We start from the raw sequence: 56,049 nt of genomic DNA on the forward strand, positions 1-56,049 counted from the left end.
ACGCTTCTGGTCGCGTGGCGGGCGTCCGCCGCGTGAGCTGCGCTCGGACGAACGGGCCGGCTTCTCAGCGGTTTCCGCTTTTTCCTTCGGCTCGGCCTTCTCGGACTTGTCAGCTTTCGGGGCGCGCTGGCGTTTCGGCTTTTCAGCGCGTTCGGCCTTCTCGGAAGGTTCTGGCTTCTCGGCGACGTCCGCCTTTTCGGCGACTTCGGCTTTCGGTGCTTCTTCCTTGGCTTCCACCTTCGGAGCGTCGTCGCCGGACGAGCGGCGCGAACGGCCACGTTCGGGGCGATCACCACGGCCACGGCTGCTGCTTCCGCTGCTGCGGCTGCTGCCACCACTGCGTCCGCCACGGCTCGAGCGTTCTTCCGGCGGCAGGTTCTCAAGCTCTTCGAGCAGGCCTTCGGGCATATATTCCTCGACGTCCTGCTGGATCATCTTGAGGACAAAGCCCCAGGACTTTTCGTCGCTCGGCGAGACGACCGTAAAGCTCTTACCGCTCCGTCCGGCACGACCTGTCCGGCCGATCCGGTGGACATAGTCCTCGTCTTTCGGTGGCGGCGAATAGTTGAACACATGGTCGACGTCCGGAATGTCGAGACCACGGGCGGCCACGTCAGATGCGACCAGCAGTTTCAGGTCGCCATCGCGGAAGCGCTGGAGCACTTCGGTGCGGAAGGCCTGCGGCAGGTCGCCGTGGATGGCGGCAGCGTCATGGCCATGCTTCTGCAGGGAAGCCGCAACGATATCGACTTCGACCTTGCGGTTGCAGAACACGATACCGTTTTTCACATCACACGACTCAATCACGCGGCGCAGCGCGGTGCGCTTGGCCTTGGCGTCATTGCTCGGAATATGGACGACATGCTGGGTGATCGTCTTGGCGGCGTCCGTTGGGCGCGCAACCTCAATCTTCACCGGGTTGATCTGGAAGCTCTTGGCAAGCCGCTGGATGTCGGTCGGGAACGTGGCCGAGAAGAGCAGCGTCTGGCGCTTCGGTGGCAGCTTGGCGACGATCTTTTCGATGTCCGGGATGAAGCCCATGTCGAGCATGCGGTCGGCTTCATCGATGATGAGATAGTCGACACCCATCAGCAGCAGCTTGCCGCGTTCGAACTGGTCCATCAGCCGACCCGGCGTCGCGATCAGAACATCAACACCGCGCTGGAGCAGGCCTTCCTGCTCCTTAAAGCTCACGCCGCCGATCAGCAGCGCCATGGTGAGCTTGAGATACTTGCCGTATTTCTCGAAATTCTCGGCCACCTGGGCGGCGAGTTCGCGCGTGGGGCAGAGAATCAGGCAGCGCGGCATGCGCGCCCGGGCCCGGCCGCGGGCGAGACGGTGGATCATTGGCAGCACGAAGGCGGCCGTCTTGCCGGTGCCGGTCTGGGCAATGCCCGTCACGTCGCCGCCGGAAAGAATGTGGGGGATGGCTTCCATCTGGATCGGCGTGGGGGTTGTGTACCCAGCTTCTTCTACAGCTTTCAGCACGTTCGGCCCGAGGCCGAGATCTGCAAATGTTACGTCGTTCAAAGTGTTTCCAGTCCAAGGATTGTTGATAATACCCGACGCTGCCCGAATGGCAGCTTTGCCGGGCGAATCCTGAGCCCGGAGCGTCTGTTGCGGTGCACATAATGCAAAAACGCCCGCCAGTACAGGCGGGCGTCTCAGTTTCCGTAAATTCACGGATGGGGTGACGTCTGATTAACCGAGGTTCTTGTTGGCAAAGTCCCAGTTGATCAGCTTGTTGATGAATGCGTCCATATAGTTCGGACGGCTGTTCTGGTAGTCGAGGTAATAGGCGTGTTCCCAGACATCCATGGTCAGGATTGGCGTCACACCAGCTTCTGTCAGCGGTGTTTCGGCGTTTGGCGTCTTGGTAATGGCCAGTTTGCCATCCTTCAGCACCAGCCAGGCCCAGCCTGAACCGAACTGGCCGCCACCGGCTGCCTTGAAGTCTTTCACGAACTGGTCGTAGCCGCCGAGATCGCTCTCGATCTTGGCGGCAATCTTGCCGGTTGGCTTGCCGCCGCCGTTTGGTGTCATCGAGTGCCAGTAGAACGTGTGGTTCCACACTTGGGCGGCATTGTTGAACAGGCCGGCCTTGGATTTGTCAGCGGCAGTGACCTTGATGATCTCTTCGAGCGACTTGCCCTCGAGATCGGTGCCTTCAATCATCTTGTTGAGATTGTCGACATACGCCTGATGGTGCTTGCCGTGGTGGTAGTTGAGGGTCTCCTCGGAAATGTGAGGAGCGAGGTCTCCGCGTCCATAAGGGAGGTCGGGAAGGGAAAAAGCCATGAGATCGTCCTTTCTTGCATAACATTGACTGGTGTATCAGCGCGTCTTCCCACATATGGGTTCCATGTCAAACGAGACTAGCCCTCTGAGCAAAACACAATGGAAGGCAATCGACGCCCGCGTTAAGCGCGTGGACGAAGATCGCTGGATATCCAGTCGTTTCGCCCCCGAAATATACCGCAACGCCCTGATAGCACTTTATGCGCTGGCTTACGAGTTGGCCCGCGTGCGGCTGGCCGTGACCGAAGACACGCTCGGCGCCATCCGCTTCCAGTGGTGGCGCGATGCCCTCTCCGAGATCGAGGCCGAGAAGACGCCGCGCTCCCATGACGTCTGCCTCGCTCTCTATGAGGAAGTCGCGTGCCAGCGCCTGAAAGTGGGCGCCCTGCAGAAACTGGTCGATGGCTACCAGGCCGCTTTCGAGGCTGAGGACCGCGCGCGCGAGCCTGAGGCCTGGCTCGCCGCGGTCGCCGCCAGCGTGCTCGCCGGTGCCCATGGCTGGGGTACGGAGATACAGGAAGTCGCGCCTGCCTATGCCGCGACCCGTCGCAGCGACACCAAGGCGTTCGGCCCACACGTTGCCCCGGCGCCGAAGCCCATCCGGCCTGCCATCGCCCATTTCCGCCTGCGCAAGTTCTACTCAGAAGGCCGCGATCCGAACGCTGTCACCAAGCGTCTCAGCATCATGAAGGCGATGAATACCGGGCAGGTCTGACAATCTGTCTCCTGAACAAGTCTGGAACCAGACCGGTTTTTGTGCGCTTCTCCTGACAAGGCAGGAGAAATAAATGAAACATAGAAATGTCGCATCGGCTGCGCTCATCATGGCGCTCGGCGCAACACTGGGCGCCTGCAATGGCAACCAGACACTCCCCATCGAGACTGGCTTTGGCCCGGCGCCCGACCTGCCCAAACCCACAGACAAGCTCCTGCCGACCGTGAATGTGGCCACCGCCAAGGCATGGACAGGCGATGCGAAGCCGACGCCCGCCGCCGGCCTCGCGGTCAACCAGTTTGCCGCAGACCTCGACCATCCCCGCTGGCTCTACCAGCTGCCGAATGGCGACGTACTCGTCGCTGAAACCAATGGCCCGCCGCGCCCGGAAGATGGCGACGGCATTCGCGGCTTCTTCATGAAGCGCGTCATGGCCAAGGCTGGCGCCGGCGTGCCCAGTGCAAACCGCATTTCCCTCCTGCGCGATGCGGACGGCGACGGCGTGGCTGAAACCCACACGACCTATCTTAGCGGCCTCAACTCGCCCTTCGGCATGACGCTTGTCGGCGACACGCTCTACATCGCCGATACGGATGCCATCGTGACCGTGCCCTATGTTGAGGGCAACACCACGAACACTGCCACGCCCCAAGAGTTCTTTGCCCTCCCGGCGGGCGAGATAAACCATCACTGGACCAAGAATGTCGTCGCCAGCCCTGACGGCACCAAGCTCTACGCCTCTGTCGGCTCCAACAGCAATGTCGCCGAAAACGGCATCGAGGCCGAAGAAGGCCGCGCCGCCATCTGGGAAATCGACATTGCCTCCCGTGAGGGCCGCGTCTTCGCCACGGGCCTGCGCAATCCCGTCGGCATGGATATCGATCCGTCCACCGGCACGCTCTTCACTGTCGTCAACGAACGCGATGAACTCGGCAACAATCTCGTGCCGGACTATCTCACCTCTGTGAAAGACGGCGCCTTCTATGGCTGGCCCTACAGCTATTACGGCCAGACCATCGACACGCGCGTCGAGCCGCAAAAACCGGATCTCGTCGCCAGCGCCATCGCGCCGGATTATGCCCTCGGTTCGCACACGGCCTCGCTCGGGCTCGACCTGACGAGCGGGTCGACCGGCGCCATGGCCACGCATTACGGCGAAGGCGCCTTCATCGGCCAACATGGCTCGTGGAACCGCAAGCCGCGCAGTGGCTACAAGGTCATCTTCGTGCCCTTCGCCAATGGCATGCCATCAGGCGAGCCAGTGACCGTGCTCGATGATTTCATGACTGATGACACCGCCCATGGCCGCCCTGTCGGCGTCCTGCTCGACCAGTCCGGCGCTCTCCTTGTTGCAGACGATGTCGGCAACCGCATCTGGCGCGTCACGGCGCAGTAAAGCCTAACGCCGCGCGCCTTCAATCAGCGCGCGGCCATCAAGGCTCGGCGACCGGAACCCGCCATCATGCGCAAACGGCATCACCGCGCCTGACCGCAAAGCCCCAAGCACGGCGGCGAAATCCGTCTCGCAGCGAAACCCGAGTTCCCGCTCTATCCGCGAGGCGTCATAAACGCGCCCGATCTGCTGCGGCAGGCGCCACCCCCGGCTTGCATAGAGGTCAGCGGCATCCGGGAAGTGCTGCAATATGACCGCAGCGGCATCGCGCTTCAGGGCGGCACATTCCGACCGCGCAAACGGGCTCAGCGCCGATACGATATATAGCCCAAAGCCCACATCCGGCGCCTTCTCCAGCGCCACGAGATGGGCTCGCGCTGCGTCCTCAACCGTCAGCCGACGGTGCAGGAATTCATTGGCTTTCAGATTTTCCGGCGGTGGGTTCGACAGCGTGTCATCATCCTCGGGAAAGAAGCGCGACGTGCGCAGCACAACGCAGTTCAGCCCGGTCTCCAGCGCAAACTGCCGGCACAGCCCCTCAGCCGCCAGTTTCGTCACGCCGTAAATATTGCGCGGCGCCAGCGGCCCCTGATCCTCGTCCAACCACACGGCCTCCGCCGATGCCTCGTCCCGGATGGCCTGCGAAATCATCAGCGATGTCGTGGATGTCATCACGAACCGGTCATGCCCCGCCGCCACCGCCGCCTCCAGCAGGTTCAGCGTGCCGGTCACATTCGTGTCGATAAAGGCCTGGCGCGGAAACCGCGCAATATCCGGCTTGTGCAGCGCGCCTGCATGAATGATAGCTTCAATGCCATGATCCGCGAATATCTGGTCGACCAGCGCACGGTTTGCGACAGTGCCGATCACCTGCGTAAACGGTCCCGGCGCCACATCCAGCCCAACGACGCGGTGCCCGCACGCCTCCAGCAAGGGCGCCAAGTGGCGTCCCAGCCAGCCCGTCGATCCGGTGAGCAGAAGTTTCAAAGGCCTGCTCCCTGACTGTCTCTATTCCGCGGGCACCAGCTCGGCTTCACCCGCCAGCCACGCATCGACATCCTGCAGCGCGCGCACGGCCTGGGCCATCTTCTTGGCCCGGCCCTTGTCCTTGCCGCGAAGGCGTTTGCCGTCCGGGCCGACTTTCGAATAGTCGGTAATGTCCGGAAACAGGCCGAAATTCACGTTCATCGGCTGGAAGGTCTGCTTGCCCTGCAAATGGCCGCCTGTGATGTGCAGCACCAGCGAGCCGAGCGCCGTGGTCGGCGGTGGCGGGGGCAGGGTGCGGCCGAGGCGTTCGGCCGCCGCAAAGCGCCCGGCGAGCAGGCCCATGGCCGCGCTCTCGACATAGCCTTCAACGCCCGTCACCTGACCTGCAAAGCGCAGGCGCGGTATGGATTTCATGCGCAGCTGCTCGTCCAGCAGTTTCGGCGAATTCAGGAACGTGTTGCGGTGGATGCCGCCCAGCCGCGCGAACTCGGCCTTCTCGAGGCCGGGGATCATGCGGAAGATTTCCGCCTGCGCGCCATGTTTCAGCTTGGTCTGGAAACCCACCATGTTCCACAGCGTGCCGAGGGCATTGTCCTGGCGCAGCTGCACAACGGCGTGCGATTTCACGGTCGGGTCGTGCGGATTGGTCAGGCCGACCGGCTTCATCGGTCCGAAACGCAACGTCTCGCGCCCGCGCTCGGCCATCACTTCGATTGGCAGGCAGCCTTCGAAATAGGGCGTGTCTTTTTCCCAGTCCTTGAACTCGGTCTTAGGTGCCGCGATCAGCGCATCGAGGAAGGCATTGTACTGGGCCTCGTCCATAGCGCAGTTGATATAGGCCGCCGTGTCGCCGCCGGGGCCGGGCTTGTCATAGCGGCTCTGGCGCCAGGCCTTCGTCATGTCGACGGAGTCCATGTAGATGATCGGCGCGATGGCATCGAAGAAGGCGAGGTCGCCTTCGCCCGTATGCGCATGGATCGCCTCGGCCAGCGCCTGCGAGGTCAGCGGGCCGGTCGCGATGATCACGCTGTCCCAGTCTTCGGGCGGAATACCGGCGATTTCCTCACGCACGATGGTGACCAGCGGATGGGCTTCCAGCTTGGCGGTAATCGCCTCGGCAAAGCCCTCGCGGTCGACGGCCAGCGCACTGCCAGCGGGCACCTGATGGTCAGCCGCCGTGGTGATAATCAGGCCGCCAGCCCGGCGCATTTCCTCATGCAGAACGCCCACGGCATTGGTCGTATGGTCGTCCGAGCGGAACGAATTGGAGCAGACCAGCTCGGCCAATTGGTCCGTCTGGTGGGCTTCTGTGCCCTTTACGCCCCGCATTTCATGCAGGATCACGGGCACGCCCGCGCTCGCTGCCTGCCATGTCGCTTCCGATCCGGCCATGCCGCCACCGATAATATGGATAGGTTTGATGCTCATGGGTGGGACATGCGCAGGCCAGCCCGGCGCGTCAAGATGGTGTTTGCCGCCCGGCGCCTTGCGGTTTAGGTGTGGAACCAATGAGGAGTCGCACCATGGACGTGAAGCTGCCCGTTGCGGGAATGGTTGCCGAGGCCTGGGGCCTCGCCCTCCGCGCCGCCCTGCCGAGCCTTCCGTGGCTGGCGGGTCTGATGGTCACGGCTGGGCTCTATCGGCTCACGCTTTACCTGCAGGTCGGCGCCATTATCAACCTCATGCTGCTGGTCGTTGTGTTCGCCGCTGGCGTCGCCTTCTCGCTCAGGGTCTATCGCAGCATGCTGGGCGCATCCTCTGGCACATTCCTCAAACTCGCCCACGCCAATCTCGCCATCTATATGGCCTTCCTTTTCGTGGGCGTGTTCATCGCCTTCTTCCTCGCCATCCTGCCGGGCATCCTGCTGGAAGTCTCGGGCCGAACGGATCTTGATGCGAAAACCGATCCTGCAATCGTGCAGGCCGCCTTCATGGACATGTTGCCCACGGCCTATGGCGCTGTCTTCATCCTGGCTTGCGCGCTCGGCCTCTGGGCGCTTTGCTTCTTTGCCATACGCCTCCTGCTCGTTGGCGCCGCGACGGTCAGCCGGGGCGAGACCATGGTGTTTCGCACATGGCCGTGGACCAAGGGCCATGCGCTCCGGCTCAGCATCGCGGCCATGGCCACCCATGTCGGCCCCTTCTTTGCGGCGATAGCCATAAATGCCGCGCTCGCGCCGCTGCTCGGCACAGCCCCCGCCGGCCTGTTCATCGGCGGTGCCCTTGGTGTACTCCTGTTGGCGCCCTTCCTGCTCGCCGGACACGGCCTCGCCGTCAGCGCCCTGCCGCGTCTCGCGCCCGACGCTGCGGAACTGGCCGAGATTGCAACGTCCGGCTGACTCCGCTTAGATACCTTTAAGTGGCAATCAGGTGGGGAGACCAAGGCCAATGAATCCAGTGAGTTTTGATTTCGGCAATGCGATGATGCATTTCCGTAAAACAGGTGGCCCCAAGGGCTTCCTGCTCAGCTATGGCGCGACCTACGTCTTGCTATATGTGATCCTCTCGGCGGTAAGCATCGGGCTGCAATGGCCCATTTACGGCGCCATGTTCGATCCTGCGGCGATGGAAGACCCCTTGGTCATGGAAGCCGCCATGATGCAGCACATGGGGCGCGTCCTGCTCGGTTACGCGGTCCTGATTCCGCTTGGCCTTGCCTTCTGGATGATCTTCGAAGGCGCAAACCAGCGTCGCTACATGCGGGCTGAAGGCTTCCGACTGCGGCTCGGCGGCGATGAATGGCGCCTCCTCGTGGTGGGGCTGATCTGGTTTGTCCTGTTAATCGGGCTGTATCTCGGCGGTATCATCGCATTTATCGTGCCTATGGCCATCGCGGCCGCAACCGGCACAGGCGAGGGCGCCATGATTGGCGGGCTGCTGACCTTCATCCTCGCGCTCGCCTACATGATTTTTGCGCTCTGGCTATGTGCCCGTTTTTCACCCGCCGCCGCGCTCACCGTGCGGGATCGCAGCATCCGGTTCGGACAGGCCTGGCGCGTGACGAAAGGCAAGGCATGGACCATTGTCGGCAGCTGGATCGTCCTCGGCCTGATCATGTCTGTCGTGTTCTTCGTGATCTACATGATCTTCGTGGTCGCCATCGTTGCCTCGCTTATGCCGATGATGAACGGAATGGAATCAGAGGATCCCTCGGCAATATTCCGCGCCATGCTCTCGCCCGCCGTCCTCATTCCCGGCGCCTTGCTGGTGGTCGGCATGGTCTTTTTGCAAGGCTGCGGCATGCACATCTTTTCCGGACCGGCAGCACTGGCGGCCCGCACCGATCCGGAATGGGCTGACCATCCGGCAATCGACGACACATTTGTCTAGGGGGTCGGCTGTAGCAGCAGCTGCGTATGGCAGGATCACGGGGTTGAAGCGGAGGGGACACTATGCCGACACGATTCTCATTTGACGGCGCGCTGTCAAACGCCTTCCGGGCGGCGCATATGCGCAGCTTTCCATGGCTCTTCGCGGCTGCCTTTGCGCTTGTCGTCACGATAGCCTCACTGATCCTGACATATCTCGCCAGGGACACGTTCATGGAGGTGATGTCCGGGTTTGAGTCCTTCGCCGAAACCGCGAGCGATGAGCCCGATCCGTACACCGTGTTCAGCTTCTTTTTCGGCATGATGGCCTCGCTTGTCCCGTGGGCTATTGCGGGCGGCCTCGGCTACTGGGTCATCCGGGCCGTATTCGAAGCGGCTTCCCAGCGGCGCTACATCCGCGACGAGCGCTTTTCCCTGCGCCTGGGGGCAGACGAGCTGCGCATGATGGTTGTGCTCCTCTTGTGGTGGCTACTCTACACGGTCACTTTCGGCTTGCCGGTCCTCTACATATTCAACGGCGTAATGGGCATTTTCGAGATCGGGATTGACGATATGTCGGAAGAGGAAATGGCGCGGAAAATGATCCCGCTTGTCTTTGGCGGGATGGGGCTGATGCTGCTTGTCATGCCCGTTTATGTATTCCTCGCGACGCGACTCGCGCCCTGTTTCGCGATGACGATCAAGGACCGCAAAATCGTCTTCCTCGATGCCTGGAACGTCTCGCGCGGCCGCTTCTGGCCCATTCTCGGCGCCTTTGTCATCCTGTCGGTTGGTGGCGGCATTGCCTCTTCCGTCATCAGCCAGGTGCTTCAGCTGATCATCCTGATGCCGTTCACGGGCAGCATGAACAACGTCCAGTCTGCCGAAGAAGCCTTCGGCGCAATCTTCTCGCCGTCATTCCTCGTGCCGATGGCTATTTATGGCTTCGCAACCTCGTTCATGTCCGGACTGCTGCTGCATTTCACAGGCGGACCGGCCGCGTTTGCCGCCCGCCACGATCCCCGCGGCGGGGTCGACGATGCGGCCCAGATGGCGGTGTTCGACTAGGCGCCTATTTCGCGGCGCTGGCCGATTTGGACTTTGTCTTCTTCGCCGGTGTCGCCGCCTTCGCCTTGGCGGCCGGTTTTGCCTTCGCAGCCTTCTTCGGCGCTTCAGCCTTGGCCGCAACTGATGGCGTCTTCGCCCGGTCGCGCTTGTTGCGCTGGGCGCGGCGTTCGTCCTGCCGACGGAAGGTCTCGGCCAGGAACTTGCCGGTCCAGCTTCCTTTCGTGGCCGCGATGTCTTCCGGCGTACCGGCCGCAATCAGCTGGCCCCCGCCATCGCCGCCCTCAGGGCCAATATCCAGCACCCAGTCGGCCGTTTTCACGACGTCCAGGTTATGCTCGATCACGACCACCGTATTCCCGGCATCGACCAGTTCATGCAGCACTTCCAGCAGCTTGCGCACGTCATCAAAGTGAAGGCCCGTGGTCGGCTCATCGAGAATATACAGCGTCCGCCCGGTCGCGCGTTTCGCCAGTTCCTTGGCCAGCTTCACACGCTGCGCCTCGCCGCCTGACAGCGTCGTTGCCTGCTGGCCGACCTGGACATAGCCCAGCCCCACCTGCACCAGCGTCTCCATCTTCGTCGCAATCGCCGGCACCGCCGAGAAGAATTTCGCGGCCTCTTCAACGGTCATGTCCAGCACGTCGGCAATCGACTTGCCCTTGAACGTCACTTCCAGCGTCTCGCGATTGTAGCGCTTGCCCTTGCAGGTCTCGCACGTGACATACACGTCCGGCAGGAAGTGCATCTCGATCTTGATGACGCCGTCGCCCTGGCAGGCCTCGCAGCGGCCGCCCTTCACGTTGAAGCTGAACCGTCCGGCCTTGTAGCCGCGCGCCTTGGATTCCGGCAGGCCGGTATACCAGTCGCGGATCGGCCCGAAGGCGCCCGTATAGGTTGCCGGGTTCGAACGCGGCGTGCGCCCGATCGGGCTCTGGTCGATGTCGATCACCTTGTCGAGATGCTGCAGGCCCTCGAGGCTGTCATAGGGCTGTGGCGGGCTCGACGCGCCGTTCAGCTTGCGCGCCAGTGCCTTGTAAAGCGTCTCGATGATCAGCGTGGACTTGCCGCCGCCCGACACGCCCGTGATGCAGGTGAAACTGCCGAGCGGGATCGTCGCGGTGACGTTCTTGAGGTTGTTGCCCGTCGCGCCCTTCAGCGTGATTTTGCGCTTCGTCTTCTCCACCGGGCGGCGCTTCGGGATCGGGATTTCCTTCTGCCCGTTCAGGTAATCTGCCGTCAGCGATTTCGGGTTCGCGAGCACCTCTTCAGGTGTCCCTTCAGCAATGATCTCGCCGCCATGGATGCCGGCTGCGGGGCCCATGTCGATCACATGGTCCGCCGTCAGGATGGCGTCCTCGTCATGCTCCACCACGATCACCGAATTGCCGAGATCGCGCAGCCGCTTCAGCGTCTCCAGCAGACGCGCATTATCCCGCTGGTGCAGGCCGATCGACGGCTCGTCGAGCACATAGAGCACGCCCGTCAGGCCCGAACCGATCTGGCTGGCGAGACGAATCCGCTGGCTCTCGCCACCCGACAGCGTGCCGGAGCCCCGGCTCAGCGTCAGGTATTCAAGGCCCACATCATTCAGGAAGTTCAGCCGGTCATTGATCTCTTTGAGAATGCGCGACGCGATCTCGTTCTGCTGCTTGGTCAGCGTCTTCGACACTTTGCCAAACCAGTCGCCGGCATCCTTGATCGAGAATTCGGCCGCCGATGAAATGTCCAGCGTCGCGATCTTTACCGCCAGCGCCTGCGGCTTCAGCCTTTTGCCGCCACAGGCCGGGCAGGGCGCTGCCGACTGGAACTTCGCCACTTCTTCGCGCACCCAGGCCGAGTCCGTCTCGCGATAGCGCCTCTCCAGGTTCGGGATCACGCCCTCGAACGTCTTCTTCACCTCATAGCGGCGCATGCCGTCATCATAGACGAACTTGATTTCCTGCTCGCCGGTGCCGTGCAGGATCATCTGGTGAATGTCTTCCGGCAGCTGGTTCCACGGCTTCTTCAGGTCAAACCGGTAATGCGTCGACAGGGCCTGCAGCGTCTGCGTCTGGTAGGGCGAGGTCGACTTGGCCCAGGGCGCAATCGCGCCATTCAGCATGTCGAGATCCTTGTCCGGCACGACGAGGTCGGCGTCCACTTTCAGCTGGTTGCCGAGGCCGTCACAGGTCGGGCAGGCGCCGAACGGGTTGTTGAACGAGAACAGGCGCGGCTCGATTTCCGAAATCGTGAAGCCCGAGACAGGGCAGGCGAAATTGGCGCTGTAGGTGATGCGCTTCGGCTCGGTCTCGCCCTCTTCAAGGTCGGCATATTCGGCCAGCGCAATGCCCTGCGCGAGGCCAAGCGCCGTCTCGAAACTCTCCGCGAGGCGCTGCTGCATGCCTTCGCGCACGACCACGCGGTCCACGACCACGTCGATGTCATGCTTGAACTTCTTGTCGAGCTTTGGCGGGTTTTCCAGCTCGTGGAATTCCCCGTCCACCTTCACGCGCTGGTAGCCATTCTTCAGCAGCTCGGCGAATTCCTTGCGATACTCGCCCTTGCGGCCGCGGATCATCGGCGCCAGCAGGTAGAGCCGTGTGCCCTCCGGCAGCTCCATCGTACGGTCGACCATCTGGGTCACCGTCTGGCTCTCGATCGGCAGGCCTGTCGCCGGCGAATAGGGCACGCCGACGCGCGCCCAGAGCAGGCGCATATAGTCGTAAATCTCGGTGACAGTGCCGACGGTCGAGCGCGGGTTCCGGCTCGTCGTCTTCTGCTCGATGGAGATCGCGGGCGACAGGCCCTCGATGCTTTCCACGTCCGGCTTCTGCATCAGCTCAAGGAACTGGCGCGCATAGGCCGACAGGCTTTCGACATAGCGCCGCTGCCCCTCGGCATAGATCGTGTCGAAGGCCAGCGAGGATTTGCCCGAGCCTGACAGGCCGGTCATCACCACAAGCTCACCGCGTGGAATGTCCACGTCGATATTCTTGAGGTTGTGTTCCTTGGCTCCGCGCACGCGGATGAAAGGCGATTCTAGTCGGGCCATGGGGGAAAGCTCGTTACGGTGGCGAAACAGGTATGGGAATGTTGCTAGGCTCTATGTGTGGCGTGAGTCCAGCTTGACCACAAGAACAAAGTGTGAACATTTGTCAGTCGCTGCTTTTTTCATCCCCGGCTGTGGAAATACGGCTGGGGAGGCGACAGGCGAGGCCGGTCGCGGTAGAAGAGAACAGATTCGATAATGAAACAAGCCTGAGCGGAGATGGATAGATGGCAGGATCAGTGAACAAGGTCATTCTTATTGGGAATGTCGGGCAGGATCCAGAGATCCGCCAGTTCCAGAATGGTGGCCAGGTCGCCAGCTTCACGCTGGCCACGTCGGAGACGTGGAAAGACAAGGCGACTGGCGAGCGCAAGGAAAAAACCGAGTGGCATCGCATCTCGATCCTCAGCGAAGGCCTCGTCCGCGTCGTCCAGAACTATGTGAAGAAGGGCTCCAAGCTCTACATCGAGGGCCAGCTGGAAACCCGCAAGTGGCAGGACAAGGACGGCCAGGACAAGTACACGACTGAAGTCGTCCTGCGCGGCTTTGGCGGCACGCTCACCATGCTGGACAGCGCGGGTGACCGTGCCGGTGGCGGTGCCCGTTCCGGCGGCAATGATTTCGGTTCCCAGCAGGGCGGCGCGCGCAAGATGAGCGGCCCGGCCGAGAGCTTCAGCCAGGACCTCGACGACGAGATCCCGTTCTAGGACCCACCGCATGCAGCGCCTGATCGCTCGCCCTTCGCACATCGCCGCCGGTCTCCTTATGGTCACTGTCGCTGCTGTGCTGGGGGCGTGCATGTCCATGGCGCCGCTACCCGAACTATCGGCAAGCGTGGCGGCAGAGGACGTTGATCCCGCTACATCCACGCTTGTCATCTACCGTCTGGAAGACGAACGGACCTGGATCAGCAATCCGGCCCGCGCGTCTGAGCGGTTCAGCCCGGCCTCCACATCGAAAATCCCGCACACGCTCATCGCCATTGAAACCGGCGCCGTTACCGGCCCGGACGAAGTGTTCAAATGGGACGGCCAGAAGCGTTTCATGGACAACTGGAACGAGGACCAGACCTTTGCGGATGCCTTCAAGCGGTCCACGGTCTGGATCTTCCAGACCGTGACACCGCGCATCGGGTCTGCAGTCCTTCACGACTGGCTGCAGCAGCTCAATTACGGCAATGCCGATGTCGGCCCGGCTGACAATGTCACGCAATACTGGCTGGCAGGCCCGCTGGCGATCTCTGCCGAGGAGCAGGTCGCCTTCCTGGCCCATCTCGCCCGCCGCACGCTGCCGCTCTCTGCGCGCACCTATGACCTCGCCGTGCCGGTCATGGTGGCCGATTCCGGCGCGGGCTGGACGCTTTACGGCAAGACAGGCTGGCACAGTGTCGATGGCGAGCCGGAGATCGGCTGGTATGTCGGCTGGCTCGAGCAGACCGGCGGCGAAGCGCCCGGCACCTATGCCTTTGCCTTCAACATGGACATGGCCGCCCCCGATGCCGACCTGCCGAAACGCAAGGGCGTGGTCCTGCGCGCGCTGTCCGATCTGCGGGCCCTCCCGGCCGCTAACTAGGCTGCGCGCGCGTTCGGGCTTTTTGGCCGCTATCCGGGCTGTTTCCGTAACGTATCCGGGCTTTTTACGGGCATGTATTCGTGCAGTTTTTTGCCCATTTCGTGGGTCGTCCGCCAACTGCTAAAACACCCCCGAAAGGGTGGCTTTCCACACCCCCGGCTGCTAGTGTTTTTCTCAGTGATTATGGGCGATTCGGGCCAATGCCCCGCCCTGTGAGACCGGACACGCAGAAAGCCCTTCCATGAGCGACGATACGACCCCGCCGGACGAGCCGGAAACCCCTGAGAATTCGGGCGAAAACCCCGCCCTCCCGGACGGAATCGAGCTGATTTCCATCGAATCCGAGCTGAAAAGCTCCTATCTCGACTATGCGATGAGCGTCATCGTCAGCCGGGCGCTGCCGGATGTGCGCGACGGCCTCAAACCCGTTCACCGCCGCATCCTTTACGGCATGCAGGTCGGCGGCAACACGCCGGACAAGCCCTACAAGAAATCTGCCAACATCGTCGGCGCCGTCATGGGTAACTTCCACCCCCATGGCGACAGCGCGATCTATGACGCCCTCGTGCGCCTGGCCCAGCCCTTCTCCATGGGCCTGCCAATGGTCGACGGGCAGGGCAATTTCGGTTCGATCGACAACGATCCCCCGGCCGCCATGCGTTACACCGAAAGCCGCATGACCAAGGCGGCGACCTACCTGCTCGCCGATATCGACAAGGACACGGTCAACTTCCAGGACACCTATGACGGCTCCCAACAGGAGCCGATGGTCCTGCCGGCCCAGTTCCCGAACCTGCTCGTCAATGGCGGCGGCGGCATCGCGGTCGGCATGGCCACCAACATTCCGCCGCACAATCTCGGCGAAGTCGTCGACGCCACGCTCGCGGTGATCGAAGATCCGACCATCGACGATGAGGCCCTGCTCGAAATCGTCCCGGGCCCAGATTTCCCGACAGGCGGCCTCATCATGGGCCACGCCGGCAGCCGCAAGGGCCTGACCACGGGCCGTGGCTCGGTCATCATGCGCGCCAAGACCGACATCGAAGAGGCCAAGAATGGCCGCCAAGCCATCATCGTCACCGAGATTCCCTATCAGGTGAACAAGGCCGCGATGATCACCAAGATCGCCGAACTCGTTCGTGAAAAGCGCGTCGAAGGCATCTCCGACCTGCGCGACGAATCCGACCGTAACGGCATCCGGGTCGTCATCGAGATGAAGAAGGATGCCAGCGCCGAAGTCGTGCTGAACCAGCTCTTCCGCTTCAGCCAGCTGCAGACCAGTTTCGGCGTCAACATGCTTGCCCTCAATGGCGGCCGCCCGGAACTGATGAACCTGCGCAAGGTGCTCGACTACTTCATCACCTTCCGTGAGGAAGTCATCGTCCGCCGCACCAAGTTCGAGCTCAACAAGGCCCGCGATCGTGCGCACGTCTTGGTCGGTCTCGCGCTCGCTGTCGCCAACATTGACGAAGTCATCCGCATCATCCGCCACGCGCCTGACCCGGCGACGGCGCGTGAGCAATTGCTCGCCAAGGCCTGGCCGATCATGGATATGGGGCCTCTGCTGGAACTCATCGCAGACCGGCGCACGCGCTGGTCCGGCGGCGACACGATCTACCTGTCGGACGAGCAGGCCCGCTCAATCCTCGACCTGCGCCTCCACCGCCTCACAGGCCTTGGACGCGACGAGATCGGCAATGAGGCCAAGGGTCTGTCGGAGAAGATCGCCGATCTCCTCGATATCCTGCGGTCGCGCCCGCGCATCCGCGAGATCATCAAGGCCGAACTGAACGAAGTGAAAGAGAAGTTCGCCGTGCCGCGTCGTTCGCAATTCGCGATGGGCGGTCTCGACATGGAAGACGAGGACCTCATCGAGGTCGAAGACATGGTCGTCACCGTCACTCATGGCGGCTACGTCAAGCGCACGCCGCTTTCGACTTACCGGACCCAGCATCGCGGCGGCAAGGGCCGTTCGGGCATGTCCATGAAGGACGAGGATTTCGTGGTCGAGCTGTTCTCGGCAACCACGCATACCGAAGTTCTGTTCTTCTCCTCGGCCGGCATGGTCTACAAGGAAAAGGTCTGGCGGCTTCCTGTCGGCGGGCCGAACTCGCGCGGCAAGGCGCTGGTCAACATCTTCCCGCTGGCGGCCGACGAACGTATCGAGAGTGTCATGCCGCTGCCGGACGACGAAGCCGCGCACGAAGTGATGGACCTCATGTTCGCCACCCGCTCCGGCACCGTCCGCCGCAACAAGCTGGCAGACTTCACGCGGGTCAATCGCAACGGCAAGATCGCCATGAAGCTGGATGACGGCGACGGCATTGTCTCGGTCAAGATCTGTACCGAGCGCGATGATATCCTGCTCACTACGGCGCTGGGCCAGTGTATCCGCTTCCCCGTCACCGACGTGCGCGTGTTCGCAGGTCGCAACTCGACCGGCGTGCGGGGCATCCGCCTTGGCGCCAGCGACGAAGTCATCTCCATGGGCATCCTGCGTCATGTCGCGGTCACGTCTGAGGAGGCACGCGCCTATATCAAGCACGCTGCGGCCATGCGCCGGGCTGCCACGGGCGAAGAAGAGGAAATCAGCGAGGACGAAGGCGAAGAGGTCGTCGACGAAGCCGCCCTCAGCACGGATCGTCTCGTCGAGCTTGGCGCGGCCGAGGAATTCATCCTCACCATCGCTGACGACGGCATGGGCAAGCGCTCGTCCGCCTATGATTACCGGGTCACCGGTCGCGGCGGCAAAGGCCTCGTGGCGCAGAATATCTGGGGCCGCGACAAGAAGAGCGGGCCGACCAAGAAAGTCGCCCAGTCCTTCCCTGTCGGCGATGGCGACCAGGTCATGCTCGTCACCGATGCCGGCCAGCTGATCCGCACCCCGGTCGACCAGATCCGCATCGCGGGACGTTCCACGGGCGGTGTCTGGGTGCTGCGTACGCACGAAGGCGAGCACGTTGTTTCTGTTGCACGGCTTGTAGAAGACGCTGAAACCGATATGGATGGGGAAAATGGTGGCCCAGCCGAGGCTGGATCACCGGAAATGCCTGAATAACAGGGCCGGAATACAGGGAAGGGGCACCAGTGCATCGTATCGGACTTTACCCGGGTACATTCGATCCTCCGACCAATGGTCATATCGATATTTTCGGTCGCGCCATGAAGCTGGTCGACACGCTTGTCATTGGCGTCGCCGTCAATGAGGCCAAGAAGCCTTTGTTTTCGTTGGAAGAACGCGTGCAAATGGTGAAAGCCGAGTGCGCGCGATTCAACGGCCCCGGCATGGCTGAAATCAAGGTCATGCCGATGCATGGCCTGCTCATGAAATTCGCCGAGGCTTGCGGCGCGCAGATGATTCTGCGCGGTTTGCGTGCCGTTCAGGACTTCGAATACGAATTCCAGATGACGGCGATGAATGAGCAACTGAATCCCGACATTGAAACAGTCTTCCTGATGGCCGATGTTAGGCACCAGGCGGTCGCGTCGCGGCTCGTGAAAGAAATTGCGAGTCTCGGTGGCGATATAGCGCCGTTTGTAAGCCCTGACGTGAAACGCGCCCTCATGGAGAAATATCAGAAATGAAGCTCGCACCCCTGGTAGTGGCCGCATCGACCCTGTCGCTGGGTCTTTTCGCGTTTGCGCAAACAAAAACGGAAGCGCCAGCTGAAAGCGCGACGCCTGCCGAAGCCGCTTCGCCCGCAGAAGAAGCGCCTGCTGAGGCCGCTACGACTGTCACCGTGGAAGAGGCCAAGGCCGATCCCGCCAACTGGCGTGCCGTCGATCCCGAACGTCTCTTCATTTTCGACACCAACAAGGGCCGCGTCCTGATCGAGGCCTTCCCGGAAGTTGCGCCCAAGCATTATGCGCAATTCTCGGCCATCATCCGCTCCGGCGACTTTGACGGCACCACCTTCCACCGCGTCATCAACGGCTTCATGGCACAGGGCGGCGACATCTTCGCACTCAAGGGCCGCGAATCGGGCCTGCCGGACATTCCGGGCGAGTTCACCTACCGCCGCGACCCGGCGACAATGCCGCTCAACTTCGCCATCGGCCCGGCCGACACAGCCAAGTATGGCTATGTGAATGGCTTCCCGATGATGACGCAGGCCTCCTTCTTCAGCGAAATGTCCAAGGATGGCCTGGTCGAAAGCTGGATCCCGCATTGCCGCGGTGTCGTCTCGACGGCGCGCACGTCAGACCCGGACTCGGCCAATTCGCAATTCTTCCTGATGCGCGACACGTCCCAGCATCTCGACAAGCAATACACGGCCTGGGGCCGCGTCGTTCAGGGCGAAGACGTTGTGCTGGCCATCAAGGCCGGCAAGGAATCCCTCAATGGCGAAGTCGCCCTGCCTGACATCCTGATGGGGGCCAAAGTGGCGGCTGACCTGCCGAAGGCCGAACGCCCGAACGTCTGGGTCGAGCGCACCGATGGTCCGATCTTCATGGCCGCAAATGCCGATGTCGACGAAGATCTGAACGTGTGTGACCTGCCATCCGTACCGGCCGTCGTCGAACGCTAGGTCGCGCTGCCTTCACGGGCCGATAATCCATGACGCCCATGAATCTCGCCGATTTCCATTTTGACCTTCCCGAGCGCCTCATCGCCTTGCGTCCGGCTGACCCGCAGGACTCTGCGCGTCTCCTCGTCGTGCATGGCGATGGGCGTCTGGAAGATGCGACCGTGCGTGACCTGCCGCGCTACCTGACGGCGGGCGATGTCCTCGTCTTCAACGACACGCGCGTGCTTCCTGCTGCGCTGAAGGGCGTGCGGCCCGCCCGCGACGAGATCGGGGCCGATGTGTCCTGCGACGTGAACCTGGTCGAGCGCATCGACGACCACACATGGCGCGCGCTGGCCCGGCCCGGCAAACGCCTCAAAGCTGGTGATCCGATCCATTTCGCCGAAGGCTTCCGCGCAACGATTACGCAGCGCCTTGATGGCGGCGAAATCGAGCTGGCCTTCGACCAGTCCGGTCCCGCGCTCGAACAGGCGCTTGATGCCCACGGCGGCATGCCGCTGCCGCCCTATATCGCCCGCCGCCGTCCGGCGGATGCGCGCGATCGCGAGACCTACCAGACCAGTTTCGCCGGGGATGACGCCGCCTCCGTCGCTGCGCCCACAGCAGGGCTTCATTTCACACCGCGCCTGCTCGCCGAGATTGATGCAGCTGGCCTCGCCCGTGAAACCGTGCGCCTGCATGTCGGGCTCGGCACGTTCAAGCCGCTCGAAGAGGCGCAGCTGGCGGCCAACCGCCTCCATGCCGAATGGCGCCGCCTGACGCCCGAAACCGCCACGCACCTCAATGCCGCGCGCGCCGCCGGTCACCGCTGCGTGCCGGTCGGCACCACCGCCATGCGCACGCTGGAAAGCTGCACCACGCCCGAGGGCACCCTCGCTCCCGCGACTGGCCCGACAGACATTTTCCTGAAACCCGGCGACGCCGTGCGCGCCACCGATGCGCTCGTCACCAATTTCCACCTGCCCGGTTCAAGCCTGTTCATGCTGGTCTGCGCACTGATGGGAACCGATGTGATGCAGGCGGCCTATGCCCATGCCATCGCGTCGGACTATCGCTTCTATTCCTATGGCGACGCCTGCCTGCTGCTTCCCTGAAAAAAATGCCCCCGCTCGTGAAACGAACAGGGGCGAGTATATAGCGGAGGTTCAGTCGCGCTATTTCAGGCGGGCCGAGACGCGCGTGGCGTCTGGCTCGAATTCTTTCCCGGCAGCATCAAAACAGAAAACTGTGTCCTGACGCGCCTTGGCATGGTTCACCCATGTGTACTGGAAGGCCTTGTAACAATCATAACCCTGGCGAGCGTCATCCCACGCATTGGCGCGAGTAACTTGCGCGACGGGATACCATTGGTTCGATTGATGGCCCTGATACGTAAATTCCGGGTGAACGTGGTTGGGGTCGTTACCAAGAACACGAACGCTGACGCCAATTGTTGTCTGGGAGGTGTTGGAAACCCCTGCTTCAGCAGATGCGGGCAGGGAAAATGCTGCGCTCATCAGGGCAATCGCCCCCAAGGCGGCAACATATTTCTGAATTGTCTTCATTCTGAATTCCGGTTTCGTTTGCCCGCCGGGATTTCGATCAATTCCTGTTCCGGATGAACAGGGATGAAGACCGGAACCCGGTGGAGAGATAAAAATGCAAACGATGGAATTAGAGGGGCGTTCTGCCCGCAACATAACTTGGCTCGTGTAGCATTGCGTTGATTATTTTACGCCCGAGCCGCGAAATGGTTCGGCGATTGCTGCAGACTGAATTGGATGGCTGCCATGCATTTTTGGGATGACCCTGCGTAAGCTGTGCGCAAAAAAATCCCCACGCCTGGGCGCAGGGATTTTTAATCGCGAGATCAATCACGGGTATCTAGTGAATGCGCACGCTCGCTCTCACGCCTTGCGGTTCATAACGGCGGTCATGGTCGTCATAGCAGAACGTCGTGTCATAGCGAACGCGCTCGCCATTCTCCCAGCCATACTGGAAGCTCTCATAGCAGTCATAGCCATTGTAGCGGGCATCATAGCGATGGGCGCGGCGAACTTCGTTGCGCGCGTACCAGCGGTCTGATTCATAGCCATCATAGGTATAATGGCCATGGGCATGGGCGCGCTCAGGCGGCGGGGCGCTCGTGCGGACGCCGACTTTGACATCCGTGTCCACGCCGACCCCAAGGCCCAGCTGGGCGGATGCGGGCAGTGTTGCAACGGCCGAACCGATCCCGAGGGCACCAATTACAGCGATGTATTTCAAGGACTTAATCATGGTCAGCTCCTGTGTAGCTTAACCAAAGAACGGCTCAGCCACAGGAGGGTTCCTCAGGAAAGGGCCTAGCCAGCCTCTCTCCAATCGAGCGTCAGGGAGTGCCCCGTCTTTAGGGACATCCAGGCTGCAGAAAAGTCAGACAGCCCGCTGCGCACCGTATCGACCCTCGTCTGATCGAGCGGGACAGAGGCGACGAAGGACTGGGCGAATCCGGCATCGGCGACGTCCTGCAATGTTTCGAGTTCAGCCGGGCCGCCCCAGATTTCGGCTTCGAAACATTCCACCAGCCGCTCCGCCTGCAGGAGCTCGACGATCTCCTCTTCAGGCATATGTGCCTTCGACGCGCTGGCATGCCCGGCGGCAGACGCAATGGCGCCAACATCATCGGGTGACACGCCACCTGCCACCATGCCCCAGAAACCTCTGCGGAACCCGAATGTACGCTCAACATAAAAATGCACGGCGTCGTGCGGAATGGGACCCTTCTTCGGAAACGTGCACCGGGCGACACTGCCATCATCGCGCGTGGCCGTGAGCGTATCTTCGCGAACCCCTTTCACAATTTCGATCTTCATGGATCAGTTCCCGGGACGCAGCTCTTCCATCGACCGGATGGCCTTCGCCGCCGTGATACGCGCCAGGTGGCGGCCTTTCTCATCACGCCAGTCGGCCTCAACGAGGCCCGTCGTGCGGCCCCGGCTGACCAGCCGCCCCTCGATCGTGATCAGGCCATGCGGCACCGGGCGCAGGATCCGCGTCTGCAATTCCATCGTCGTGAACCATTCGCCGTCTTCCAGCGCGCTCGCCATCGTCATCGACACGATATGGTCCGACAGGCCCGCGACCCATCCGCCGAACACGCGCTGGTCGCCAATGTCGCGGTCGCCCGTGTTTGGCCACTCATACAGCGTGTGGCCATACGAGACGTCCTTCAGCCAGAGATCAGGCCGGATACCGAGATTCCTGATGCCGGGGGGAAAGTCCCATGTGCCCGCTTTCAGGCGGCCAAAGAATTCGGTCTGCTGGGCAGACATTTCGGTACGGCTCATGCGAGGCGGGCTCCATTGGGCACCGGCAGGTCGGGCGAGAACATGACGATGGCGCCGTCGGCATCGGGAAACCCGAGCGTCAGCACTTCCGACATGAACTTGCCGATCTGGCGCGGTGGGAAATTGACGACAGCGGCAACCTGTTTGCCGATCAGTTTTTCAGGTTCGTAGTGCACCGTCACCTGCGCCGAACTCTTCTTCACGCCCACACCGGCGCCGAAATCGATCACCAGCCGCAGGGCAGGTTTGCGCGCACCCTCCAGCGGCGCCGCTTCCAGCACCGTGCCGACACGGATATCCACCTCGCGAAAAGTCGCAAAGTCAGTCTCCGCGCCGGGCGGTGAGTCAGGTTCGTCAGTCAGGTGCATGAATGCCTCAGCAGGTGGCGCCGCCATCGACGACCATCATCTGGCCCGTCATGTAGGCACCGGCCTTCGAGGCGAGATAGACAGCCGCGCCGGCAATCTCTTCCGGCTCGCCAATGCGGGCCATGGGCGTGCCGGAAAGGGCCGATTTCAAATTCTTCGGGTCTTCCCACAGGGCGCGGGCAAAGTCGGTGCGGATAAGGCCCGGGGCGATACAGTTCACGCGGATATTGTCCTTGCCGTATTCGGTGGCGAGGTTGCGCGCCAGCTGGAAGTCAGCCGCCTTGGAGATGTTGTACGCGCCAATGATGGGCGAGCCGCGCAGGCCGCCAATCGACGAGACGAGGATGATGGCGCCGTCCTTTCGCTCGCGCATCTGGGGCATGCACATCTGGATCAGCCAGTGGTTCGAGATGATATTGTTCTGCAGCACCTTCTCGAACTGGTCGTCCGAGATGCCTTCCATCGGCCCGTAATAAGGGTTGGCGGCCGCGTTGCACACGACAATGTCGACCTTGCCGAACGCCTTGTTCGTGGCGTCGACCATGGCCTGGAGTTCATCCTTCGACGAGATGTTCGCGGGCACGGCAATGGCTGTTCCGTCGCCATGCTTTTCATTGATGCCGGCGGCCACTTCCTGGCACGGGCCGGGCTTGCGCGACGAGATTGTCACCTTGGCGCCCGCGTCGGCCATGGCCTCGGCAATCGCCCGGCCGATGCCGCGCGACGATCCTGTGATGATGGCTGACTTTCCGGATAGATCAAACAGGCTCATGGCGCCGCTCCCTCATGTTTTATGTTGGCGCGACGGTAAGGGCTGATCAGCCTTCGGGCTAGGGGTATCCTTAGGAAAGGCGAGCCTTATCAGGGCAAATCCCATTCGGCGTTGAGAATCTCGGCCAGGCCCTCGGTCCGCTTGCGCACGACTTCCGGCGTCCAGGCGTCCTGCTCCACAAGGTCGCGGGTCAGGGCAAAGTCCGCCCCGCCGCCGCCATTGAAGTACACTTCCTTCTTGGCGCGATAGTCCAGCCGGTCAGCCTTCTGGTTCACCTTGTTGGTCAGCAGCACGAAATTGCCCAGCGTGTCGCATTGCTCGCGGCGCTTGGCAGGGTCTGGCCAGGTAATCATCCAGTGACTGTCTTCCTGCACGTTGCGGGGCAGGACGTGTTCAACCGTCGCATCGGATTCCGGTGGGATCGTGAAGCCGCCATCAAGCGCGGCGTTCAGGCGAAGGGCCATCGCGCGGCGTTGACCAAAAGTCGCAAAGCGCCCCAGCAGACGCTCACGCACCTTGCGGGCCTCATCCTTGGAAATGGCGAACGGGCCATTCTTGGCCATCAGCGTGCGCTCATTGGAAATGGCGTCGCTCACCTTGTTGAAGCGCTTGTTGCGCTGGTCCTTGTCATGGATGATCAGCTGGATCATGTAGCCAAGCCGTTCGAGGCGCGTGAAGAATTCCGGCGCGAGCGGCGAGTCGAGTCCGCGCTCCACCAGGAACTTCAGCGCCGGCGCGCGCCAGCTTTGCTGCTCAAGCGCACGCAGCTGGTTCAGCTTGTCAGAGACGAGTTTTGCATGCGGGCCGTCGTCCACTTTCGCCGTTGTGATCTGGCGGTATGCGGCCACGTAGCTCGGCAGCATGTCGTCAAGGAATTTGCGCGGGTCGATCTTGGAGAGAACCGCCTTCTGGAAACCGGCCACGAGATCGCCCTTGGGCGAGCGGTCATGGATGGCGCGGATCTGGCGCAGCAGGTCGTCGAACGCGCCGCCGCCCAGCACGGCCTCATGTTCCGCCCAGCGCTCGGCATAGGCATTGGCTTCCTTCACCGAGAACTTGGCCTTCTGGAACAGCTCCGTCTTGATGATGTCGTGGGCGTCCGGTTCCTTGCCGCGGGTGTTGAGAACGCGGAACACCTTGAAGCCCTGATCCTTGTCATTCACGACGACACGCACCAGTGCGCAGCCATTGACCACAGTGTCGGTCAGCGCGCGTCGCCGCTCGTCCGACACCTGTTTCAGTTCCTTCAGCATGGCCCTGGCATTCCCAACCATACGTTGCTGGCTGTCGCTCTCGCCGGGTTCGTTTTCGAGTGTGCGGGTCGCGCCGGGGCGTTGGATCGTGTCGCGGAAAAACGCGCCATCCATATAGTTCAAAGTCAGTCGCCAGCTGGCCGCTTCGCCCAGCATCGGGCGGTCCTCGTCGGCAATCATCGCGTGCAGTGCAGCGGACCGGTCCTTGTCGGTCTCAAGGTCGCGCAGAACGGCCAGGAGAATCGTCAGCGTCGTCAGCCGCTGCTGACCGTCGACAATCTCCACCATTCCGGACTCCGCGCCGTTCACGAGAACGACTGCGCCGATGAAGTGTGGGATGTCGCTGTCAGTCGCCTCGGCAAGGTCGCCGAGCAGGTCGAGCGCCTCGCGCTCTCCCCAGGAATAACTACGTTGGTAGGGCGGCATGCACAGGCGTTCTCCTTGTGCAAAAATACCGCTAAGCGAGCTCTCCTGAGCCCGTACGCCAAGGTCCATTACAATTCCCCTATACAGGCTTCTTCCCTAGCCCTTGCCAAACACCATCACAACGCGGGATGAACGGTTCTCAAGGTCTTTGGGCAAAAGTGTGACGGGAGAGTAACGGTATGCGTCTGGTGAGATTCAAACAGGGTGATGAAGTGCGTTTCGGCCACCTTCAAGCCGACTGTGTAGTGCCGCTTGCAGCGGACACATTCGTCGAAGCGCTGACGGCCAGCCCGCAGGGCGAATCCACACCTCTTGGCGAGGTCGCGCTGCTTTCCCCTGTGGAAAAGCCTGGCAAGATTCTTGGCATAGGCGTCAACTACGCGGCGCACGCGGCTGAGAGCGTCAGCTTCATCGACACCAAGAAGCCGGAAGTGCAAAAGTGGTTCAACAAACAGTCTACCGCCGTGAACGGGCCCTACGCCCAGGTCCACCTGCCCAAGGTCTCCGAACAGCTCGACTATGAAGGCGAGCTTGTCGTCATCATCGGCAAGCGCGGCCGCCATGTGCCCCGCGAGCGCGCCTTCGAGATCGTCGCCGGCCTGACTGTTGGCTGCGACTATTCGGTGCGCGACTGGCAGCGCGCCAGCCAGACCATGATCATGGGCAAGGGCTTCGACACGCATGCCGTCTTCGGCCCGGCCATGGTGACGATGGACGAGATCAACGACCTGCCAAATCTCGAACTGCGCACCTTCGTGAATGGCGAGCAGCGCCAGACCGGTTACATCCGCGACCAGATCCACGACATCTCCGCCCAGATCGCCCACCTCACGGCGGCCTTCACGCTGGAGCCGGGCGACGTCATCTTCACCGGCACACCCGCCGGCGTCGGGGCAGGGCACGAGCCACCGAAATGGCTGAAGGCCGGTGACAAGGTGCGCGTCGAAATCGACTGCCTCGGTTTCACTGAAAACGAAATCGTAAGGGAACCGGGCGACACCGTGATCGGGTAGACCGGAGCCTGAGGGGCATGCGCGCAAGAATACTGCTGGCTTTTCTGCTCGTTGCCGGGTGCAGCGCAGAGAAGGGTCCGGGAATGGTCCCGGAAGTCCCTCGGAAAGTCACCTCAGCGGACTTTGCACTCCTGCCATGCGGCCCCGGAACGGTCCCGCAAGCCTGCGTATTGGTCATGGCGGGCGGAAAGCGTGTCCTCTTTGGCACACCTTCCGGCACTGTTCAGGGGCTGACCGAGACGGACCTCCGAAATCTCGATGCCGTGATGCTCTTTTCCCTGCGCGGGGAAGACATTGAAGGCCTTGATGATATTCGCAATGCCAGCTGGCGCGCGGGCCATGAAACGCCGTTGCGCGTGTCCGGTCCGGTCGGCACCAGCGCCGTCCTCTCCGCCATCAACAAGGCATACGAAACCTCTGACGCTTTCACCTTTGTTGAACAGTCGCCACCCGGTGGTTTCAACGCCGCTGTCCTCCAGCCTTTGCCCGGCGAGAGGGACACCAAGACGCGCGTCTTCAACACCGGCGATCTCGTCGTCACGCACCTTGTGAATGACAAGGAGCAGGTCGGTTACTGGGTTGATTATAATGGTGTTCGCGTCGTGATCGAGCCATGCGGCATGACCCAGGCCTCGCACTTCTCAGACCCCGCAAGGCTGACACTTTCATGCGAAGGGGCAGACCTGTCCTGGCCCGTTACGGACGTGGTTTTTGTACCTCTGGTCGCGCCAAAGAAGGCCGCCGAATCACCATAAGACGACGGGGCCCCGCATCTCTGCAAGGCCCCGCTCTCCCCCGAGATTGCCCCCGCTCCGGCCAATAAAATGGCCACGGACCAGTGCACTCGGATAGGCTGTGGGTATCGGTGGGGTTAACCTTTGTCTAGTCGCTGAAGACGTGTCATGAGTGTGACTCAAAAGGTCTGTGACTTTGACGCAACGGTGGCTGGAGCGGGATTGTGGAAGGTGGCAAATTACGCCATTTCCACGCAATTCGTTAACCAATGGGGCCTATTTGTTAAGGTTGATGGAAAGAACTGGGTGCTGACCGAATGACTTTTGTCTTGTTCCTGCTCTACATCGCAATAGGCGGCGGCGTCGGCTATTGTGTAAATACGTTTGCAGGACTCGGCCTGCCTCTGTCGATCACGAGCGGCGCGATCACCACGGTGATTCTCGCGCAGATCCATGTTCTCGTCGCCAGCAGCCGTTCCCACCGCGAAATTGACGAACGCGTCGAACGTGTCGAGCGCACGACGCGCGACACGGCTGAGCGCGTCGACGTCATCGGCGCGCGTACAGAGGCTGTCGAGACCACCATTAAGCATGAACTGACCGAGCGCCGCGACGCCCTCGTCTCCGAGATGAAGCAGCTCGAAGGTCTGATCGACCGCCTCTCGCGCAGCTTCGAAGCCAAGCTCGCCGAACCGTCCGTCGTCTCCTCCGTGGCGCCGCAGGATGATGCCATCCTGCGCGATGTGCGCGATGCCCTGAAAGATGGCCGGGTCGACCTCCATCTCCAGCCCATCGTGTCGCTGCCGCAGCGCCGCGTGGCCTTCTATGAAGGCTTCACGCGCCTGCGCCGTCCGGATGGCTCACTGATTCTGCCTGCCGAATTCCTGGATGCGGCCCGCCGCGCCAACCTGATGGGCATCATCGACAATTTCACACTTTTCCGCTGCGTGCAGATCGTGCGCCGTCTGGCCGAGCGTGACCGCCGCGTTGGTGTGTTCTGCAACATCGCTGCGTCGTCGCTGGAAGACACCACATTCTTCCCGATGTTCCTGCAATTCATGACCGAGAATCGCGACCTCTCCGGCGCCGTGATTTTCGAGATCCGCGCTGACCGTTTCGAAACCAGCTCCGCCACGATGCGCGAGAACATGGCCAAGCTGACCGCGCTCGGTTTCCGCTTCTCGATCGACCATGCGTCCGACCTGTCACTGGACCTGCCGCGCCTTCAGGCGTCGAGCGTCCGCTTCGTGAAGATGAACGGCCACACGCTGATCGAACAGCTGCGCGACCCGCATGGCTCGCGTCCTGTCTCGTCGATCAACCGCCGCGTCGATGGCGCGGAAGTCACCGCCATACTCTCGCGCTATGGCGTGACCATGATCGCCGAGAAGATCGAAGACGAAGCCAGTGTCGTGGAAATCCTCGAATATGACATCCCGTATGGTCAGGGCCACATCTTCGGTGCACCCCGCCCAATCAAGGCGTCGCTGATGGAAGAAACGGCGCCCCCCAGCGAGCTGATGCAGCGTCTGTCGAATTTCGGCTGATCGCCTCCGGCATCATTTCGCCCCAATCGCTTCGCTAAATGGGCCCCGTACATGAGACGGGAGTGACCCATGCGCATTCTGGCTTTGCCTTTCCTTCTGTTCGCGGCGGGGCTTTCCGCATCGGCCCAGACTGCGCCCGAAGTGGTCAAGGTCGAGGCCATCCTGCCGGATCCGCAAGGCGACGAGATGGAGCCTGCACCCGCGCTTGAGCTGATCGAGGACCACTCGGTCGTCCTGCTCGACCTCACCATGTCCGTCGAAGCCTATCCCTCCTTCGAGAACGCAGATGGCACATACTCGACACTGGATGGCGATTGCGAATTCGGGCCGATGGAGGGCGTTCGCATGATGTCCGTGCCGACAGGTTCCAACCATCTCCTGCTGAACATCCGTCCCGGCGACCCCAGCCAATTCGCCGCCAACAGCGTGTCGTGCGATTACATGCCCAGCCTGCAGATCGGCGAGAATATCGGCCAGGTCGTGAAGGTGCGCGGCTGCTATCTAGCCAACTATCACTCGATCCCCACAGCGGCGATGTACGTGCTCAACCCGCTACCGGCGAGCGCCTGCGGCCTGACGCAATAATGCACCGCTGGATTGACCGGGGGTGCGGCGCGGCCTAGGTCGCGGCGCATGACACAGCTGCGTTTTCCCGAAGGCCTGTCCGCGATTGCGGGCGAATATGACTCGATCCTCTGCGATGTGTGGGGCGTGATCCACAATGGGCGCGCCATCTTCGCCGAGGCCTGCGAGGCGCTCGTGAAGTTCCGCGCACAGGGCGGCCACGTTTGCCTGATTACCAATGCGCCCGTGCCCAAGGCGCAGGCCATCCGCTATTTCGAACCACTGGGCGTGCCCAAGGATTCGTTCGATGATTGCGTGACCTCAGGCGATGCCACGCGCGCTGAACTCAAGCTGCGCAGCGGCCAGTCCATCTGGCGTCTTGGTGGCGACGAGGGCTGGGAGCATGACCGCTTCCTCTATGAGGGGCTCGACCTGAAATTCGAAGACAGCGCCAATGCCGACCTGCTGCTCTGCATCGGCCTGCGCGACATGTACAATGACCAGCCCGAGGAATACCGCGACGAGCTGAAAGAAGGGGTCGATCGCGGCCTGACGATGATCTGCGCCAATCCGGACAAGCAGGTACGTGTCGGCGGCAAGCTCTACTGGTGCGCTGGCGCGCTGGCCGACATCTACGAGGATTTGGGCGGCACCGTCGTCTATCCCGGCAAGCCGCATGCGGGCATCTATCGCCTCGCGCTGGAGCGGCTGAACGCGCTTGGCCACACGCCTTCGCGCATCCTCTGCATCGGCGACAGCCCCGCCACGGACATTCGCGGCGCCACCCGGCAGGGCTATGACAGCCTCTATGTCGGCACGGGCCTCAAGGAACACGGACCTGACTTCCAGCAGGAAGTCACCGACCTGCTCGCCGACTATGGCGAAAACGCCACTTACGCCATGTCGGGTCTAAGGTGGTGACGTGGGCATCTGCCCCGTGTATCGAACTTCTCGGACAATTATTGGAGATCCGGACGTATGAGTGAATTCACCGGCTTTAAGTATGAAGACCTGGAAATCGGCATGTCGCACGAAACCGTGCACACGATCTCCGAAAACGACATCCAGCGTTTCGCGGAAGTGTCGGGCGACTATAACCCGCTGCACATGAACGAGGAGTTCGCTGCCAAGACCGTGTTCGGTCGCCGCATTGCCCATGGCGCGCTGACCGCGAGCTATATCTCCGGCATCCTCGGCAACAATTTGCCGGGCCCTGGGGCGATCTTCATCGGTCTCTCCATGCGCTTCAAACGCCCTGTGCACATTGGCGATACGGTCACCGTGCGGGCCGAAGTGGCGGAGAAGCAGGACCGGGGCAACCGGGTGACCCTGAAAGTGGAATGCACGGTCGACGACAAGCGCGTCATCACCGGCGAAGCTGAAGTGGTTGCGCCGCGCCGAGACGCCTGATGGCTATCTTTGCAGACTATCGCGGGTTGCCCGCCAGCGCGCGCGGTGCGTCCGTGGCGCTGGGCAATTTCGATGGTCTGCATGCCGGGCATCGCGCGGTCATGGAAGCCGCGCGCAAGGCCGGCCAGGGCAAGCTGTCAGTGGCGACCTTCGAGCCGCCACCGCGCGCCTATTTCCGGCCCAACGACCCACCTTTCCGCATCCTGAGGCCCGAGCGTCGTAACAGGCTCATCCTCGCAGAAGGGGCCGATACGGTCTTCGAACTGCCTTTCAATGGCGAGATGGCGGCGATGACCGACGAGGCCTTCGTGCGTCAGGTCCTGGTCGAGGGGCTGGGCGTGTCGCACGTCTCTGTCGGTTTTGACTTCCGCTTTGGACGTGGCCGCATGGGCAATGTGGCCCGCCTGTCGAGCCTTGGCCGCGCCCTCGGCTTTGGTGTTTCCGTGGTCGAGGAAGTGCTGGAATTTGGCGCCAAGGCCTCCTCCACTGCCATCCGTCAGGCCCTGATGGCCGGCGAGCCTCAAGTGGCGGCTGAGATCCTTGGGGACTGGTGGATTGCTGACGGCATTGTCGAGTCCGGCGAGAAGAACGGCCGCACATTCGGCTTCCCGACGGCGAATATCCATCTCAACGACCTGATCCACCCACGCCACGGCGTCTATGCTGTCCGGGCCCGCGTCGAGGGCGAGCAGGACTGGCGCGACGGCGTCGCCAATTTCGGCCGCACGCCGACCACGGGCCTGCGTGATCCACTGCTGGAAACCTTTATTTTCGACTTCGATCAGGACCTATATGGCAAGTGGCTGGAGGTCCAACTGGTGGCCTATCTGCGGCCGGAACTGAAGTTCGACAGTGTCGATGACATGATCGCCCAGATGCACAAGGACGCCGCCGAATCACGCGTTCGCCTGAAAGCGGCTTCCTCACTGCCAAATTAGCGCCCGATTCACCCGGATAAGTGATAGTTGTTCCGGAACTTTGAAACCCCTCCGGTGTTGGGATTCATATGCAGAAAGCGCTCCTGTCACTATGTCTTTGCGCTGCGGTGCCGCTGGCTGCGGTTGCGCAGGCGCCGACTGTTGGCGTGCGCGCGCGCGATATGATCGTCGGCTCGGTGGGCACAGGTGACCTTCAACTGCTGCTGGATGATATGGGCGCGCATTACACGACGTCAGGCGTCAATGACCGTCAGGCCCCTTATGTGTTCGCCACCAGCAAGGACGGCATGTCGTTTGGGGTCTACACGGCCTGCGCCAATCCTGACGGGACGGACTGCCGGGGCATTGAATTCCTTGCCGTTTTCAAATCGGATCTCTCGGTTGAGCAGGTCAGCGCGATTGACCAGGCCTATGCGGCCGTTTCCATCTACAAGTCAGCTCCCGATACGGTGAACGTCTCGCGATACGTCATACTTGACCATGGCGTGACCTGGGCGAACCTTCTGGAAAATGGCGAGGTCTTTGAAGTTCTGTGCGAAAAACTGACAGAGGAACTGTCGGATACCTCTTCTGCACAGGTGGCGGATTCCGCCTATGGTGGCCTGCGATAGTGACAGGGCTTTCCCCGCCTGCTAGGCGGAAAAGCATGGCACGGATACACAGCATTCGAATTAGACGCCCGGCGGCGCACTGACCCGATTTGACGGGGCGGGCGAAGCCGGGAATTCATGCTGCTGAACCCATCCAGAAACCCGTGGTAAAACCATCGGAAACCCGTATCAAACCCCTATGATACCGCAAAAAGCCATACTGATCCCATGACCGATTCCCTGACTGACCGCGATTACCGCGACACGCTGTTCCTGCCGACAACCGAATTCCCGATGCGAGGCGGCCTGCCGCAGCGCGAACCGGAATGGATCAAGCGCTGGGACGAGATGAACCTCTACAAGTGGCTGCGCGCCGACGCGAAGTCGCGCGGGGCCAAGCCGTGGATCCTGCATGACGGCCCGCCCTATGCGAACGGCCACATCCACCTCGGCACGGCGATGAACAAGATCGTCAAGGACATCATCGTGCGTTCGCACCAGATGACGGGCCATGACGCGGCCTATCTGCCGGGCTGGGACTGCCATGGCCTGCCCATCGAGTGGAAGGTGGAAGAGGAATTCCGATCCAAAAACCGCGGCAAGGATGACGTGCCGGGCGACGAGTTTCGTGCCGCCTGCCGCGCCTATGCCGAAAAATGGGTCGAGATCCAGGGCAAGGAATTCCGCGCGCTTGGCATTGAGGGCGAATGGGACAATCCCTACCTCACCATGAAGTTCGAGAGCGAGGCGACCATCGTTGCCGAATTCCTGCGCATGGCCATGCAGGGCGCCCTCGTGCGCGGCGCCAAGCCGATCATGTGGAGCCCGGTCGAGCGTACAGCCCTCGCAGAAGCGGAAGTGGAATATTACGACCGTAAGGTGCCGGTGATCTGGGTGAAGTTTCCCGTTAAGGCGTACAAGCTTGGCATTGAGAAGCGGAACCCGGATGGAACAAGGGATACTCAACTTTCCGAGTTGCTGAATGATACGAGCGTTGTGATCTGGACGACCACACCTTGGACGATCCCAGCGAACCAAGCCGTGAGCTTTAGCTACGGTATTACCTACAATATCTACGAGGTATTGTCCGTTATGACCGAGGAAGAACTCGGTTTTGCGCCGTATGCGCGGGTGGGGGAAAAACTCATTATTGCGGAAAATTTGGCGGAAGACGTCAAAGAGGCAGCCAAGATCAAAGAATGGCGCGAATTGTCTGTTTTCAAGCCCGAAACCGTAGAAAGCCTTTCGCATCCGCTCTCTGAAATGGATCCCTTCTTCGACCACCCCATCCCGATGCTCGCTGGCGACCATGTCACCGCCGATGCCGGTACGGGCTTCGTGCACACGGCGCCGGCGCATGGTGAGGATGACTTCAACGTCTTCATGGCAAACGGCCACAAGGCCTCCGACATCCGCCAGATCGTCGATGCCGATGGCTGCTACACGCCGGACGTACCGCGCTTTGGCGGCATGGATATCATCCGCACCAGCGGCAAGAAGCGCGGCGACCCAGGTAAGGCCAATCAGGAAGTCATCGCGGCACTCGCCGAGAGTGGCAACCTGCTGGCGCGCGGCATCACCACAATCCGCGATGCGCACTCGTGGCGCTCCAAGGCGCCGGTTATCCGCCGGGCCACGCCGCAATGGTTCATCTCGATGGACAAGCCGGGCCCGAACGGCAAGTCGCTGCGCGAGAACGCGCTCGCCGCCATCGACGCGACCGAATTCTTCCCCGCCGTGGGCCGTAACCGCCTGCGCTCCATGGTCGAAGGGCGGCCCGATTGGCTGATCAGCCGTCAGCGCAACTGGGGGGTTCCGATCACCATCTTCGTCGACAAGAGCGGCCAGCCGCACACGGCCGCGCTTCCTGCCGATCAGGCGCAGGCCCTCAACGAGACGATCAAGGCGGCCATCGCGGCTGGCGGCGTCGAAGCCTGGTTCAGCACACCGAAGGAGGGTTTCCTCGGCGCGCACGGCCTGAATGCCGACGATTGGGACAAGGTGACGGACGTTCTCGACGTCTGGTTTGATAGCGGCACGACGCACGCCTTCGCCCTGCGCGAGCGCGGCATCATCGACGCCGAAACCGGCCAGGCCGACCTCTACATGGAAGGCTCTGACCAGCACCGCGGCTGGTTCCAGTCCTCACTGCTGGAATGCTGCGCAACGCGCGGAATGGCGCCTTACAAGCAGGTGCTGACGCACGGCTTCATCGTCGATTCCGAAGGCAAGAAAATGTCGAAATCGATCGGTAACACGATCGAGCCGGAACAGATCGCCAAGCAATACGGCATCGAGATCCTGCGCATCTGGACGGCCAGCGGTGACTATACAGAAGACCTGCGCATCTCCGACGAGATCATCAAGGGCTCGGTCGAATCCTACCGCAAGCTACGCAACACAGTGCGCTACATGCTTGGCGCCCTCGACGGCTGGACCGAGGCTGAGGCCATCGAAGCGCGCAAGATGCCCGGCCTTGAGCGCTGGGTGCTGCACCGCCTGTCTGAACTCGATGAACAGGTGCGCGCGGCCTATGATGTCTACGACTTCAAGAAGGTGATGAGCCTGCTCATCAATTTCTGCGGCGTCGACCTTTCGGCCGTCTATTTCGACGTACGCAAGGACAGCCTCTATTGCGATCCGCGTTTCGAGACAGAGGAAGTCTGGGACGGCGACACGGCCAATTTCGGCAATCGCCGCCGCGCGGCCCGCACCGTCATGGCCGCTGTGCTGGAGCGCCTGCTGACATGGCTCGCCCCCGTCATGCCGTTCACGATGGAAGAGGCCTTTCTCGAAAGCCACCTGAAGGGCAGTGTCGCCTCTGTCCACCTGCTGCAATTCCCCGACACGCCGGTCGGCTGGCGCGATGCCGACCTCGCCGCACGCTGGGAGAAGATCTTCACCGTTCGCCGCGTCGTCACCGGCGCGCTGGAAGTCGAACGCCGCGAGAAGCGTATCGGCGCCTCGCTCGAATCCACGCCGCGTGTGCTGATCGCCGACGAATCCCTCATCAAGGCCTTCGAAGGCGAGAATGCGGGCGACCTGTTCATCACGTCTGGCGCAGAGCTGGTGCATTCCTCGACCAGCGAAGGCGGCGGGTTCACGCTCGACGATACGCCGGGCGTTGTTGTGCATCCGGTCAAGGCGAGCGGCGTGAAGTGCCGCCGCAGCTGGAAATACTTCGATCCAGCCAAAGCTGACCCGGCTTTCCCGGACATCACGCCCCGTGATGCCCTGGCCGTGAAGGCCTGGGACGCGATGCACGACTGATCAGAGGAGCCCTCACCTCCCATCGCTTCGCGATGGGCCCCTCCTCTCCCAGAGGGAGAGGAGTTTGACGGCTCTGAACCACTTAACCCCTCTCCCGCTTGCGGGAGAGGAGGGGCCCGCTGCCGAAGGCAGTGGGAGGTGAGGGGTCCAAGTGTACAGAATCGCTTGATCGCCCGGGCGGGGTCTGCAATCTGCTCGGCATGAAGTTCAATCCGGCTAATATCTGGGCGCTGGCCCTGGTGCCCGTCGTCATTCTGGCTGACCAGGTGTCGAAGTGGCTGATCCTGTCCGAGCCGCAATTCAATGCGCTCGCCTGCCTTAACGCGCCTGTGCCGTGTGGCCGTATTCCGCTGCCGGGGCCGATCGACTTCAGCATGCTGTGGAACCGGGGCATGAGCTATGGCTTCCTGCAGTCCGAAGGCCTGATGCGCTGGGTGCTGAGCGCCGCCATGCTGTTGATTGCGCTGGGTTTTCTTGTCTGGCTGCTGCGCGCAGAGGGCCGCCTGCTGAAACTGTCGCTGGCCATGGTTGTCGGCGGGGCCTTCGGCAACCTGATCGACCGGGTGCGTTTCGGCGCTGTTGTCGACTTTATCGACGCCGGCGCACTGCATTTCCCGTGGGTCTTCAATGTGGCCGATGCTGCGATTAGTGTTGGTGCGGTCTTGCTGTTTGTCGATCAGTTCTTACTGTCGGGCCGAAAGCAGGCTAAGCCCGCAAATGAGAATTAAACCGATGCCAACCGGAGGCGAGGACGCCCTATCATGATGAAACCAGTTCTTTTGATTGCGGCCGGCGCGGCCCTTGCGGCCACCACGGCCTGCACATCCGGCGGTGGCGGCACGCGTACGCCTGACGAGTTTCGTGTGGTTACCAAGGCGCCACTGATCGTGCCGCCGGAATATGCACTGCGTCCGCCTCCAGCCGGTGGCTCGCTGCCCGCTGAAGTCGATACGGCCCGCGCCGAGGTGGCAACTACGTTCGGCACGACTGTCGGCAAAGATGCCAGCAAGTCTGAGCGCGCGCTCGTGGCTTCGGCTGGCGCCAATGCTGTGAACCCGATGGTTCGTGCGCAGGTCGACTATGAAGAGACCAAGACGATCCGCAAATCCACTGGCGTGGTCGACAAGATCCTCTTCTGGCGCAAGGACAATGTTGAAGACATCGAAGCCGTCAGCACCGACAATGCGACCGGCGGCGGCGATATCGAGATCGTCAAGGCCAAGCCAGGCGCTCGCCTGAAGCTGCCAGGAACCTGATCCAAGACTGATAGATGCGCGCAAGAGACGACCAGAGGGAGTAGCCCATGAAACGGATAATCACCGGAGGGCTGCTCGCGGTCGCTCTATTCTGCGGAGGCGCGTCGGCGGAAGACGCCGCCTGGACACCAGAGACCTTCACGCTCGACAATGGCATGCAGGTCGTGGTCGTGCCGGATCATCGCGCGCCCGTCGTCACGCACATGGTCTGGTACAAGGTCGGCGCCGTTGACGAGGAGCCGGGCAAATCGGGCCTCGCCCACCTGTTCGAGCACGTCATGTTCAAGGAGACCGAGAATCTCGGTCCCGAAGAGTTCACCACGATCGTCCAGCGCAATGGCGGACAGCTCAACGCCTTCACCAGCTGGGATTACACCGCCTATTTCGAGCGCGTGGCCAAGCCGCAGCTGAAAACCATGATGGAGCTTGAGGCCGAGCGTATGCGCAACCTCAAGATCAATGATGATCCCAAAGGCCCATTCATCTCCGAGCGTGATGTCGTCAAGGAAGAGCGCCGCCAGCGGATCGACAATGATCCGGGCTCCATCCTGCAGGAACAGGTCCTCTCCGAACTCTGGAAGGGCCACCCTTACGAGATCACCGTCATCGGCAAGATGGATGAAGTGGCAAAGCTCTCGCCCGCCGATGGCATGGCCTTTTACCACAAATACTATTCGCCCGAGAACGCGATCCTCGTCGTCGCCGGTGACGTGACGACAGATGAAGTCCGCACGCTTGCTGAGGAAACCTATGGTCAGATCGAGCCCACGGGCACGGTCGACGGCACCCGCAAATGGGCCCCAGTGCCGCTGCTGACCGAGAACAAGCTGCTCGTTCATTCCGACCCAAAAGTGCGCCAGCCAAGCTGGAGCCGCTATTACAGCGGCCTGTCGGAGTCGCGTCAGCGTCGCGAATCCTATGCGCTGGATGTAGGCCTGTCGGTGCTGGGCGGTGGCATGACCAGCAGGCTCTATCAGGCGCTGGTGGAGGACGAGCAGATCGCCATCAATGTCAGTACATTTGCCTGGACGACGTTGCACGATGAGGGCCCGGCAGTGATCAGCGCGAGCCCGGTCGACGGAGTTTCACTGGACGAACTTGACACGGCCGTGATGGCAGAAGTCCGCAAGGTACTCGCGGAAGGCTTCACCGATGAGGAAGTCGAGCGCGCCCGCAATTCGCTTGCCGCTGAAGCAATCTATGCCCGCGACAGCCAGTCCAACATGGCCAACACGTTTGGCTCCACGCTGGCACTGGGTGGCACGATCGATGACATCCTGAACTATCCCGACACGATCAAGTCGATCACGACCGAAGAGGCGCTGGCCGCCGTTCGCACCGTGTTTGGCGAGGATCGGCACTATATCGAAGCGGAACTCATTCCAGCCGAAGGAGACCAGTAAGATGACCTACCTTAAGCTGATGATGGGCGCCGCCAGTGCGCTCGTGCTCACCGCCTGCGCCTCTGCTCCTGTCACCGAGGCGGCCCCGGAAACACTGGTCGAGGCACCTGCTGCCGAACCGGCCATGAAGGTGGATGTCCACAAGGGCGACTTTGTCGAGATCCAGCAATTTGTGACGCCGGGCGGCGTATCCGTCTGGCTCGTCTCCGAGCCGTCCATTCCGATTGTCTCGGTCGAGATGGCGTGGAAGGGCGGCGAGACGTCTGATCCGGAAGGTCTTGAAGGCCTGTCCGATGCGGTCGTGTACAACATGAATGAAGGCGCGGGCGATCTTGATTCGCTCGGCTTCCAGACGCGGATGGAAGAGCTGAACATGAGCTTCGGCTGCTCCACCGGCAATGACTGGACAAGCTGTTCGGCGTCCATGCTGAAGGAAAATGCGCCAGAAGCGATGGGCCTGATCGCGACAGCCTTTGATGAGCCGCGTTTCGATGAGGGCCCGTTCGAGCGCTTCCAGCGCGAGAACCTCATCGGCATCAAGCAGCGCGAAACGAGCGCTGGCTGGCTGGCTCGCAAGGCCATGACCGACGCGCTCTATCCCGGCCATCCGTATGCCCGTCAGACCAGCGTCGAGAGTATTGCTGCCCTGACGCCGGAGCTGGCGCGCGAACAGATGCGCAAGCTGATGGTCAAGGACCGGCTCCTGGTAACCGCCGTGGGTGCGGTGACGCCGGAAGAACTCGCCCCGATGATCGACATGGCCCTTGGTGGCCTGCCGGAAACGAGCGAGCTGCCGCCTGTCGCCGATATCACGCTGCCCACACCACCGGCCGAGCCCATCGTTGTTGACCTGCCACAACCGCAAAGCCTCGTGATGTTTTCCGCGCCCGGCCTTGAGCGCCACGACCCGGATTTCTTCGCCGCCTATGTGCTGAACTACACAGTTGGCGGTGGTGGTTTCGAGAGCCGCCTGATGAAGACGCTGCGCGTCGACAAGGGCCTGACCTATGGTGTCAGCACGGGGCTTTCCACGTCAGACCATCTCGACACGTGGACTGGCGGTGGCCAGACCAAGAACGAGAGCGCGGGCGAATTCCTGGCAGGTATCCATGACGAGCTGAACCTTTTCGTCGCCGATGGCATGACGGAAGAGGAACTCTCTGACGCCAAGGCTTATCTCACTGGTTCATATGCGCTCGGCTTCGATTCCAATGCGAAGATTGCTGACCAGATCATGTCGGTGCGCCAGCAGGATCTCGGCATCGACTATTTCGATACGCGCAATGCGAACATGAATGCCGTGACGCTGGACGATGTGAACCGGGTGGCGAAGGAATATCTCTCCCCCGAGAACTTCATCTATGTCGTGGTCGGCGAGCCGGAAGGCGTGGAATAGTCAGTCCGGTGTCTTGCGCGGCGTCGCGAGGCCCGGGGCGGCGATGCCCCTGACATAGTCCCGGCGGAAAGCGTAAAGCTCCGCCGGGCGCCCGCCCGTTCCGGTCTCAAGACGGCCTGTGCCCTCAACCAGCCCGGTCTTGTCCAGCGCGCGGCGGAAGTTCTGCGTGTGCAGGGAGAGGCCAAGAATGCCTTCCACGGCGCGTTGCAGCGATGACAGCGTGAACCGCTCCGTCAGCAATTCAAACACGACAGGCCGATACTTGATCTTGCCCCGCAGGCGCGACAGAGCCGTGGCGAGGATGCGGTGATGGTCTGACGCCATCGGCGCGCCGAGTGTCACGGCTGGCTTCGACAGGCCGGCATCGCGTGCGCACTCGGCAACCAGCCCGGCTTCATAAAGCAGCTCGTAGCGTTCCAGCACGCGCTCTTCCACCCAGCGGGCCCCATCGAGGCCGAACGCGATACGGGCACGGTCCAGCCGCTTCGGATTGCCGGCAGCCCATGTGTAAAGATGCGGCGCAAGCTCGCCATCGATCATGGACGGGCGGCCATTGCGATGGTCTTCCCACGGGAAATAGCGATACCAGCCCTGCCAGCGCGCCTCGAACGCCGCGCCAGTAGGCGCTGCATCCGGCATCAGCGCGAGATAGCCGACGGAGATGACCCGCGCGGCGGGGGGCGCATCTGTCAGCGTCGCCTCGGGCGTGTCACGGTCCTTGTCGCCAAACGTATAGAGCTGTTCGACATAGCCGAGTTCAAAGCCGGTCTGCTCGCGCACCCAGCCGCGCAGCGACAGGTCGAACGTGCGGTGGCGTTCAGGATCGAACGGGCCGAAGGGCAGGGCGTCTTCGCCCGTCTCCCGGGTTGTGATCAGCACAAGTGGGTTGCCATCATCAATGGCGACCATGACCGCAGAAAGGCCGATCAGGACGGAAAGGGTCATCGGCGCTGGCTCATTTCAAAGTCATGATGCAACTGGTCGTAGCGCGCAAGGAAAGCTTCCTGCGCTTCGGGCACGGCGAGCGGCTTCAGTTTCAGGTGCATGCCTTCCGGCGGCTTGCCGAACAGCTTGTTTGATTCGTCCTCGGAGAAACCGGCGAGCTGGACCGCCTCGAACCAGGCGCAGATAAGGTCGGCGCGCTTGATCAGTTTCTTCAGGCGCTGCGGCGTTACAGGCACGAGTTCGAATCGGATGTGGATGGCTTCCTGCAGGCGCGCTTCGATGGATTTGTAGCTTTCGCCGAGCAGGGCCTTGAAGGGCGAGATCATGTCGCCGATCACGTATTCCGGGCTGTCATGCAAGAGGGCCGTCAGGCAGTCGCGCGGATTGAGGCCCGGGTTCAGCTCGCGGCAGATGCTTTCCACAATGACGGAATGCTCGGCCACGGAGAAGGCATGTCCGCCCTTTGTCTGACCGTTCCAGCGGGCAACACGGGCCAGGCCATGGGCAATGTCCTCGATTTCCACATCCACCGGCGAGGGGTGCGCAAGATCGAGTCGGCGGCCTGACAGCATGCGCTGCCAGACGCGGGGAGGCTTAACAGAACGCTTCACTGGTGTGCTCATCGGGGCCATCATTAAGCTATTGGTAGCAAGGGTAAAGAAACGGAGGCGATACGGTTACAAACTGACCCCATTTCCGCCTCGATCCAAGAATGCAGTGTTAAGGCCTTTCCGGCATAAGGGTTGCACCACACCGGACAGAGACCGCTCAGCCAGATGCGGCCAGACCTAGGACAAGACATGATCGACATGATGACACAGTTCGTTTCGGGCCAGACACTGCCATTCTGCGTGCTGCTTGGGGGCTGTATCATTATGGTTGTCGAAGCGGCTCGCGCCAGCCGCCGCGCCCTCTGGGGCGACATGTTCTCCGAAGACCTGGAAGAATAGTACGTCCGGGGCTTCGCGCCTCAGGCCGTCTTTTCCACCAATACAGTCCCTGCCGAATAGCCTGCGCCGAATGAGCAGATCAGGCCTTTCTCGCCTGCTTTGAAATCATCCGAATGCTTGTGGAAAGCGATGATCGATCCGGCCGACGACGTGTTGGCATAGGTGTCGAGCACGGTCGGGCTTTCATCATCGGTTGCTTCGCGACCCAGCACTTTTGACGAGATCAGCCGGTTCATGTTGGCATTCGCCTGATGCAGCCACATGCGGCGCAGGTCTGCGCCTGACATGTTCAACTCGCCGAGATGTTCGCCGATCATTGTCGCCACCATGGGCACGACTTCGCGGAAAACCTTGCGGCCTTCCTGCACGAACAGCTTGTCCGGCGAACCGACGCCTTCCGGCGCAGCGCGGTTCAGGAAGCCGAAATTGTTGCGAATATTGTTCGAGAACTCGGTCTTCAGTTTCGTGCCGAGGATTTTCCAGTAACCCGCCGGTGCGATGCTCTCTTCTTCCACGAGCACGGCTGTGGCGACGTCACCGAAGATGAAATGGCTGTCGCGGTCGGTGAAGTTGAGGTGGCCGGAACATATTTCCGGATTGACCATGAGCACTGATTTCGCGCTGCCGCTGCGGATGAAGTCAGCAGCTGTCTGGATGCCGAACGTGGCGGAGGAGCAGGCGACGTTCATGTCGAAGGCAAAGCCGCTGCAGCCAAGCGCGGCCTGGATTTCAACGGCCATGGCCGGATAGGCGCGCTGCATGTTTGAGGCGGCGCAGATGACGGCGTCGACATCTTCCGGCTTGCGGCCAGCGCGTTCGAGCGCTTGGCGGGCCGCATGAATGGCCATTTCGGCCATCACGGAAATCTGCTCGTTCGGGCGTTCCGGAATGCGGGGGGCCATGACGCCCGGATCCAGCACGCCTTCCTTGTCCATCACGTGGCGCGACTTGATGCCCGATGCCTTCTCGATGAACTCGACCGAGGAATGGGTCTTGGGCTCTACGGTGCCATCGGCGATGTCGGTGGCGTACGCGATGTTCCAGTTGTCGGCCCACGCGTTGTAGCTCGCGACCAGTTCTTCATTGGAAATCGATTCGGGGGGCGTCCAGAGACCTGTCGCCGATATAACTGCTGTCTTCATCTTGCCCTCAGCAAGGGCGCGGCGGAATCCGCGCCTCATGTATTTCGATGCACTTGCTGTAACGCGCGTTGCGCAGCTGGTCGAGAGAAGAGGTGCAGGTCGCTAGCGGGGCAGCTCGATGCCGGGATCGGACGATTCGCGGGCCATTTCAGGGGAAACGCCGCTGGCTACGCGATCGGCCTCGCGGTTTTCGTAGCTGCGCTGCCGCGCGGCGATGCTTTCGGCTTCGGCACGGGCTGCCGCTTCAAGCAGGGCAATCTGGGTCGTCACGCAGGACTTGCGGGCTTCAGGGCCCGGAGAGTTGGCGCAGCGTGACCAGGCAATCTGCTCACGTTCTTTTGCGATCTTGTCGGAGGCGCATGCACCAAGAAGCAGGGCGCCCGACAGGAGGGCAGTCAGGATGAGGGCGTTCTTCATGTTGGCTCCACGGTGTTGGGGTCACAGAGGCCGGGAATGGCCGCTCAGTTGTTGGGCGCAAGGTCCGTCGGATTGCTGTCGCTTGCGGCTTTGGCGTCTTTCGCCTTCGTCTTCTCATAGGCACGGCAGGCATCCTCGTCCGCCGGCGAATCGATCAGGCTGCAATCGGTGCTTTCCTGGCTCTGCGTCGCGTCTTCCGTGATGCAGGCCGAAAGCAGGAGTGCCGGAAGGATCAGGATAGCCAAACGCATTCTCAGGTCCTCTGTACAGCGCTGTGTCGGGGGCAATGTATCTCATGATCATTCACCATGCCAACGGCCTGTGCCCATGCGTAGACAATCGTTGGCCCGACGAATTTGAAGCCGCGCTTCTTGAGATCCTTGGACATGGCGGTTGACCAGTCGGTGAATGTCGGCGCCTTGCGGAAATCCTTCCAGCTGTTGACGATCGGCTCGCCGCCCACCCAGTCCCAGCAATAGGCGGAAAAGTCTTCGCCCGCTGTGGCCATGTCGAGATAGGCGCGGGCATTGCCAATCGTCGCCTCGATCTTTTTGGGGCTGCGGATGATGCCCGGATTTTGCAGCGCTTTTTCGATACGCTTAGGCGTCCAGCGCACGAGGCTTTCCGGATCGAACCCGTCAAATTCCTCACGGATCGACTCGCGCTTGCGCAGGATGGTGATCCACGAGAGGCCGGCCTGCATGCCGTCGAGTTGCAGCTTTTCCCAGAGGGCGCGGCTGTCGCGCTCCGGCACGCCCCATTCCTCGTCATGATAGTCGCGATAGAGTTTGTCGTTCAGCGGCGCCCAGCCGCAATAGGGTGCGTCAGTCATTGGCCGCCGTGAGTGCAATGAGTTCCATCTTGAGCCATTCGGGCCGGTCGATTGTGACCGGGCGGCCACCACAGGTGAAGGCCTTGCCGGCCGCATCGGCCTGAACCATGCGGTCGGTGCGGATCAGGGCAAGGCCCATTTCGCCGGATACGCTGGTGACATTGCCGATGGACGAGCCCGCAAGGATATCTGCGCCGCGCTTCAGGCCTTCGCCGCGCACAGGCAGCGTGCGCTTGCGCACCTTGGCCTTGCGCTTCATGCGGCTGGCGACTTCCTGGCCGACAAAGCAGCCCTTCTTGTAGTCGATACCGTTCATAATATCGAGGTTCACGTCGGTGGGAAACACTTCGGAGCCGCGATAGTCAGCGCCCCATTCGGGCACGCCTGCGGCGATGCGCGTCTTGTGCCATTCCTCGTAAGACATTTCGACACCGATCTCGGCAGCAGGCGAAATGGCGCGGTGCGGCAGCTGCGTGGAGCGCACGTCGACCCAGCTGCCTTCGGTGACAACGTCATCGGTCAGCTGCTCGATCTCGACTTCGGAGCGCAGGCGGAACAGCTTCAGGCGCTTTTCCAGCTCGTCGGCGGCGTGGCTGTGCACATCCAGATAAATATTCTCGAGCGACAGCATGGCCAGATAGTCGGCGATGATCTTGCCCTGCGGGGTGAGCAGCGCGCCATAGCGCATCTCGCCCGTGTTCCAGTTGTCGACCGAATGGGTGACGGTGCGCTCTAGCAAGGCGAGCATGTCCGGTCCGGACAGGCGAACGATGGAGCGATCAGGCAGGGCGCGTTTTGACATGTGGGTAATCTAGTGTGCCCGGCCCGCTTTGTCTGCGCCTTTCCATGCTGCGTAGAGACCCGTGGCGAGGCCGCTTTTCAGGACCGAGCCGATCAGGAAGGGCACAACGCCTGCAACGACAGCGGTTTCAGCGCCGACAAAGCCCGAAAGCCAGGCTGCGCCGAGGCCAAGCACGAGGCCATGAAGGCCAAGGAAACCAGCAAGGCGCAGGGCGTGGGCGCCGATCCGGTCGCCCTTGGGCAGGTAACCGGCCAGGAATGCGGCAATCGGGAAGGCGGCCAGATAGCCAGCCGTCGGGCCTGCAAAGGCCACGAGGCCGGACTTGCCGTCAGCCAGCACCGGCGCGCCGGTAAAGGAAAGCGCCAGCCACGAAAGAACCATGGCTGCGCCCATGCGTGGGCCGAACAGGGCGCCCAGCAGCAGCACCGTCATGGTCTGCAGCGTCACCGGAACCGGATACATGGGCACGGAAATATAGGAGGAGGCTGTCAGCGCCGCGACGCCGAGGGCACCGATTGCCAGCGGGCGCAGGGCGGGATGGGCGAAAGCGGCGGGCGCAGTGTGTTTCATGGGTGGTCCTGTAGCTGATAAGGGGCGGTTGTGCGGTGCAGCAGGGGCGAGGTCAAGCGCTGCGGCAGTGTCACGGGATGACAGGCCCGGCGCACGGGAGCATAAGGAGCCTATGAGCAAGACATATGACCTGATCCTGAAGAATGGCACCGTGGTGTCGCCCGGCGGCGAAGAGCGCGTGGATGTGGCGATCAATGGCGAGAAGATCGTCGCGATCGGCAAGTTCGACGCGTCGCAGGCCGGGGAAGTCTATGACGCGACCGGCCTGCACATATTGCCGGGCGTGATCGACAGCCAGGTTCACTTCCGTGAGCCGGGCCTCGAATACAAGGCCGACCTTGAAACCGAGGCGCGCTCTGCGGCGCTGGGCGGTGTGACGGCCGTGTTCGAAATGCCGAACACCAATCCGTCGACCATCACGCCGGCGGCGCTGACCGACAAGCTGAACCGCGCCAAGGGCCGCATGGATGTCGACCACGCCTTCTATGCCGGCGCGACGAATGACAATCCGCACCTGCTGGCCGAGATGGAGCAGATGCAGGGCTGTTGCGGCGTGAAGGTCTTCATGGGCGCCTCGACCGGCGACCTGCTGGTGAAGGATGACGAGGGCGTTGAAGCGGTGCTGCGCGCGATCAAGCGCCGGGCGGCTTTCCACTCGGAAGACGAATACCGCCTCGAAGAGCGCCGTTCTCTGGCCGTTCCGGGTGACTGGCAGAGCCATATCGTGGTGCGCGACGTGGAAGCGGCCGTCAGCTCGACGCGGCGCCTGCTGCGGCTGGCCCGCAAGACGGGCAAGCGCATCCATGTGCTGCATATCTCGACGGCGGAAGAGATGGAGCTGCTGCGCGATGCCAAGGACGTGGCCTCTGTCGAAGTGCTGCCCAACCACCTGACACTGGCGGCGCCTGATTGCTATGAACGGCTGAAGGGCTTTGCCCAGCAGAACCCGCCCGTGCGTGAACAGCGCCATCAGGATGCGCTCTGGCGCGCCCTCAATGCCGGGATCGTCGATGTGCTGGCGACCGATCACGCGCCGCACACGCGCGAAGAGAAAGAGCGGCCTTATCCGGCGTCGCCGTCTGGCATGCCGGGCGTACAGACGTTCGTGCCGCTGATGCTGACGCATGTGGCCAATGGCAAGCTCAGCCTGCAGCGCTTTGTCGAGCTGACCAGCGCCGGGCCGCAGCGCGTCTTCGGCATCGCCAACAAGGGCCGCATCGCGGAGGGCTATGACGCGGACTTCACGGTTGTCGACATGAAGCGCAAGGAAACCATCACGAATGAATGGGCCAAGGCCAAATGCGGCTGGACGCCCTATGACGGGATGGAAGCCACCGGCTGGCCCGTCGCGACGATCATCCGCGGCAAGTTCGTGATGCGCGACGGCGAGATCACGCAGAAGGGCGGCGGCAAACCCGTGCGCTTCAACGAGACGCTGGAGCCTGCGGGTTGATCCCACCTAGCGACCTTCTTGAGCCGCTCAAGACGCGCTACGCAGAGCCGCAGCGCCACTATCATATATGGGCGCATATCGAGGCTTTGCTGCGTCACTTCGAGCGACTGAAGCCGCACCTCAATCGGCCTGAGGCCGTGCTCTGGGCGCTCTACTGGCATGATGCGATCTATGACCCGATGGCCAAGGACAATGAGGACGAGAGCGCAGACCTGCTGCGGGCGGAGGCGGGCACACATCTTGCGCCGGATGACCTTGCGCTTGCGGACAAGATCATCCGGGCGACGGCCAAGCATGTCGTTCCGGAAGGACTGAGCCCGGAGGACGAAAGCGATCTCTGCTTCTTCCTCGATATGGACCTTTCGATCCTCGCGGCGCGCCCGGACGTGTTTGACCAATATGAGCGCGACGTACGCGCGGAATATGCTGCTGTTCCGGACATGGCGTTTCGGGCCGCACGGTCGATGATCCTGCAAGACTTCCTGAAGCGGGACCGACTCTATTTCACCGATACGTGCCGTGCGGAGTGGGAAGAGGCGGCGCGCGCGAATCTCGCACGGTCGGTGGCGGCGCTAGAGGCCTCCCTATGAGTGATCGCAAGGGGCTGAACCGGCAGCTGTTCTGGCTGTACGAAGGGCATGGAACGTGGCCGTTCATCTTCCGCTGGGCGATGCTGATCTTCGACATGGTCACGATCGTCTACTTCCTGTGGGCGCCGTTCGAGGCGCGGGGGCGGACGCATTTCATTGTCGACTACATCATCGGCGGGGTGATCCTGCTCGACCTGCTGTCGCGGCTCTATATCGCGCGGCACAAGCATCTCTTTTTCATGAAATGGATCAACTGGGCCGACATGATTGTCGTGGTGACCATGTTTGCGCCGCTTCTGGTGTCGAACTTTGCGTTCCTGCGGGTGCTGCGCGCGGTGCGCGCCGTGCGGGCCTTCACGTTCGTGAAGCGCATCCGCGTGCTGACGCCTTTCTTCCAGCGGCACGAGCGGATCATCGACAAGATAACGAACCTTGTCGTGTTCGTGTTCATCACGGCGGCGCTGGTCTATGCGCTGCAGGTGGGGCGTCCGGGCTCTGACGTGCACACCTATATCGACGCGCTCTATTTCACGGTGACCAGCCTGACCACGACTGGTTATGGCGATGTCATACTTGAGGGGCAGCTGGGCCGCTTTGTGGCCATTCTCGTGATGGTGCTGGGCCTTTCCATGTTCCTGCAATTGCTGCGGGCGATCATCGAGCCGAGTGACAAGGTGGAATGCGAATGCGAGGATTGCGGCCTGTTGCTGCATGACCGCGACGCCGTTCACTGCAAGCATTGCGGGCGCGTGATGCATATCGATACAAGAGGGCAAGTATGAGTACGTCTGGCATTCCGTTCCGCGAAGTTCCCTACCTGCCGCTGAAGCTGGACGTGGACCGCCGGCCGGACGGCACGATCTACCTGAACAATGGCCAGCCGCTGAAGGCGCACCCCCCGCACCTGCTGGCGCCGCTGGTGAAATGGGCCGCCGAAGCGCCCGAGCGGATCTGGCTGGCCGAGCGCGTGCCGGAAGACCCGGCCTCCGATGGCTGGCGCGAGATGACCTATGGCGACGGGCTGGAGCGGGTGCGCCGCCTGGCACAGGCCTTCGTCGAGGCAGGCGCTGGGCCCGATGCGCCGGTGATGATCCTGGCGTCGAACTCCATCGACAATGCGCTGATCATGTATGCCGCCATGTGGGCGGGCAGCCCTGTTGTGCCGGTGACGCCGGCCTATGCGCTGCTCAGCGAAGACTTCGCGCGCCTGAAATATATCGACCAGCTGACCGAGCCGAAGATCATCTATGTCGAGGATGGCGCGGCCTACCAGCGCGGGCTTGATGGCATGGGCGTGGGCGACCGGCTGGTGATCTATAGCCGCCGCGAGCCGAAGGGATGCGACTGCGTGAGCATAGGCCGCTTCGCCAAGGAGCCGACGCAGGCGGTGGATGACGCGTATGACGCGCTGGCGCCGGACACGGTCGCGAAATACATGCTGACGTCCGGTTCGACCGGCGAGCCGAAAGCGGTGATCAACCTGCATGGCATGGTGGCGGCGAATGCCAAGATGATCCGCTCCGTGTGGGATGAGGAGCGCCTCGACGCGATCTGCGGCGGGCCGCAGGTGATGTGCAACTTCCTGCCGTGGAGCCACACCTATGGCGCCCATTCCATCCTTCACAACATGCTCGACTGGGGCGGCACGCTCTATATCGACAATGGCGCGCCAACGCCTGCGCGCCTGCCGGAAATGATACGCAGCCTGACGGAAATCGCCACGACGCAGCACACGACCGTCCCCGCCGCCTGGGCGGCGTTGGCAACGGAGCTGGAGCGCAATGACGCGCTGGCTGAGACCTTCTTCAAGCGGCTCGTGTCGATGGCCTATGGCGGCGCAGCCATGGGGCAGGATATCTATGAGCGCATCCAGGCCGTGGCCGTGCGCGTGACCGGCGAGCGCATTTCGTTGTCGGCTGGCTATGGCGCGACGGAGACATCGCCGACCGCCTCGAACGTGCACTGGCCGAATGATGTTATGGGCCTGATCGGCCTGCCGCTGCCGGGCAATACGTTCAAGCTGGTGCCGAATGCGCAGAAGCTGGAATTGCGCGTGAAGGGCGTGAACGTGACGCCGGGCTATTTCCGCAATGCCGAGCGCACGCTTGAGGCGTTTGACGATGAGGGCTTCTACCGGCTTGGCGACGCGGTGCGCTTTGTCGATCCGGACCATCCCGAAAAGGGCCTCGCCTTTGACGGGCGCACGGCAGAGGAATTCAAGCTGGCGAGCGGGACATGGGTGTCAGCCGGCACGGTGCGCGTGCAGGCCGTGGCTGCCACCGGCGGGGCGCTGTCTGATGCGGTGGTGTGCGGCCTCAACGAGGATGCGATCTGCTTGCTCGGCTTCCTCAACGAGGCCTGGTGCCAGCGCTTTGTCGGCGAAGCGTTGCCGCTGGCCGAGCTGGCGCATCATCCCAAAGTCATCGCGGCGGTGAAGGAAGGCCTTCAGGCCTATAATGCCAAGAACCCGAAACCGTCGGCCCGGATTGCGCGCATTTTGCTGCAGGAAACGCCGCCGCAGGCTGATGCGGGCGAGATTACTGAAAAGGGCTACATGAACCAGTCGCGGACGCTGGACTTGCGAAAAGCCGATGTTTCGAAGCTGTATTCGCATTCTCTATTTGAGGGCGTAATAGATATAGGCGCCTGAAGACAGAAAATCGGTTATTTTCCTCTTTGGAGGCCGTCTTTTCTGTCGCAATTCATTTCATCTATACTTAGGCTGAGGCTGGAGCCGCTCGTCCACCCTTTGCGCGGCTCCAGCCAGATCCCCTTTGGCTGCGGGCGGGTCGCAAGACTACCAGGCTAACGCCAAGTCTGTCCGGTAGATTGCGGCCCGTCCCGCTTTGACCCCTCCCGTGAACACGCTAAACACATGCGCAAACACACAAGGGACGGATACGAATATGGCGAGTGAACCTGAACGCAACATGACTGGTGCGGAAGCCCTCGTCTCGACCCTGGCCGACCATGGCGTGAGCGCCTGTTTTGCCAATCCCGGCACATCGGAAATGCACCTCGTGACGGCGCTGGACCATGAGCCGCGGATCAACTCGGTGCTGTGCCTGTTCGAGGGCGTGGCGACGGGCGCAGCCGATGGTTATGCGCGGGTGTCGGGTGGCCCGGCGATGACGTTGCTGCACCTCGGTGCGGGTTACCTGAATGGCGGCGCGAACATCCATAATGCGCGCCGCGCGTGGACGCCGATGGTCAACGTGATCGGCGACCATGCCGTACCACACCAGCGCTATGACGCGCCGCTCGCGTCCGACATTCGCGGCATGGCGGGGCCGAACGCTGTCTGGATAAAATCGGCTGACACTGCGGCGTCGGCAGGTGAGCTGGCAGCGGAAGCGTGGGAGGCGAGTCTCTCGCCGATCTCCGGTCCAGCGGCGCTGATCCTGCCGGCGGATACGGCCTGGCTGGAAGGCGGCAAGCCCGGCAAGAAGCGCGCGCGGCCGTCGCTGCGGGCGCCGGATGCGGCGCGTGTCGAGGCGGCGGCGAAGGCCATCAAGGGCGCGTCAAAACCGATGATCCTGATCAATGGTACGGCGCTGACCGAGGCGGGCCTCGCGACAGCGGCGCGGCTGAAGGCGGCCGGTGTGCGCGTGGTGACAGACACGTTCTTCCCGCGTCAGGCGCGGGGTGCCGGACGGTTCATTCCGGACCGGATGCAGTATTTTGCCGAAGGCGCGATGACCGATCTTGAAGGCTGCGACCTGATGCTGGTGGCGGGCACGCAGGTGCCGGTGGCGTTCTTTGCCTATCCGGGCAAGCCGAGCGTGCTGGTGCCGGAAGGCTGTGCGCCGATGATCCTTGGCGGACCGGAGAGCGACAGTGCGGCGATCCTTGAGGCGCTGGCCGATGAACTCGGCGCGAAAGAGGCGGCGCCAATGGCGACGCTGGAGCAGCCAGGCCTGCCGAGCGGCGGGCTGAACGCGGTGGCCGTGGGCCAGTCGATTGCGCGGCACATGCCGGAAGGCACGTTTGTGTCGGATGATGCGGTGTCGAACGGCCTGCCGACCTTCCTGATGACGCAAAAGGCCAAGCCGCATGACTGGATGCAGCTGACCGGCGGGGCGATCGGGCAGGGCATGCCGCTGGCGCTCGGCGCGGCTGTGGCGGCGAAGGATCGGAAAGTGCTGTGCCTGACGGGCGACGGTGCGGCCATGTATACCAATCAGGCGCTGTGGAGCATGGCGCGCGAGGGCGCGAACGTGGTGACGGTCGTGTTCGTCAACCATTCCTACCGTATCCTGAATATCGAGCTGGCGCGCACCGGCGCGGGCAATCCCGGGCCGACGGCGAAGAGCATGCTGGAGCTGGACCAGCCGGAGATTGACTGGGTGGCGCTGTCAAAAAGCCTCGGTGTGCCGGCCGTGGCGGTCGATACGGCCGAAGCGTTCGACCAGGCGCTGGAGCGGGCTTTTGCGGCGGAAGGTCCGCAGTTGATCGCGGCGCATGTGCCTGCCCGATAAGGCATGCATAGTGCTATTGAATGATGTGGTTAATGGGGCCACATGGGAATCATGAGCACTTATCCATCTTCCGAATATGAACGCGACCACCTGATCCCGCAGAGGCCCGGCGTCGGCCAGATGGCTGGCCGCGTGGCGGTTGGCGCAACACGCAGTACGTTCAAGTTCGTCGCTTTTATCCTTAATTTCTTCGTTCCGGGACTGGGCACGATCTTTGTCGGCCGTATCGGAACAGCGATCATTCAGCTGATGCTGATCCCGGTGGGCGTGATTCTCATTCCGTTCAGCGGCTTCGGCTTCCTCGTCCTGATCGCCAACTGGGTCTGGTCGCTCACCACGGTTGTGCAGGCCTGGCGCCATCCCGGCGTGATTTACGTGCGCGAGCGTTCGCGCCGCTAGGGTTTTCCCTCTGTTAAGATTCCTCCGTTAGCTGTCTAAAGTGGCTGATAGAGGAGACGGGCCATGGAAGACATGAGCTGGGGCGTGATCGCCGTGATAGCCGTGGTGGCGATTGTTGTGCTGTCGATCATCTATAATTTTGCCAAGGGGCGCATCCATGCAAGCGGCAATGCGCCTATTACGGCGTCACCTCCCGATTCCCAGACTGCACCTGATCCTGTGACGGCAGCCATGCTGATGTCGAAAATCGTGACAGCTGCCAACACGCAGAACGCCTTCGACGATTATATCAAGGACCATACGCGCGATCAGCTGGATGACGTTCCGGTCTATACCGTTGCCCACATCATTACGGCGTCCATCCCCTCCCGATCCCGGAAGAAATGGCTGAGCGCCGTGGCGGCGGCCACTGTGCCGCGCGGGGCCGATCCTGAACTGGTCAACACGGCGGACTATTTTTGGGACGTGAACGAGAAATGGCTGTTCAGCGAGACGGCCTTTGCGGATTTCTGCAACCAATATCTTATCGCCTACGCGAATGAATGGCCGTCCGCCGTCCACGAACGGATTTTGCTCGCTGGATATACGGCGCTGGCATCGCGTGACTTGGCTGAAGCACCGGATTCGCCGGACATGACGCGGGTTGTTTCCGACTTTATGGCTGGGCTGGATAGTGTCGCGGAGGTCTATTTCGGTGCTGAGGCCGAGCCAATGCGGGCGCGTTTTCAGGCCGAGGCCGAGCGGTTGGCGCCTGCCGTGCGGGCGAACATGGGCTGATCCTGGAGCCTGCGCCAAAAGCCGGACTGGCGGGGCCATCCGGTTTTCCTGGACAAAAAGGGCGCGGGAGGAAAGCTCCGGGCGCGCGTTGTCAGTCTGTTGGTCAGGTAGGGTAGAAGGTGCGCACCTTCGGCCTGCCATCCCGCGCCAGTCGTGAACGAGCCACACGAGCTGGGAACTCGTGCAGCATGGCCATTATAGGCTGAGTGGGGACGGGTAGGAGAAGATGGGCGGGATGTGGTGCGCGGCTTGGGCTCTTTGTGTGGAAAGAGCGCTCAGGATGAGCCTTTGGAAGATTCAGTTTTCGCCGTCGCCTTCGGGGCCGCCCTCGAAACCCTGCCTTGGGCGGGCGACGCGGTCGCCGAGGTCTTCGAGGTCGATGAAATTGTCGGCTTCGCGACGCAGCTCGTCGCCGATCATCGGCGGATTGGAGGCGACAGTGGAGACAACCGAGACGCGCACACCCCGGGCTTTCACGGCTTCCACGGCCCGCCGGAAGTCGCCATTGCCGCTGAACAGCACGATATGATCCACATTGGCGGCCATTTCGAGCATGTCGATGGCCAGTTCCACATCCATGCTGCCCCGGACGCGCTTGCGGCCCTCCCGGTCGGTGAACTCACGGGCGGGCTTCTTGATGACATTGTAGCCATTATAGGCGAGCCAATCGACCAGCGGGCGGATGGGGCTGTATTCGTCGGTTTCGACCAAGGCGGTGTAGTAATTGGCGCGCAGGAGGCGGCCCTTGCCCTGAAATTCCTTCAAAAGCTTGCGAAAATCGATCTCCAGATCGACCGCGCGGGCCGCTGAATAGAGATTCGCGCCATCAATGAACAGCGCCAGGCGCTCGTCCTTGTAAAAGGCCATTGGCTTAATTCCTCAGGTAATATAGGGTATAGGCTAATAAAAACGCCGAAAATACTTATAGAACTGGCATACTCAGGCTGCGTTTCAGGCGCAAGGCCGGGTTGCGCCAGCTTGTTGCACTGCATATAAGGGTCGGCTTCAAGGAGATTGACTGCCCATGGCCCGCGTGACTGTCGAAGACTGCATCCAGAAAGTGCCGAACCGTTTCGAGCTCGTCCTGCTCGCTGCACATCGTGCCCGCATGATCCGTGAAGGTTCGCCGCTGACGGTGGACCGCGACAATGACAAAGACCCTGTCGTGTCGCTGCGCGAGATCGCTGAAGAGTCTGTCGACCTGAAAGTCGTCAAGGAAGCCATGATCTCCAACCTGCAGGAAGTGCGCCCGAGCGAGGAAAGCGAACGCGAAGCCGACCGTATCGCGCTCATGTCCGGCCCGGCTGCGACCGAAGACGACGTGATGCGTGCCTATCAGGCTGAAATCGAGTCCGGACGCGACGACCGACTCTAGGAGGCTCCATGGACGGCAGCGCCCTTTCCGCTGAGGACAAAGGGGCTGGCGACACGGCTGGCAAAGCCGTTTCGGCTGACGCTCCACTTGCATCTCCACATGTGCTTTCCCGCGAAGAATTGATCGCCAAGGTGCGGGCTTACCACCCGCGCGTGAAATCCGAGCTGCTGGGCGCGGCCTATGACTTCGCCAAGCTGCACCATGGCGAGCAGACGCGCGATTCCGGCGACGCCTATTATTCTCATCCCGTTGAGGTCGCGAGCCTTTTGGCCGATGTGCGCCTCGATGAAGTGACCATCGTGGCAGGCTTGCTGCACGATGTGGTCGAAGATACCGGCATCGACATTGGCGACATTGAAGTGCGCTTTGGCGCCGATGTGGCCGAACTGGTCGACGGGGTGACCAAGCTCGATGCGCTGGAATTCACGTCCAAGGAATCCGCGCAGGCCGAGAACTTCCAGAAATTCATCCTCGCGACGACCAGCGACCTGCGCGTGCTGCTGGTGAAGCTGGCCGACCGGCTGCACAACATGCGCACGCTGCATTACCGCAAGAAGGCCGAGAGCCGCCAGCGCACCGCCCGCGAGACGATGGACATCTATGCGCCGCTGGCCCGCCGCGTGGGCCTCTATACGCTTGCCGCCGAGATGGAAGACCTGGCCTTCCAGGAGCTGAACCCGGAAGCGCGCCGCGCCATCCTTTACCGGCAGGAAGAGCTGGCGCGCGAGAATGCTGATGACCTCGACCGGATAGATGGCGATCTGCGGCAGCTGATGGAAATGGCTGGCATCAAGGCCAAGATCAAAGGCCGTCGGAAACAGCCCTATTCGCTGTGGCGCAAGCTGGAGCGCAAATCGATCTCCTTCCTCGATGTGGCTGACCTCTTTGCCTTCCGCATCATCGTCGACGAGGTGGAGGAATGCTACCGCGTGCTGGGCGAGGTGCACACGCTGTGGGCGTGCATCCCTGACCGTTTCCGCGATTATATCTCGGTGCCGAAGCCAAACGGCTATGCCTCGCTGCACACGACCGTGCGCGCGGCTGGCAACCGCCGCGTTGAGCTGCAGATCCGCACACGGGCGATGGACCGCACGGCCGAGTTCGGCGTGGCAGCGCACTGGGGCTACAAGAACAAGTCCTATGGCTTCGATGTGGATTCAGCGCGGGCGGCGGGTCTTGATCCAGCGGCCAACCTCGAAGCCTTTGCCGAGCTGATACAGGATGGCGCTGAGCCGAGCGAATTCCTCGAGCATGCGAAGCTGGAAATGTACCGCGAGCACGTGTTCGCGTTCAGCCCCAAGGGCAAGCTGATCATCCTGCCTGCGGGCGCGATGCCGCTGGACTTTGCCTATGCCGTGCACTCGGCCGTGGGCGACACGACGATTGGCGCCAAGATCAATGGCGAGGTGAAGTCGCTGCGCCGACCGCTGAAGAATGGCGACGTGGTGGAAATTCTGCGCGGCAAGACACCCGCGCCGGTGATCGGCTGGGAAGCGATGACACTGACGGGCCGTGCGCGGTCTGCCATCCGCAAACTGGTGCGCGAGCGTGACCAGATCGAGTTCCGGCGCCTTGGCGTTGGCCTGATCAACATGGCGCTGCGCCGCGCAGGCATCGACCCGATTGATGTGAAGATGACGCACACGGCCCAGCTCGCCGGATTTGAAAACCGTGAGGAGATGGCCGAAGCCGTCGGGCGCGGACGCGTCTCCTCGGCTGACATTATGGAAGCGGCCTTCCCGGGCTATCGCGCGGAACGCTTTGATGCCGACAACAAGCTGCGCCTCGACAGCGAGCATGCGCCGCTGCTGGTGTCCGGCACGGACCTGACGCCGGGCGTGACCCTGCACCTCGGCCAGTGCTGCTGCCCGCTGCCGGGTGACCGCATCATGGGTGTGCAGGAGCCCGACGTGGGCCTCGTCGTGCATATCGCGAGCTGTCCGAAACTGGCCGAGTATGACGACCATCCGGAGCTTTGGGTGGACCTGAAATGGACCGAGCTGGCCAAAACCGGCGCGGTGGCCGTGGGGCGTATCCGTATCAATGCCGCGAACGAAAAAGGCGTGCTGGCCAAGCTCTGCACGGCGGTTGCCCAGTCCAATGGCAATATCATCCGGATCGCCACAAGCGAGCGCGGCACCGATTTTACCGAGCTGGTGATGGAGATCGAGGT

At 62.0% G+C, this 56,049-nt stretch carries 55 protein-coding genes (2 of these 55 cut by a window edge); 34 read left to right on the forward strand and 21 right to left on the reverse strand.

Features of this window, described 5'->3' with window-relative positions; genetic code table 11:
- Positions 1-1,530 carry the 5' portion of a DEAD/DEAH box helicase gene (locus HOC_RS03065; RefSeq protein ID WP_035535825.1) on the reverse strand. The gene continues 84 nt to the left of window position 1, outside the view, so only the first 1,530 of its 1,614 coding nucleotides appear in the window; it begins with the start codon at positions 1,528-1,530; its stop codon lies off the left edge, out of view.
- A gap of 171 nt (positions 1,531-1,701) precedes the next feature.
- Complete coding sequence (locus HOC_RS03070; protein WP_035535826.1) at positions 1,702-2,298, reverse strand: superoxide dismutase; 597 nt, start codon at positions 2,296-2,298, stop codon at positions 1,702-1,704.
- Positions 2,299-2,362: 64 nt separating this feature from the next.
- Between HOC_RS03070 and HOC_RS20990 the strand changes: the two genes are divergently transcribed.
- Together HOC_RS20990 and HOC_RS03080 are read left to right on the forward strand one after the other, a co-directional pair.
- Positions 2,363-3,013, forward strand: coding sequence for a squalene/phytoene synthase family protein (locus HOC_RS20990; protein WP_162174797.1), 651 nt, complete (start codon positions 2,363-2,365; stop codon positions 3,011-3,013).
- Between the two features lie 73 nt (positions 3,014-3,086).
- Positions 3,087-4,409, forward strand: coding sequence for a PQQ-dependent sugar dehydrogenase (locus tag HOC_RS03080; RefSeq protein WP_035535827.1), 1,323 nt, complete (start codon positions 3,087-3,089; stop codon positions 4,407-4,409).
- Positions 4,410-4,412: 3 nt separating this feature from the next.
- Here the strand turns inward: HOC_RS03080 and HOC_RS03085 are convergent, their stop codons facing one another.
- Complete coding sequence (locus tag HOC_RS03085) at positions 4,413-5,393, reverse strand: NAD-dependent epimerase/dehydratase family protein (protein WP_051624473.1); 981 nt, start codon at positions 5,391-5,393, stop codon at positions 4,413-4,415.
- 21 nt (positions 5,394-5,414) lie between these two features.
- Positions 5,415-6,821: a methylenetetrahydrofolate--tRNA-(uracil(54)-C(5))-methyltransferase (FADH(2)-oxidizing) TrmFO gene (gene trmFO, locus HOC_RS03090; protein WP_035535946.1), complete on the reverse strand. Its 1,407-nt coding sequence runs from the start codon at positions 6,819-6,821 to the stop codon at positions 5,415-5,417.
- 95 nt (positions 6,822-6,916) lie between these two features.
- On the opposite strand from trmFO, the gene HOC_RS03095 reads away from it, so the two are divergent.
- The 3 genes from HOC_RS03095 to HOC_RS03105 all read left to right on the forward strand — a co-directional run bounded on the left by HOC_RS03095 (position 6,917) and on the right by HOC_RS03105 (position 9,769).
- The gene (locus HOC_RS03095; RefSeq protein WP_035535828.1) at positions 6,917-7,732 is read left to right on the forward strand and encodes a hypothetical protein; all 816 of its coding nucleotides are present in this window, start codon (positions 6,917-6,919) and stop codon (positions 7,730-7,732) included.
- A 49-nt stretch (positions 7,733-7,781) separates the two neighbouring features.
- Positions 7,782-8,723, forward strand: coding sequence for a DUF4013 domain-containing protein (locus tag HOC_RS03100; RefSeq protein ID WP_035535829.1), 942 nt, complete (start codon positions 7,782-7,784; stop codon positions 8,721-8,723).
- A 62-nt stretch (positions 8,724-8,785) separates the two neighbouring features.
- On the forward strand, positions 8,786-9,769 hold the full coding sequence (locus HOC_RS03105) for a hypothetical protein (RefSeq protein ID WP_035535830.1): 984 nt from the start codon (positions 8,786-8,788) through the stop codon (positions 9,767-9,769).
- A gap of 4 nt (positions 9,770-9,773) precedes the next feature.
- Here the strand turns inward: HOC_RS03105 and uvrA are convergent, their stop codons facing one another.
- Positions 9,774-12,800: an excinuclease ABC subunit UvrA gene (uvrA, locus tag HOC_RS03110; RefSeq protein WP_035535831.1), complete on the reverse strand. Its 3,027-nt coding sequence runs from the start codon at positions 12,798-12,800 to the stop codon at positions 9,774-9,776.
- A gap of 224 nt (positions 12,801-13,024) precedes the next feature.
- Here uvrA and ssb point away from each other — a divergent pair, with 224 nt between their 5' ends.
- From ssb to queA, 6 genes are all read left to right on the forward strand, one after another.
- Positions 13,025-13,504, forward strand: a complete 480-nt coding sequence (gene ssb, locus HOC_RS03115; protein ID WP_035535832.1) for a single-stranded DNA-binding protein — start codon at positions 13,025-13,027, stop codon at positions 13,502-13,504.
- A gap of 58 nt (positions 13,505-13,562) precedes the next feature.
- Positions 13,563-14,369, forward strand: coding sequence for an OXA-1090 family carbapenem-hydrolyzing class D beta-lactamase (gene blaOXA / locus HOC_RS03120; RefSeq protein ID WP_035535947.1), 807 nt, complete (start codon positions 13,563-13,565; stop codon positions 14,367-14,369).
- A gap of 241 nt (positions 14,370-14,610) precedes the next feature.
- Positions 14,611-17,427, forward strand: a complete 2,817-nt coding sequence (gene gyrA / locus HOC_RS03125; RefSeq protein WP_035535833.1) for a DNA gyrase subunit A — start codon at positions 14,611-14,613, stop codon at positions 17,425-17,427.
- 29 nt (positions 17,428-17,456) lie between these two features.
- Entirely contained in the window at positions 17,457-17,954 is a 498-nt protein-coding gene (coaD, locus tag HOC_RS03130; RefSeq protein ID WP_034739824.1) for a pantetheine-phosphate adenylyltransferase, read from the forward strand.
- Entirely contained in the window at positions 17,951-18,898 is a 948-nt protein-coding gene (locus tag HOC_RS03135; protein WP_051624475.1) for a peptidylprolyl isomerase, read from the forward strand. Before coaD ends, HOC_RS03135 begins: the two co-directional genes overlap by 4 nt.
- Before the next feature lie 38 nt (positions 18,899-18,936).
- Positions 18,937-19,992, forward strand: coding sequence for a tRNA preQ1(34) S-adenosylmethionine ribosyltransferase-isomerase QueA (gene queA, locus HOC_RS03140; protein WP_035535949.1), 1,056 nt, complete (start codon positions 18,937-18,939; stop codon positions 19,990-19,992).
- A gap of 60 nt (positions 19,993-20,052) precedes the next feature.
- Here queA and HOC_RS03145 read toward each other — a convergent pair whose 3' ends face one another.
- The 7 genes from HOC_RS03145 to HOC_RS03175 form a co-directional block, all read right to left on the reverse strand.
- Entirely contained in the window at positions 20,053-20,577 is a 525-nt protein-coding gene (locus HOC_RS03145; protein WP_162174798.1) for a hypothetical protein, read from the reverse strand.
- Between the two features lie 184 nt (positions 20,578-20,761).
- On the reverse strand, positions 20,762-21,157 hold the full coding sequence (locus HOC_RS03150) for a hypothetical protein (protein ID WP_035535835.1): 396 nt from the start codon (positions 21,155-21,157) through the stop codon (positions 20,762-20,764).
- Positions 21,158-21,222: 65 nt separating this feature from the next.
- A complete protein-coding gene (locus tag HOC_RS03155) occupies positions 21,223-21,732 on the reverse strand; it encodes a hypothetical protein (protein WP_035535836.1) in 510 nt (169 codons plus the stop codon).
- Positions 21,733-21,735: 3 nt separating this feature from the next.
- Positions 21,736-22,206, reverse strand: a complete 471-nt coding sequence (locus tag HOC_RS03160; RefSeq protein ID WP_051624476.1) for a PaaI family thioesterase — start codon at positions 22,204-22,206, stop codon at positions 21,736-21,738.
- Entirely contained in the window at positions 22,203-22,574 is a 372-nt protein-coding gene (locus HOC_RS03165; RefSeq protein ID WP_035535951.1) for a tRNA-binding protein, read from the reverse strand. The genes HOC_RS03160 and HOC_RS03165 overlap by 4 nt, the downstream gene beginning before the upstream one ends.
- A 7-nt stretch (positions 22,575-22,581) precedes the next feature.
- The gene (locus HOC_RS03170) at positions 22,582-23,346 is read right to left on the reverse strand and encodes an SDR family NAD(P)-dependent oxidoreductase (protein ID WP_035535837.1); all 765 of its coding nucleotides are present in this window, start codon (positions 23,344-23,346) and stop codon (positions 22,582-22,584) included.
- An 89-nt stretch (positions 23,347-23,435) separates the two neighbouring features.
- Positions 23,436-25,094 carry a DUF262 domain-containing protein gene (locus HOC_RS03175; RefSeq protein WP_035535838.1) on the reverse strand — a complete coding sequence of 553 codons (1,659 nt, stop codon included), beginning with the start codon at positions 25,092-25,094 and terminating at the stop codon, positions 23,436-23,438.
- 110 nt (positions 25,095-25,204) lie between these two features.
- Between HOC_RS03175 and HOC_RS03180 the strand changes: the two genes are divergently transcribed.
- The 13 genes from HOC_RS03180 to HOC_RS03240 all read left to right on the forward strand — a co-directional run bounded on the left by HOC_RS03180 (position 25,205) and on the right by HOC_RS03240 (position 39,146).
- Positions 25,205-26,038: a fumarylacetoacetate hydrolase family protein gene (locus tag HOC_RS03180; RefSeq protein ID WP_035535839.1), complete on the forward strand. Its 834-nt coding sequence runs from the start codon at positions 25,205-25,207 to the stop codon at positions 26,036-26,038.
- A 17-nt stretch (positions 26,039-26,055) separates the two neighbouring features.
- Positions 26,056-26,793: an MBL fold metallo-hydrolase gene (locus tag HOC_RS03185; protein ID WP_156950359.1), complete on the forward strand. Its 738-nt coding sequence runs from the start codon at positions 26,056-26,058 to the stop codon at positions 26,791-26,793.
- A 296-nt stretch (positions 26,794-27,089) separates the two neighbouring features.
- A complete protein-coding gene (locus HOC_RS03190; RefSeq protein ID WP_035535841.1) occupies positions 27,090-28,319 on the forward strand; it encodes an EAL domain-containing protein in 1,230 nt (409 codons plus the stop codon).
- A 69-nt stretch (positions 28,320-28,388) separates the two neighbouring features.
- On the forward strand, positions 28,389-28,904 hold the full coding sequence (locus HOC_RS03195) for a hypothetical protein (RefSeq protein WP_035535842.1): 516 nt from the start codon (positions 28,389-28,391) through the stop codon (positions 28,902-28,904).
- Positions 28,905-28,952: 48 nt separating this feature from the next.
- Complete coding sequence (locus HOC_RS03200; protein ID WP_035535843.1) at positions 28,953-29,804, forward strand: TIGR01459 family HAD-type hydrolase; 852 nt, start codon at positions 28,953-28,955, stop codon at positions 29,802-29,804.
- A 57-nt stretch (positions 29,805-29,861) separates the two neighbouring features.
- The gene (locus HOC_RS03205; protein WP_035535844.1) at positions 29,862-30,293 is read left to right on the forward strand and encodes a MaoC family dehydratase; all 432 of its coding nucleotides are present in this window, start codon (positions 29,862-29,864) and stop codon (positions 30,291-30,293) included.
- Positions 30,293-31,231: a riboflavin biosynthesis protein RibF gene (gene ribF, locus HOC_RS03210; RefSeq protein ID WP_035535845.1), complete on the forward strand. Its 939-nt coding sequence runs from the start codon at positions 30,293-30,295 to the stop codon at positions 31,229-31,231. Before HOC_RS03205 ends, ribF begins: the two co-directional genes overlap by 1 nt.
- Positions 31,232-31,299: 68 nt before the next feature.
- A complete protein-coding gene (locus HOC_RS03215) occupies positions 31,300-31,842 on the forward strand; it encodes a type III secretion system chaperone family protein (protein WP_035535846.1) in 543 nt (180 codons plus the stop codon).
- A 207-nt stretch (positions 31,843-32,049) separates the two neighbouring features.
- Positions 32,050-35,091 (forward strand): isoleucine--tRNA ligase, encoded by a 3,042-nt coding sequence (gene ileS, locus HOC_RS03220; protein WP_035535847.1) that lies wholly within the window; start codon positions 32,050-32,052, stop codon positions 35,089-35,091.
- Between the two features lie 200 nt (positions 35,092-35,291).
- The gene (lspA, locus tag HOC_RS03225; RefSeq protein ID WP_051624478.1) at positions 35,292-35,819 is read left to right on the forward strand and encodes a signal peptidase II; all 528 of its coding nucleotides are present in this window, start codon (positions 35,292-35,294) and stop codon (positions 35,817-35,819) included.
- Positions 35,820-35,852: 33 nt separating this feature from the next.
- Positions 35,853-36,347, forward strand: a complete 495-nt coding sequence (locus HOC_RS03230; RefSeq protein ID WP_051624479.1) for a DUF3035 domain-containing protein — start codon at positions 35,853-35,855, stop codon at positions 36,345-36,347.
- Between the two features lie 47 nt (positions 36,348-36,394).
- Positions 36,395-37,750 carry a M16 family metallopeptidase gene (locus tag HOC_RS03235; RefSeq protein WP_035535848.1) on the forward strand — a complete coding sequence of 452 codons (1,356 nt, stop codon included), beginning with the start codon at positions 36,395-36,397 and terminating at the stop codon, positions 37,748-37,750.
- Position 37,751: 1 nt separating this feature from the next.
- Positions 37,752-39,146: a M16 family metallopeptidase gene (locus tag HOC_RS03240; protein ID WP_051624480.1), complete on the forward strand. Its 1,395-nt coding sequence runs from the start codon at positions 37,752-37,754 to the stop codon at positions 39,144-39,146.
- Here HOC_RS03240 and HOC_RS03245 read toward each other — a convergent pair whose 3' ends face one another.
- Entirely contained in the window at positions 39,147-40,091 is a 945-nt protein-coding gene (locus tag HOC_RS03245; RefSeq protein WP_035535849.1) for an NUDIX hydrolase, read from the reverse strand.
- Positions 40,088-40,723 (reverse strand): YfbR-like 5'-deoxynucleotidase, encoded by a 636-nt coding sequence (locus HOC_RS03250; RefSeq protein WP_051624497.1) that lies wholly within the window; start codon positions 40,721-40,723, stop codon positions 40,088-40,090. The genes HOC_RS03245 and HOC_RS03250 overlap by 4 nt, the downstream gene beginning before the upstream one ends.
- 168 nt (positions 40,724-40,891) lie before the next feature.
- Here HOC_RS03250 and HOC_RS22080 point away from each other — a divergent pair, with 168 nt between their 5' ends.
- Positions 40,892-41,041, forward strand: coding sequence for a hypothetical protein (locus HOC_RS22080; protein WP_155839227.1), 150 nt, complete (start codon positions 40,892-40,894; stop codon positions 41,039-41,041).
- Between the two features lie 20 nt (positions 41,042-41,061).
- Here the strand turns inward: HOC_RS22080 and HOC_RS03255 are convergent, their stop codons facing one another.
- The 6 genes from HOC_RS03255 to HOC_RS03280 form a co-directional block, all read right to left on the reverse strand.
- Positions 41,062-42,183, reverse strand: a complete 1,122-nt coding sequence (locus HOC_RS03255) for a beta-ketoacyl-ACP synthase III (protein ID WP_035535955.1) — start codon at positions 42,181-42,183, stop codon at positions 41,062-41,064.
- Positions 42,184-42,285: 102 nt separating this feature from the next.
- A complete protein-coding gene (locus HOC_RS03260) occupies positions 42,286-42,600 on the reverse strand; it encodes a hypothetical protein (protein ID WP_035535851.1) in 315 nt (104 codons plus the stop codon).
- Positions 42,601-42,644: 44 nt separating this feature from the next.
- Complete coding sequence (locus tag HOC_RS03265; RefSeq protein WP_035535852.1) at positions 42,645-42,851, reverse strand: hypothetical protein; 207 nt, start codon at positions 42,849-42,851, stop codon at positions 42,645-42,647.
- Between the two features lie 2 nt (positions 42,852-42,853).
- Positions 42,854-43,432 (reverse strand): DNA-3-methyladenine glycosylase I, encoded by a 579-nt coding sequence (locus HOC_RS03270; RefSeq protein ID WP_035535853.1) that lies wholly within the window; start codon positions 43,430-43,432, stop codon positions 42,854-42,856.
- Positions 43,425-44,234, reverse strand: coding sequence for a CAF17-like 4Fe-4S cluster assembly/insertion protein YgfZ (ygfZ, locus tag HOC_RS03275; protein WP_035535854.1), 810 nt, complete (start codon positions 44,232-44,234; stop codon positions 43,425-43,427). Before ygfZ ends, HOC_RS03270 begins: the two co-directional genes overlap by 8 nt.
- Positions 44,235-44,243: 9 nt before the next feature.
- Positions 44,244-44,804, reverse strand: coding sequence for a biotin transporter BioY (locus HOC_RS03280; protein ID WP_035535855.1), 561 nt, complete (start codon positions 44,802-44,804; stop codon positions 44,244-44,246).
- A gap of 112 nt (positions 44,805-44,916) precedes the next feature.
- On the opposite strand from HOC_RS03280, the gene HOC_RS03285 reads away from it, so the two are divergent.
- The 7 genes from HOC_RS03285 to HOC_RS03315 all read left to right on the forward strand — a co-directional run bounded on the left by HOC_RS03285 (position 44,917) and on the right by HOC_RS03315 (position 52,501).
- A complete protein-coding gene (locus tag HOC_RS03285) occupies positions 44,917-46,257 on the forward strand; it encodes a dihydroorotase (protein ID WP_035535856.1) in 1,341 nt (446 codons plus the stop codon).
- On the forward strand, positions 46,254-46,847 hold the full coding sequence (locus HOC_RS03290) for an HD domain-containing protein (protein ID WP_035535857.1): 594 nt from the start codon (positions 46,254-46,256) through the stop codon (positions 46,845-46,847). The genes HOC_RS03285 and HOC_RS03290 overlap by 4 nt, the downstream gene beginning before the upstream one ends.
- Positions 46,844-47,629 (forward strand): potassium channel family protein, encoded by a 786-nt coding sequence (locus HOC_RS03295; protein WP_035535858.1) that lies wholly within the window; start codon positions 46,844-46,846, stop codon positions 47,627-47,629. The genes HOC_RS03290 and HOC_RS03295 overlap by 4 nt, the downstream gene beginning before the upstream one ends.
- Positions 47,626-49,497, forward strand: a complete 1,872-nt coding sequence (locus HOC_RS03300; RefSeq protein ID WP_035535859.1) for a feruloyl-CoA synthase — start codon at positions 47,626-47,628, stop codon at positions 49,495-49,497. Before HOC_RS03295 ends, HOC_RS03300 begins: the two co-directional genes overlap by 4 nt.
- A gap of 280 nt (positions 49,498-49,777) precedes the next feature.
- A complete protein-coding gene (locus HOC_RS03305; RefSeq protein WP_035535956.1) occupies positions 49,778-51,325 on the forward strand; it encodes an acetolactate synthase large subunit in 1,548 nt (515 codons plus the stop codon).
- Between the two features lie 51 nt (positions 51,326-51,376).
- Positions 51,377-51,724: a hypothetical protein gene (locus HOC_RS20995; protein ID WP_156950361.1), complete on the forward strand. Its 348-nt coding sequence runs from the start codon at positions 51,377-51,379 to the stop codon at positions 51,722-51,724.
- 63 nt (positions 51,725-51,787) lie between these two features.
- Positions 51,788-52,501 carry a hypothetical protein gene (locus HOC_RS03315; protein WP_035535860.1) on the forward strand — a complete coding sequence of 238 codons (714 nt, stop codon included), beginning with the start codon at positions 51,788-51,790 and terminating at the stop codon, positions 52,499-52,501.
- A 297-nt stretch (positions 52,502-52,798) separates the two neighbouring features.
- Here HOC_RS03315 and HOC_RS03320 read toward each other — a convergent pair whose 3' ends face one another.
- The gene (locus HOC_RS03320) at positions 52,799-53,368 is read right to left on the reverse strand and encodes a LabA-like NYN domain-containing protein (protein ID WP_035535861.1); all 570 of its coding nucleotides are present in this window, start codon (positions 53,366-53,368) and stop codon (positions 52,799-52,801) included.
- A gap of 157 nt (positions 53,369-53,525) precedes the next feature.
- Between HOC_RS03320 and rpoZ the strand changes: the two genes are divergently transcribed.
- Complete coding sequence (rpoZ, locus tag HOC_RS03325; RefSeq protein ID WP_034736985.1) at positions 53,526-53,876, forward strand: DNA-directed RNA polymerase subunit omega; 351 nt, start codon at positions 53,526-53,528, stop codon at positions 53,874-53,876.
- 8 nt (positions 53,877-53,884) lie between these two features.
- Positions 53,885-56,049 carry the 5' portion of a RelA/SpoT family protein gene (locus HOC_RS03330; protein ID WP_035535862.1) on the forward strand. 100 nt of this gene lie beyond the right edge of the window, so the window shows 2,165 of its 2,265 coding nt (coding positions 1-2,165); the start codon lies at positions 53,885-53,887; the stop codon falls past the right edge of the window.

The sequence above is a fragment of the Hyphomonas oceanitis SCH89 genome (assembly GCF_000685295.1).
Taxonomy (GTDB): domain Bacteria; phylum Pseudomonadota; class Alphaproteobacteria; order Caulobacterales; family Hyphomonadaceae; genus Hyphomonas; species Hyphomonas oceanitis.

Excerpts from the sequence above, each read along its gene's own strand:
- HOC_RS03150 (WP_035535835.1), bottom strand. The coding sequence starts at position 21,157 with ATGATTAAGTCCTTGAAATACATCGCTGTAATTGGTGCCCTCGGGATC.
- ileS (WP_035535847.1), top strand. The coding sequence starts at position 32,050 with ATGACCGATTCCCTGACTGACCGCGATTACCGCGACACGCTGTTCCTG.
- HOC_RS03270 (WP_035535853.1), bottom strand. The coding sequence starts at position 43,432 with ATGACTGACGCACCCTATTGCGGCTGGGCGCCGCTGAACGACAAACTC.
- HOC_RS03095 (WP_035535828.1), top strand. The coding sequence starts at position 6,917 with ATGGACGTGAAGCTGCCCGTTGCGGGAATGGTTGCCGAGGCCTGGGGC.
- HOC_RS03175 (WP_035535838.1), bottom strand. The coding sequence starts at position 25,094 with ATGGACCTTGGCGTACGGGCTCAGGAGAGCTCGCTTAGCGGTATTTTT.
- HOC_RS03205 (WP_035535844.1), top strand. The coding sequence starts at position 29,862 with ATGAGTGAATTCACCGGCTTTAAGTATGAAGACCTGGAAATCGGCATG.
- ssb (WP_035535832.1), top strand. The coding sequence starts at position 13,025 with ATGGCAGGATCAGTGAACAAGGTCATTCTTATTGGGAATGTCGGGCAG.
- uvrA (WP_035535831.1), bottom strand. The coding sequence starts at position 12,800 with ATGGCCCGACTAGAATCGCCTTTCATCCGCGTGCGCGGAGCCAAGGAA.
- HOC_RS03285 (WP_035535856.1), top strand. The coding sequence starts at position 44,917 with ATGAGCAAGACATATGACCTGATCCTGAAGAATGGCACCGTGGTGTCG.
- HOC_RS03155 (WP_035535836.1), bottom strand. The coding sequence starts at position 21,732 with ATGAAGATCGAAATTGTGAAAGGGGTTCGCGAAGATACGCTCACGGCC.
- HOC_RS20995 (WP_156950361.1), top strand. The coding sequence starts at position 51,377 with ATGAGCACTTATCCATCTTCCGAATATGAACGCGACCACCTGATCCCG.
- HOC_RS03265 (WP_035535852.1), bottom strand. The coding sequence starts at position 42,851 with ATGCGTTTGGCTATCCTGATCCTTCCGGCACTCCTGCTTTCGGCCTGC.
- gyrA (WP_035535833.1), top strand. The coding sequence starts at position 14,611 with ATGAGCGACGATACGACCCCGCCGGACGAGCCGGAAACCCCTGAGAAT.
- HOC_RS03185 (WP_156950359.1), top strand. The coding sequence starts at position 26,056 with ATGCGCGCAAGAATACTGCTGGCTTTTCTGCTCGTTGCCGGGTGCAGC.
- HOC_RS03245 (WP_035535849.1), bottom strand. The coding sequence starts at position 40,091 with ATGACCCTTTCCGTCCTGATCGGCCTTTCTGCGGTCATGGTCGCCATT.
- blaOXA (WP_035535947.1), top strand. The coding sequence starts at position 13,563 with ATGGTCACTGTCGCTGCTGTGCTGGGGGCGTGCATGTCCATGGCGCCG.
- HOC_RS03315 (WP_035535860.1), top strand. The coding sequence starts at position 51,788 with ATGGAAGACATGAGCTGGGGCGTGATCGCCGTGATAGCCGTGGTGGCG.
- HOC_RS03240 (WP_051624480.1), top strand. The coding sequence starts at position 37,752 with ATGACCTACCTTAAGCTGATGATGGGCGCCGCCAGTGCGCTCGTGCTC.
- HOC_RS03195 (WP_035535842.1), top strand. The coding sequence starts at position 28,389 with ATGCGCATTCTGGCTTTGCCTTTCCTTCTGTTCGCGGCGGGGCTTTCC.
- HOC_RS20990 (WP_162174797.1), top strand. The coding sequence starts at position 2,363 with ATGTCAAACGAGACTAGCCCTCTGAGCAAAACACAATGGAAGGCAATC.
- HOC_RS03070 (WP_035535826.1), bottom strand. The coding sequence starts at position 2,298 with ATGGCTTTTTCCCTTCCCGACCTCCCTTATGGACGCGGAGACCTCGCT.
- HOC_RS03295 (WP_035535858.1), top strand. The coding sequence starts at position 46,844 with ATGAGTGATCGCAAGGGGCTGAACCGGCAGCTGTTCTGGCTGTACGAA.
- lspA (WP_051624478.1), top strand. The coding sequence starts at position 35,292 with ATGAAGTTCAATCCGGCTAATATCTGGGCGCTGGCCCTGGTGCCCGTC.
- HOC_RS03105 (WP_035535830.1), top strand. The coding sequence starts at position 8,786 with ATGCCGACACGATTCTCATTTGACGGCGCGCTGTCAAACGCCTTCCGG.
- queA (WP_035535949.1), top strand. The coding sequence starts at position 18,937 with ATGAATCTCGCCGATTTCCATTTTGACCTTCCCGAGCGCCTCATCGCC.
- HOC_RS03300 (WP_035535859.1), top strand. The coding sequence starts at position 47,626 with ATGAGTACGTCTGGCATTCCGTTCCGCGAAGTTCCCTACCTGCCGCTG.
- trmFO (WP_035535946.1), bottom strand. The coding sequence starts at position 6,821 with ATGAGCATCAAACCTATCCATATTATCGGTGGCGGCATGGCCGGATCG.
- HOC_RS03145 (WP_162174798.1), bottom strand. The coding sequence starts at position 20,577 with ATGTTGCGGGCAGAACGCCCCTCTAATTCCATCGTTTGCATTTTTATC.
- HOC_RS03250 (WP_051624497.1), bottom strand. The coding sequence starts at position 40,723 with ATGGCCCCGATGAGCACACCAGTGAAGCGTTCTGTTAAGCCTCCCCGC.
- HOC_RS03100 (WP_035535829.1), top strand. The coding sequence starts at position 7,782 with ATGAATCCAGTGAGTTTTGATTTCGGCAATGCGATGATGCATTTCCGT.
- rpoZ (WP_034736985.1), top strand. The coding sequence starts at position 53,526 with ATGGCCCGCGTGACTGTCGAAGACTGCATCCAGAAAGTGCCGAACCGT.
- HOC_RS03170 (WP_035535837.1), bottom strand. The coding sequence starts at position 23,346 with ATGAGCCTGTTTGATCTATCCGGAAAGTCAGCCATCATCACAGGATCG.
- HOC_RS03235 (WP_035535848.1), top strand. The coding sequence starts at position 36,395 with ATGAAACGGATAATCACCGGAGGGCTGCTCGCGGTCGCTCTATTCTGC.
- HOC_RS03160 (WP_051624476.1), bottom strand. The coding sequence starts at position 22,206 with ATGAGCCGTACCGAAATGTCTGCCCAGCAGACCGAATTCTTTGGCCGC.
- HOC_RS03255 (WP_035535955.1), bottom strand. The coding sequence starts at position 42,183 with ATGAAGACAGCAGTTATATCGGCGACAGGTCTCTGGACGCCCCCCGAA.
- HOC_RS03180 (WP_035535839.1), top strand. The coding sequence starts at position 25,205 with ATGCGTCTGGTGAGATTCAAACAGGGTGATGAAGTGCGTTTCGGCCAC.
- HOC_RS03215 (WP_035535846.1), top strand. The coding sequence starts at position 31,300 with ATGCAGAAAGCGCTCCTGTCACTATGTCTTTGCGCTGCGGTGCCGCTG.
- ygfZ (WP_035535854.1), bottom strand. The coding sequence starts at position 44,234 with ATGTCAAAACGCGCCCTGCCTGATCGCTCCATCGTTCGCCTGTCCGGA.
- HOC_RS03165 (WP_035535951.1), bottom strand. The coding sequence starts at position 22,574 with ATGCACCTGACTGACGAACCTGACTCACCGCCCGGCGCGGAGACTGAC.
- HOC_RS03080 (WP_035535827.1), top strand. The coding sequence starts at position 3,087 with ATGAAACATAGAAATGTCGCATCGGCTGCGCTCATCATGGCGCTCGGC.
- HOC_RS03260 (WP_035535851.1), bottom strand. The coding sequence starts at position 42,600 with ATGAAGAACGCCCTCATCCTGACTGCCCTCCTGTCGGGCGCCCTGCTT.
- ribF (WP_035535845.1), top strand. The coding sequence starts at position 30,293 with ATGGCTATCTTTGCAGACTATCGCGGGTTGCCCGCCAGCGCGCGCGGT.
- HOC_RS22080 (WP_155839227.1), top strand. The coding sequence starts at position 40,892 with ATGATCGACATGATGACACAGTTCGTTTCGGGCCAGACACTGCCATTC.
- HOC_RS03305 (WP_035535956.1), top strand. The coding sequence starts at position 49,778 with ATGACTGGTGCGGAAGCCCTCGTCTCGACCCTGGCCGACCATGGCGTG.
- HOC_RS03280 (WP_035535855.1), bottom strand. The coding sequence starts at position 44,804 with ATGAAACACACTGCGCCCGCCGCTTTCGCCCATCCCGCCCTGCGCCCG.
- HOC_RS03190 (WP_035535841.1), top strand. The coding sequence starts at position 27,090 with ATGACTTTTGTCTTGTTCCTGCTCTACATCGCAATAGGCGGCGGCGTC.
- HOC_RS03200 (WP_035535843.1), top strand. The coding sequence starts at position 28,953 with ATGACACAGCTGCGTTTTCCCGAAGGCCTGTCCGCGATTGCGGGCGAA.
- HOC_RS03320 (WP_035535861.1), bottom strand. The coding sequence starts at position 53,368 with ATGGCCTTTTACAAGGACGAGCGCCTGGCGCTGTTCATTGATGGCGCG.
- HOC_RS03230 (WP_051624479.1), top strand. The coding sequence starts at position 35,853 with ATGATGAAACCAGTTCTTTTGATTGCGGCCGGCGCGGCCCTTGCGGCC.
- HOC_RS03135 (WP_051624475.1), top strand. The coding sequence starts at position 17,951 with ATGAAGCTCGCACCCCTGGTAGTGGCCGCATCGACCCTGTCGCTGGGT.